At 70.2% G+C, this 55,944-nt stretch carries 53 protein-coding genes and 1 pseudogene (2 of these 54 only partly in view); 19 read left to right on the top strand and 35 right to left on the bottom strand.

Going from position 1 to position 55,944, the window contains the following annotated elements; translation table 11 throughout:
• The 5 genes in view from AB0M63_RS02745 to AB0M63_RS02725 are tightly spaced (at most 32 nt apart) and all read left to right on the top strand, a layout consistent with a single transcriptional unit that may run on beyond the window.
• A protein-coding gene (locus AB0M63_RS02745) for a hypothetical protein (protein WP_366018128.1) crosses the window boundary here: on the top strand, positions 1 to 612 show its 3' portion. 57 nt of this gene lie to the left of the window's left edge; 612 of the gene's 669 nt are visible here — the last part of the coding sequence; its start codon lies off the left edge, out of view; the stop codon is at positions 610 to 612.
• Complete coding sequence (locus tag AB0M63_RS02740) at positions 605 to 1,762, top strand: acyl-CoA dehydrogenase family protein (RefSeq protein WP_366018127.1); 1,158 nt, start codon at positions 605 to 607, stop codon at positions 1,760 to 1,762. Before AB0M63_RS02745 ends, AB0M63_RS02740 begins: the two co-directional genes overlap by 8 nt.
• A 32-nt stretch (positions 1,763 to 1,794) precedes the next feature.
• The gene (locus tag AB0M63_RS02735) at positions 1,795 to 3,243 is read left to right on the top strand and encodes an MATE family efflux transporter (protein ID WP_366018125.1); all 1,449 of its coding nucleotides are present in this window, start codon (positions 1,795 to 1,797) and stop codon (positions 3,241 to 3,243) included.
• Complete coding sequence (locus AB0M63_RS02730) at positions 3,146 to 3,793, top strand: 4'-phosphopantetheinyl transferase superfamily protein (protein WP_366018123.1); 648 nt, start codon at positions 3,146 to 3,148, stop codon at positions 3,791 to 3,793. Before AB0M63_RS02735 ends, AB0M63_RS02730 begins: the two co-directional genes overlap by 98 nt.
• Positions 3,794 to 3,811: 18 nt before the next feature.
• Entirely contained in the window at positions 3,812 to 5,134 is a 1,323-nt protein-coding gene (locus tag AB0M63_RS02725) for a hypothetical protein (RefSeq protein ID WP_366018122.1), read from the top strand.
• A 23-nt stretch (positions 5,135 to 5,157) separates the two neighbouring features.
• On the opposite strand, the gene AB0M63_RS02720 is transcribed toward AB0M63_RS02725, so the two are convergent.
• The 4 genes from AB0M63_RS02720 to AB0M63_RS02705 form a co-directional block, all read right to left on the bottom strand.
• Positions 5,158 to 6,258 (bottom strand): LuxR family transcriptional regulator, encoded by a 1,101-nt coding sequence (locus AB0M63_RS02720; RefSeq protein WP_366018121.1) that lies wholly within the window; start codon positions 6,256 to 6,258, stop codon positions 5,158 to 5,160.
• A gap of 7 nt (positions 6,259 to 6,265) precedes the next feature.
• Positions 6,266 to 6,457 carry a ferredoxin gene (locus AB0M63_RS02715; RefSeq protein WP_355903152.1) on the bottom strand — a complete coding sequence of 64 codons (192 nt, stop codon included), beginning with the start codon at positions 6,455 to 6,457 and terminating at the stop codon, positions 6,266 to 6,268.
• A gap of 13 nt (positions 6,458 to 6,470) precedes the next feature.
• The gene (locus AB0M63_RS02710) at positions 6,471 to 7,655 is read right to left on the bottom strand and encodes a cytochrome P450 (protein ID WP_366018120.1); all 1,185 of its coding nucleotides are present in this window, start codon (positions 7,653 to 7,655) and stop codon (positions 6,471 to 6,473) included.
• 103 nt (positions 7,656 to 7,758) lie between these two features.
• Complete coding sequence (locus AB0M63_RS02705; protein ID WP_366018119.1) at positions 7,759 to 8,712, bottom strand: LysR substrate-binding domain-containing protein; 954 nt, start codon at positions 8,710 to 8,712, stop codon at positions 7,759 to 7,761.
• A 63-nt stretch (positions 8,713 to 8,775) separates the two neighbouring features.
• Here AB0M63_RS02705 and AB0M63_RS02700 point away from each other — a divergent pair, with 63 nt between their 5' ends.
• Complete coding sequence (locus AB0M63_RS02700; RefSeq protein ID WP_355903146.1) at positions 8,776 to 10,062, top strand: MFS transporter; 1,287 nt, start codon at positions 8,776 to 8,778, stop codon at positions 10,060 to 10,062.
• A 126-nt stretch (positions 10,063 to 10,188) separates the two neighbouring features.
• Positions 10,189 to 11,205, top strand: coding sequence for a sigma-70 family RNA polymerase sigma factor (locus tag AB0M63_RS02695; RefSeq protein WP_355903144.1), 1,017 nt, complete (start codon positions 10,189 to 10,191; stop codon positions 11,203 to 11,205).
• Here AB0M63_RS02695 and AB0M63_RS02690 read toward each other — a convergent pair.
• On the bottom strand, positions 11,089 to 11,481 hold the full coding sequence (locus AB0M63_RS02690; protein ID WP_366018118.1) for an STAS domain-containing protein: 393 nt from the start codon (positions 11,479 to 11,481) through the stop codon (positions 11,089 to 11,091). The genes AB0M63_RS02695 and AB0M63_RS02690 overlap by 117 nt on opposite strands.
• Positions 11,482 to 11,578: 97 nt before the next feature.
• Here AB0M63_RS02690 and AB0M63_RS02685 point away from each other — a divergent pair, with 97 nt between their 5' ends.
• The 3 genes from AB0M63_RS02685 to AB0M63_RS02675 all read left to right on the top strand — a co-directional run bounded on the left by AB0M63_RS02685 (position 11,579) and on the right by AB0M63_RS02675 (position 13,973).
• Positions 11,579 to 12,499, top strand: coding sequence for an AEC family transporter (locus tag AB0M63_RS02685; RefSeq protein WP_366018117.1), 921 nt, complete (start codon positions 11,579 to 11,581; stop codon positions 12,497 to 12,499).
• 119 nt (positions 12,500 to 12,618) lie between these two features.
• Complete coding sequence (locus AB0M63_RS02680; protein WP_366018116.1) at positions 12,619 to 13,416, top strand: alpha/beta hydrolase; 798 nt, start codon at positions 12,619 to 12,621, stop codon at positions 13,414 to 13,416.
• The gene (locus AB0M63_RS02675; RefSeq protein ID WP_366018115.1) at positions 13,413 to 13,973 is read left to right on the top strand and encodes a TetR/AcrR family transcriptional regulator; all 561 of its coding nucleotides are present in this window, start codon (positions 13,413 to 13,415) and stop codon (positions 13,971 to 13,973) included. The genes AB0M63_RS02680 and AB0M63_RS02675 overlap by 4 nt, the downstream gene beginning before the upstream one ends.
• A gap of 56 nt (positions 13,974 to 14,029) precedes the next feature.
• Here AB0M63_RS02675 and AB0M63_RS02670 read toward each other — a convergent pair whose 3' ends face one another.
• The 8 genes from AB0M63_RS02670 to AB0M63_RS02635 form a co-directional block, all read right to left on the bottom strand.
• The gene (locus tag AB0M63_RS02670) at positions 14,030 to 15,313 is read right to left on the bottom strand and encodes a thymidine phosphorylase (protein WP_355903669.1); all 1,284 of its coding nucleotides are present in this window, start codon (positions 15,311 to 15,313) and stop codon (positions 14,030 to 14,032) included.
• 93 nt (positions 15,314 to 15,406) lie between these two features.
• The gene (locus AB0M63_RS02665) at positions 15,407 to 15,817 is read right to left on the bottom strand and encodes a cytidine deaminase (protein WP_366018113.1); all 411 of its coding nucleotides are present in this window, start codon (positions 15,815 to 15,817) and stop codon (positions 15,407 to 15,409) included.
• On the bottom strand, positions 15,814 to 17,076 hold the full coding sequence (locus AB0M63_RS02660; protein WP_355903132.1) for an ABC transporter permease: 1,263 nt from the start codon (positions 17,074 to 17,076) through the stop codon (positions 15,814 to 15,816). The genes AB0M63_RS02665 and AB0M63_RS02660 overlap by 4 nt, the downstream gene beginning before the upstream one ends.
• Positions 17,076 to 18,200: an ABC transporter permease gene (locus AB0M63_RS02655; RefSeq protein WP_355903130.1), complete on the bottom strand. Its 1,125-nt coding sequence runs from the start codon at positions 18,198 to 18,200 to the stop codon at positions 17,076 to 17,078. Before AB0M63_RS02655 ends, AB0M63_RS02660 begins: the two co-directional genes overlap by 1 nt.
• Positions 18,197 to 19,879, bottom strand: a complete 1,683-nt coding sequence (locus AB0M63_RS02650) for an ABC transporter ATP-binding protein (protein ID WP_366018519.1) — start codon at positions 19,877 to 19,879, stop codon at positions 18,197 to 18,199. The genes AB0M63_RS02655 and AB0M63_RS02650 overlap by 4 nt, the downstream gene beginning before the upstream one ends.
• Positions 19,880 to 20,125: 246 nt before the next feature.
• Positions 20,126 to 21,184, bottom strand: a complete 1,059-nt coding sequence (locus tag AB0M63_RS02645) for a BMP family ABC transporter substrate-binding protein (protein ID WP_355903128.1) — start codon at positions 21,182 to 21,184, stop codon at positions 20,126 to 20,128.
• Positions 21,185 to 21,578: 394 nt separating this feature from the next.
• Positions 21,579 to 22,619 (bottom strand): BMP family ABC transporter substrate-binding protein, encoded by a 1,041-nt coding sequence (locus AB0M63_RS02640; protein WP_355903126.1) that lies wholly within the window; start codon positions 22,617 to 22,619, stop codon positions 21,579 to 21,581.
• A gap of 279 nt (positions 22,620 to 22,898) precedes the next feature.
• Positions 22,899 to 24,140: a M20 family metallopeptidase gene (locus tag AB0M63_RS02635; protein WP_355903124.1), complete on the bottom strand. Its 1,242-nt coding sequence runs from the start codon at positions 24,138 to 24,140 to the stop codon at positions 22,899 to 22,901.
• A gap of 301 nt (positions 24,141 to 24,441) precedes the next feature.
• On the opposite strand from AB0M63_RS02635, the gene AB0M63_RS02630 reads away from it, so the two are divergent.
• Together AB0M63_RS02630 and AB0M63_RS02625 are read left to right on the top strand one after the other, a co-directional pair.
• Positions 24,442 to 25,116 carry a class I SAM-dependent methyltransferase gene (locus AB0M63_RS02630; protein ID WP_355903122.1) on the top strand — a complete coding sequence of 225 codons (675 nt, stop codon included), beginning with the start codon at positions 24,442 to 24,444 and terminating at the stop codon, positions 25,114 to 25,116.
• 30 nt (positions 25,117 to 25,146) lie between these two features.
• Positions 25,147 to 25,386, top strand: a pseudogene (locus AB0M63_RS02625) (ATP-binding protein); the annotation flags it as partial.
• 873 nt (positions 25,387 to 26,259) lie between these two features.
• Here AB0M63_RS02625 and AB0M63_RS02620 read toward each other — a convergent pair.
• From AB0M63_RS02620 to AB0M63_RS02575, 10 genes are all read right to left on the bottom strand, one after another.
• On the bottom strand, positions 26,260 to 26,943 hold the full coding sequence (locus tag AB0M63_RS02620; RefSeq protein WP_366018112.1) for a contact-dependent growth inhibition system immunity protein: 684 nt from the start codon (positions 26,941 to 26,943) through the stop codon (positions 26,260 to 26,262).
• Between the two features lie 13 nt (positions 26,944 to 26,956).
• Positions 26,957 to 27,265, bottom strand: a complete 309-nt coding sequence (locus tag AB0M63_RS02615; RefSeq protein ID WP_366018111.1) for an RNase A-like domain-containing protein — start codon at positions 27,263 to 27,265, stop codon at positions 26,957 to 26,959.
• Positions 27,262 to 27,876 carry a hypothetical protein gene (locus AB0M63_RS02610; protein WP_355903114.1) on the bottom strand — a complete coding sequence of 205 codons (615 nt, stop codon included), beginning with the start codon at positions 27,874 to 27,876 and terminating at the stop codon, positions 27,262 to 27,264. The genes AB0M63_RS02615 and AB0M63_RS02610 overlap by 4 nt, the downstream gene beginning before the upstream one ends.
• A gap of 53 nt (positions 27,877 to 27,929) precedes the next feature.
• Positions 27,930 to 29,798, bottom strand: coding sequence for an RNase A-like domain-containing protein (locus AB0M63_RS02605; protein WP_366018110.1), 1,869 nt, complete (start codon positions 29,796 to 29,798; stop codon positions 27,930 to 27,932).
• A complete protein-coding gene (locus AB0M63_RS02600; RefSeq protein ID WP_355903110.1) occupies positions 29,798 to 30,112 on the bottom strand; it encodes a WXG100 family type VII secretion target in 315 nt (104 codons plus the stop codon). Before AB0M63_RS02600 ends, AB0M63_RS02605 begins: the two co-directional genes overlap by 1 nt.
• A 31-nt stretch (positions 30,113 to 30,143) precedes the next feature.
• Positions 30,144 to 30,563, bottom strand: coding sequence for a WXG100 family type VII secretion target (locus AB0M63_RS02595; RefSeq protein ID WP_355903108.1), 420 nt, complete (start codon positions 30,561 to 30,563; stop codon positions 30,144 to 30,146).
• Positions 30,564 to 30,690: 127 nt separating this feature from the next.
• Positions 30,691 to 31,791 carry a hypothetical protein gene (locus AB0M63_RS02590; protein ID WP_355903106.1) on the bottom strand — a complete coding sequence of 367 codons (1,101 nt, stop codon included), beginning with the start codon at positions 31,789 to 31,791 and terminating at the stop codon, positions 30,691 to 30,693.
• Between the two features lie 54 nt (positions 31,792 to 31,845).
• Positions 31,846 to 32,784, bottom strand: coding sequence for an N-acetylneuraminate synthase family protein (locus AB0M63_RS02585; protein WP_355903104.1), 939 nt, complete (start codon positions 32,782 to 32,784; stop codon positions 31,846 to 31,848).
• A 14-nt stretch (positions 32,785 to 32,798) separates the two neighbouring features.
• Positions 32,799 to 34,100 (bottom strand): N-acylneuraminate cytidylyltransferase, encoded by a 1,302-nt coding sequence (locus AB0M63_RS02580; protein WP_366018518.1) that lies wholly within the window; start codon positions 34,098 to 34,100, stop codon positions 32,799 to 32,801.
• 47 nt (positions 34,101 to 34,147) lie between these two features.
• Positions 34,148 to 35,458: a DUF6716 putative glycosyltransferase gene (locus tag AB0M63_RS02575; protein ID WP_366018109.1), complete on the bottom strand. Its 1,311-nt coding sequence runs from the start codon at positions 35,456 to 35,458 to the stop codon at positions 34,148 to 34,150.
• A gap of 198 nt (positions 35,459 to 35,656) precedes the next feature.
• Between AB0M63_RS02575 and AB0M63_RS02570 the strand changes: the two genes are divergently transcribed.
• The 3 genes from AB0M63_RS02570 (at position 35,657) to AB0M63_RS02560 (ending at position 39,299) form a co-directional block, all read left to right on the top strand.
• Positions 35,657 to 36,637: a glycosyltransferase family 2 protein gene (locus AB0M63_RS02570; RefSeq protein WP_355903100.1), complete on the top strand. Its 981-nt coding sequence runs from the start codon at positions 35,657 to 35,659 to the stop codon at positions 36,635 to 36,637.
• Complete coding sequence (locus tag AB0M63_RS02565) at positions 36,637 to 37,977, top strand: alpha-2,8-polysialyltransferase family protein (protein WP_366018108.1); 1,341 nt, start codon at positions 36,637 to 36,639, stop codon at positions 37,975 to 37,977. Before AB0M63_RS02570 ends, AB0M63_RS02565 begins: the two co-directional genes overlap by 1 nt.
• Before the next feature lie 143 nt (positions 37,978 to 38,120).
• Positions 38,121 to 39,299, top strand: coding sequence for an acyltransferase (locus AB0M63_RS02560; RefSeq protein ID WP_355903096.1), 1,179 nt, complete (start codon positions 38,121 to 38,123; stop codon positions 39,297 to 39,299).
• 62 nt (positions 39,300 to 39,361) lie between these two features.
• Here AB0M63_RS02560 and AB0M63_RS02555 read toward each other — a convergent pair whose 3' ends face one another.
• The 3 genes from AB0M63_RS02555 to AB0M63_RS02545 form a co-directional block, all read right to left on the bottom strand.
• Positions 39,362 to 40,750: a polysialyltransferase family glycosyltransferase gene (locus tag AB0M63_RS02555; protein ID WP_366018107.1), complete on the bottom strand. Its 1,389-nt coding sequence runs from the start codon at positions 40,748 to 40,750 to the stop codon at positions 39,362 to 39,364.
• Positions 40,747 to 41,733, bottom strand: a complete 987-nt coding sequence (locus tag AB0M63_RS02550) for a glycosyltransferase family 2 protein (protein ID WP_355903092.1) — start codon at positions 41,731 to 41,733, stop codon at positions 40,747 to 40,749. The genes AB0M63_RS02555 and AB0M63_RS02550 overlap by 4 nt, the downstream gene beginning before the upstream one ends.
• Before the next feature lie 122 nt (positions 41,734 to 41,855).
• Positions 41,856 to 42,506 carry a TetR/AcrR family transcriptional regulator C-terminal domain-containing protein gene (locus tag AB0M63_RS02545; protein ID WP_366018106.1) on the bottom strand — a complete coding sequence of 217 codons (651 nt, stop codon included), beginning with the start codon at positions 42,504 to 42,506 and terminating at the stop codon, positions 41,856 to 41,858.
• A gap of 72 nt (positions 42,507 to 42,578) precedes the next feature.
• On the opposite strand from AB0M63_RS02545, the gene AB0M63_RS02540 reads away from it, so the two are divergent.
• On the top strand, positions 42,579 to 43,991 hold the full coding sequence (locus tag AB0M63_RS02540) for an FAD-dependent oxidoreductase (RefSeq protein ID WP_366018105.1): 1,413 nt from the start codon (positions 42,579 to 42,581) through the stop codon (positions 43,989 to 43,991).
• A 151-nt stretch (positions 43,992 to 44,142) separates the two neighbouring features.
• Here AB0M63_RS02540 and leuE read toward each other — a convergent pair whose 3' ends face one another.
• Positions 44,143 to 44,796: a leucine efflux protein LeuE gene (leuE, locus tag AB0M63_RS02535; RefSeq protein ID WP_366018104.1), complete on the bottom strand. Its 654-nt coding sequence runs from the start codon at positions 44,794 to 44,796 to the stop codon at positions 44,143 to 44,145.
• Between the two features lie 30 nt (positions 44,797 to 44,826).
• The gene (locus AB0M63_RS02530) at positions 44,827 to 46,434 is read right to left on the bottom strand and encodes a methylmalonyl-CoA mutase family protein (protein ID WP_366018103.1); all 1,608 of its coding nucleotides are present in this window, start codon (positions 46,432 to 46,434) and stop codon (positions 44,827 to 44,829) included.
• Between the two features lie 97 nt (positions 46,435 to 46,531).
• Between AB0M63_RS02530 and AB0M63_RS02525 the strand changes: the two genes are divergently transcribed.
• Positions 46,532 to 47,353, top strand: a complete 822-nt coding sequence (locus tag AB0M63_RS02525) for a L,D-transpeptidase family protein (RefSeq protein WP_366018102.1) — start codon at positions 46,532 to 46,534, stop codon at positions 47,351 to 47,353.
• 223 nt (positions 47,354 to 47,576) lie between these two features.
• On the opposite strand, the gene AB0M63_RS02520 is transcribed toward AB0M63_RS02525, so the two are convergent.
• Both AB0M63_RS02520 and AB0M63_RS02515 read right to left on the bottom strand, forming a co-directional pair.
• Positions 47,577 to 48,698 (bottom strand): hypothetical protein, encoded by a 1,122-nt coding sequence (locus AB0M63_RS02520; RefSeq protein ID WP_366018101.1) that lies wholly within the window; start codon positions 48,696 to 48,698, stop codon positions 47,577 to 47,579.
• Positions 48,698 to 49,360: an RNA polymerase sigma factor gene (locus AB0M63_RS02515; RefSeq protein ID WP_355903064.1), complete on the bottom strand. Its 663-nt coding sequence runs from the start codon at positions 49,358 to 49,360 to the stop codon at positions 48,698 to 48,700. Before AB0M63_RS02515 ends, AB0M63_RS02520 begins: the two co-directional genes overlap by 1 nt.
• A gap of 368 nt (positions 49,361 to 49,728) precedes the next feature.
• Here AB0M63_RS02515 and AB0M63_RS02510 point away from each other — a divergent pair, with 368 nt between their 5' ends.
• The gene (locus AB0M63_RS02510) at positions 49,729 to 50,712 is read left to right on the top strand and encodes an AraC family transcriptional regulator (protein ID WP_366018100.1); all 984 of its coding nucleotides are present in this window, start codon (positions 49,729 to 49,731) and stop codon (positions 50,710 to 50,712) included.
• Between the two features lie 324 nt (positions 50,713 to 51,036).
• On the opposite strand, the gene AB0M63_RS02505 is transcribed toward AB0M63_RS02510, so the two are convergent.
• The 4 genes from AB0M63_RS02505 to AB0M63_RS02490 form a co-directional block, all read right to left on the bottom strand.
• Positions 51,037 to 51,642 (bottom strand): hypothetical protein, encoded by a 606-nt coding sequence (locus AB0M63_RS02505; protein ID WP_366018099.1) that lies wholly within the window; start codon positions 51,640 to 51,642, stop codon positions 51,037 to 51,039.
• 96 nt (positions 51,643 to 51,738) lie between these two features.
• Positions 51,739 to 52,362 carry a hypothetical protein gene (locus AB0M63_RS02500; RefSeq protein WP_355903059.1) on the bottom strand — a complete coding sequence of 208 codons (624 nt, stop codon included), beginning with the start codon at positions 52,360 to 52,362 and terminating at the stop codon, positions 51,739 to 51,741.
• 432 nt (positions 52,363 to 52,794) lie between these two features.
• Positions 52,795 to 53,043 (bottom strand): hypothetical protein, encoded by a 249-nt coding sequence (locus tag AB0M63_RS02495; RefSeq protein ID WP_366018098.1) that lies wholly within the window; start codon positions 53,041 to 53,043, stop codon positions 52,795 to 52,797.
• Positions 53,036 to 53,695, bottom strand: coding sequence for an RNA polymerase sigma factor (locus tag AB0M63_RS02490; protein WP_366018097.1), 660 nt, complete (start codon positions 53,693 to 53,695; stop codon positions 53,036 to 53,038). The genes AB0M63_RS02495 and AB0M63_RS02490 overlap by 8 nt, the downstream gene beginning before the upstream one ends.
• 213 nt (positions 53,696 to 53,908) lie before the next feature.
• Here AB0M63_RS02490 and AB0M63_RS02485 point away from each other — a divergent pair, with 213 nt between their 5' ends.
• Positions 53,909 to 55,096 carry a Gfo/Idh/MocA family oxidoreductase gene (locus AB0M63_RS02485; protein WP_366018096.1) on the top strand — a complete coding sequence of 396 codons (1,188 nt, stop codon included), beginning with the start codon at positions 53,909 to 53,911 and terminating at the stop codon, positions 55,094 to 55,096.
• A gap of 22 nt (positions 55,097 to 55,118) precedes the next feature.
• On the opposite strand, the gene AB0M63_RS02480 is transcribed toward AB0M63_RS02485, so the two are convergent.
• Positions 55,119 to 55,944 carry the 3' portion of an MFS transporter gene (locus AB0M63_RS02480; protein ID WP_355903051.1) on the bottom strand. 650 nt of this gene lie beyond the right edge of the window, so 826 of the gene's 1,476 nt are visible here — the last part of the coding sequence; its start codon lies beyond the right edge, outside the window; the stop codon is at positions 55,119 to 55,121.

Here is a 55,944-nt window from a genome sequence, read left to right as displayed (position 1 = left end):
GCTCAGGGATTGCCCCGCGCCCTCGACACGCTGGTCGCGAGCCGTGTGGCGGACGACGGGGACATCCCCTGGGGACCGGGCGGGCACGCCGTCGTCCCCGCGTCCGCCCTGACCGACGCGCAGCGCGAGACCTGCCTCCACCTCATTGCCCTGGCGCAACCCCAGGGCGGAGCGTACGAGGTCGCCGTGCTGGGCCGACCGCCCGGTCGGCCGCCCCTGGAACAGCCGGCCTCGTGGTGCACCGCGGTGGTGTGGCTGCGCCTCGGCATCTCCCGCCGGTTCCTCACGCATACCGTGCGGCGGCTCGGGGAGCGTCGCTCGGCCGACCGTGTGCTGCTCACCGAGCAGATGGTGCAGGCTTCCCTGGCGGACGCGCTGGCCGAGCAACTGGAGGCCGAGGCACTGCTGAGCGGCGAGCAGAGTCCACCGGAGTCGCACGTGGCGGCCGAGGCATCACGCCGGATCGCCGCAGCCGACCGGCAACTGCGGCACTTGGCGGGGGCGTACGGCTTCGAGTCCAGCGGTGTCGGCACGGCCTTGTGGGTCTCCGAACTACTGGCCGACGCCTATGTCCCCGATCCGCTGGACGACGGGGGGAACAACCATGCGTGAACTCGACGACCGCCTGTCGCTGCTCCAGGCGCAGATGCGCGAATGGTCCGGCGAACTCCGCGAGCGAGCCCTGGAGTTGGACAGGACCCCCGATGACGTCGGCACCTTGCTCGACGTGCCCGCGCTGCGCTACCTCGCCACGATGCTCATCCCTGCGGACCGGCAGCCGTCACCGCTGACGATCGGCCCGTACCGGTACGACGGCATCAGCTGCGCCGAACGTGTCGTGGCACTGGAGGAGCTGGCGTCGGCGGATGCGGCCGCGGTACTCGCGGCGCCTGGTCCGTCCCTGTCCGGCGTGATCGTGGGCCAGCTCGCCGACGAGGCGCAGAAGGAGTGGTTCTACGAGCGGATGCTCACCGCTCCCCGGTGGACGTTCTTCGCCCTGACAGAACCCGGCCAGGGTTCCAACGCTGGCCGGCTGACGACCCGTCTACGACGCGACGGCGACAGCGGCGACTGGCGGCTGTCCGGGATGAAGCGGTACGTGGGCGGGGCGACGAGGGCCGACGTGGGGGTGGTGGTGGCCCGACGGTCCGACGGGCCCCTGGGGATCACGGCCGTGCTGGTCGACACCTCCCTGCCCGGATTCGCCGCCGCAGCACTGCCCACCGTCGGGCTGCGCGCCGCGGGCCTGTCGGCGATCACCCTGCGGGATGTTCCGGTGAGCGAGGAGAGACTCCTGGGGCGGCACCTGCCGGCCACCCGGCGAGGGATCAACGCGGTCGTCCGTACCTTCCACCAGTTCCGCCCCGGTGTCGCGGGGCTGGCCCTCGGGGTGGCCAGGTCCGCACACGACTACGTCGTCACCCACCGCCGTACGCTCCGGGCGGCCGAGCGGCACCGGCTGGACGAGCTGAAGGACCGCATCCACGCCGTGCGACAACTGGTGCGGCACGCTGCGGCGCGGGTGGACGCAGACCCGTCGGACGGCGCGCTCGGTTCGGTGGCGAAGGTGCGCGCCGTGGAACTCGCGGAACACGCGACCGCGCTGGCGCCCCGGTTCTTCGGTCCGGGCGCCCGTATCGACCATCCCTTGCTGGACAAGCTGGCGCGCGACGCGTGGGGCCTGGAGTTCATGGAAGGCACGTCCCACATGCAGAAGCTCGCCTACGTGAACAGCCACCTCAAGGACCGGTTGACCCGCTGAGGCGAGACCCCCGTCCCCTTCCAGGAGGCCCCATGTCCGGTACGCACACCGCTCCTTCCGGCCCGCCCGCGGTGCCGGGGGCGGCGCTGCGCGGGGAGATACGCCGTCTCGCGGTGCCCCTGTCCGTGGGGGGGCTGGTGAGTGTGCTGGCCCAGACGCTGATTGTGACGGCGCTCGGTCGGGCCGGCGACACGGAGCTCTACCTGCGTTCCCTGTACGTGCCCGTGGCCTTCGGCTTCGCCGCCGTCTGCGAGGGCATCGGTATCGCCACCCAGGTAGCCACCGCCCAGGCCCACGGCCGGGGTGACCGGAGCGAAGTGCGCCGCAACGGAGCCGGGTTCCTGTTGCTCGGTGGCGCCCTGATGGCCCTCGCCGTGCTCGGGTTGACGATGTCCACGCCACTGGTGGCGGACGCCATGCAGGTGACGGCCGGTCAGCGAGGCCGGTTCGAGGAGTTCCTGCGCTGGACCGCGCTGGCCAATCTGGCCCGGGTCCCGCCCGTGGTCGCCACCGCGATGCTGCGTGGCCACGGCCGGGCTGCCGCGGCCACGCTGAGCACCGTGGTCGGCGCGGCCACCGAAGTGGGGGTCGTCTACGGGCTCGGCGATCAGGCCGGACACGGCGTCTTCAGCCTGCCCTGGGCGATCCTCGTGGGGTCCGTGGTGAGTGCGGGCTGCGCTGCCGCATGGGTACGGCGGGGCGGGCTGTCTCCCGTCGGCCCGCGCCCCGCCGTCCGCCGCCCTCTGCGCCTGCTCACCGACGTGGGGCTACCGGTCGCCGCCTCGTACGGGCTGCTGAGCGGGTTCAACCTGGCGGCTCTGTGGGTGCTGGCGCCGCTGGGCAAGTACGCGCAGGCCGGCTACTCCACCGCGTACACGGTGCAGACTCTGGTCATCGTGCCGACGATCGCCCTCGGTTCGGCCACGGCGATCGTGATGAACCGGCGCATCGGACGCGGTGAACACCGGGGGCTGACGCCCGTCTTCGGCGCCGGACTGCGGCTGACCGCTCTGTGGTACACCGTCGTCGCGCTCGCCCTGTGGGCGGGCGCGGGACCACTCGCCCATGGCATCACCGGCTCGCGGACGGTGGCCCCCTGGACGGAGCGCTACCTCGAACTCGTCGGTCCCACCCTGCCGTTGATGTGCCTGGTGCTGGTGGCACTCACCGTCCTGGAGCAACTCCGGCAAGGACTGCTGGCCTTCACCCTCAATGTCGTCTACTTCGCCGGTGTCGTGCTGCTCGGCAACGCTCTGGTTGCTCCCGGCCGTGACCCGGACACGTTCTTCCGGGTGATCGCGGCGGCGAACGTGACAGCCGGCCCCGCGGTGGTCGCCCTCGCGGTATGGCGGATTCGCCGGCTGAGCCGGAAAGGAGGTACGGATGCGGACGCAGGGACCGGTCGGGACGACCGTCCGGTACATCTGTCTGGCGGACGGACAGAACCGACTGGGGGCGCTGCGGGGGCTGTTGAACCGTGACGAGCTGACCCGGATGAACCGGTTGGACACCACGGCTCTCCGCGACGCCTACGCGATCACCCATGGCTCCGTGCGGGTCCTGCTCGCCCAGTACAGCGGAGTGCACCCGCGGGACCTGCGCTTCTCCCGGCGCCCGCAGGGCAAGCCGGAGACGGTGGCACCGGCCCGGGCGGCCGGCGTCCACTGGAACCTCAGCACCTCGGGCGACTGGGCGCTGCTCGGCATCTCGCCGCACCGGCCGGTCGGGGTCGACCTGGAACGGATCCGGGTGCCGGCGGCCGCGGTCCTCGGACTCGCCCGCTACTTCCCCCGCACCGACCGGCAGTTCCTGCGGTCCCTGCCCGAGGCCCGACGCTCCCGTGCGTACCACGGGTTGTGGGTGCGGAAGGAAGCGTGGGCCAAGGCACGGGGACTCGGCGTGGTGCACGCCCTGAGACAGCCCGTGGCCGACGGGTTCGCAGACGACCCAGGCGCGGTCCACGACCTCGCGGCGCCCACCGGTTATGTGGCAGCGGTGTGCCTCGCGGCACCAGAAGCCGATCACCCCTAGTCGACAAGGAGTTACACGGTGCAGGAGACGGCGAAAGACGCGTTGGTCGTCGCCTTCCGGGGCGAGCGGGAAGGGACGGCCCGGCTGACCTTCGGGCAGCAGTACATCGGGAACGCGCTCGCCCGGCTGCGGCCCCATGACCAGCACATGAACCTCGGACTGGTCGCGCCGGTGCCGCAAGGCGCGGGGATGGCGGACGTCACCCGGGCGCTGGGCGCACTCCTGCGGGCGTACGAGTCGCTGCGCACCCGCTACGAGCCAGGCGGCGGGCAGTCACTACGGCAGGTCCTCGTGCGGCGCGGCTCGATCCCGCTGGAGGTGGTCGAGGTCGACGCCTCCGTGCCCGGCGACGGGAGCGATCCCGTCGAGGACGTCGTCGCGCGTCTGCGCCTTGGGGCGTTCGACCCGGCCGCGGACCTGCCGGTGCGGGCGGCCGTGCTGAGCAGCGGTGGCCGACCGTGGTGCCTCGTCCTGGCGCTGAGCAGGATGGCGGCCGACGGCCACTCGGCCCAGCTGGTCAGGCGCTATCTCGAACTGGAGATGGCGGCCCCGGGCCGCGCCGCCGCGACGATGGGCTTCGGGCGCCAGCCGCTGGACCAGACGGCGTACGAGAGTTCGCCGGCCGGGGTCCGGGCCGCCGAGCGGGCGCTTGCACACTGGCGGCGGAAGCTGCCCGCCTTCCCCGACAGCACACCGCTCACCGGTACCCCTGACGGACCGCGGTTCCGGCGGGCCGAACTGGCTTCCCCCGCGCTGGGCGAGGCGGTGGCCGAACTGTCCCGGCGACTCGGTGTGAGCCGGCACTCGGTGGTCCTCACCGCCACCATGCTGGCCATCGGCGTAGATCACGAAGGTCCCCGCGCCATGACCGTCATCAGTGACAACCGGCATGTACGGGAGCTGAGATGGAGCGTGATGAACCTGCCGCAGCGGGTGCCCGTCGTCGTGGACCTCACGGGCGTCTCCTTCGGTGAGGCGGTCGGCCGGATCCATGTGGCGGGTCTCGGTGCCTGCCGCTTCGGCCTGTACTCCCCGGCCGCCCTGCGGGCTCTGCTGACCGAGACGACGGTGAGCCGCGGGGTGAGCCCCGACACCGACCTGACGTTCAACTCCTTCGAGCAGGGCGAGGCACTCTCGCCTCGGCGCTCTTTCACCTGGACGCTGGAGAGCGACAGGGAGCCGGAGGGTTTTCGGTTCTTCGACTTCTTCGGCCCCGACCGCATGCGGCTGTACGCGGACATGCTCCGCCTGTCGCCCGCCCGGGTGGCCGAGACCCTGGACACCGTGGAGAACATCCTGGTCCGCGCCGCCGCTTCCGCGGTGCGGCCGGGACGGGCCTGAACACCTGCCCCGTCAACCGCCCTTCACGCACTGTCGAAGAGGTCCTCCCCCAGGCCCGCGCCCGCGGGCACGGCGTCCTCTCCGTGGTCGGCGACCATCGACAGGGCCAGCCGGTAACCGAGCTGGAAGCGTGTCTGTGCGGCGTGCTCGGCCTTCAGTTTGGCCACATGCGTGGCATAGGCACGCGGACTCAGACCGATCAACTTGGCGATGGCGCTGTCCGACTCGCCCTCGATGAGACTGCGGACGATGGTCTCCCGCAGCCGGTTGCTGACCATCGACGCGGTCCTGGGGTTGTGCACACCGTCGAAGGACACGGCCCGCTGCCAGTTGTGGTCGAAGACATCCACGAGGAACCGGACCAGCGCACGGTTCGTGATCAGCACCGCGGTGTTCCGCTGAGCGTCCGCCGGCAGGAACGCCGTGCTCCGGTCGACCACGATGAGCCGCTCGAAGAAGTGGTCGAGCGTGCGCACCTGGGCACCGAGCCGCACCATGTCCGTGACGTAGGACCGCGTCGCCGAGTCGTGCCGCGCCGTGTGCTGGTAGAGCATGCGCACCTTCACGTTCCGCTCCAGGAGCGCCGTGGTGCGGTTGTGCGCGTTCCGCAGGACCTGAGGGGGGCGGCGACCGCCGGGCTGCGCGGTCAGCAGTTCGTCGCTGCTCTGCTCGACCGCTTCGCGGACGCACGCCTGTATGACGTCCTTGCCCGTCAGCTGGACCAGTCCCGCACCACCGCTGTCATCGACCAGTTCCTGGAACGACTCCTGGAAAGGGGTCAGGAGCAGGGGCAGTTGGGCTGCCTCCTCCAGGAGTCGCGCCGCGGCTGTGCGCCGTTCCGCCCCGATGCGCGCCTCCACGAGCCGTGGATCCACTGGGACGTAGGTGCCGGAGAGGTCATCCTGCTCCTCCAGCAGGCCCAGCCGCCGCAACTGGTCGAGCGCGGTCTTCAGCGCGGCCGGTGAGTACTCGTCGTGGAGTTGAGCTACATCGGTGTCACGCAGGCAGCCGCGCTTCACGGCATGGGTGTATATGTTCCACGCCGTTTCGCCGAGGGTCGGGTGACCGCGTGTCGCGTCCGACGCGTTCACAGGAGAGAGGCGGTCGCCCGGACGATTCGTCATCGGCTGCTCAACGGATCAACTTGATCGCTCCGGACGGGCACAGATCCGCCACGGCCGCCGCGCCGCTTCGACGGTCGGCCGGGACGTCCGACAGCAGCACCCGGACCGTGCCGTCGCCGTCCTGCTCGAACAGCTCCGGCAGGGTGCGCACGCAGTGGCCGCCGCCGACGCACACCTCGGAGTCCACCTCGATCCTCATGATGATCTCTCCCTCACCAGGTGACAGGCATCGTTGACAGCGCGAGGTTGATCCCGTGCCGGACCGGGATCTGCTCGACCGGTACGGCGAGCGACAGTTCCGGGATGCGGCCGTGGAGCGTGCTGAGAGCGGCTTCGAGGACGACGCGCACCAGGTTCTGGCCGATGCACTGGTGGATACCGAACCCGAACGTCAAGTGGTTGTGAACCGTCCGCCGGACGTCCAGCATGTCGGGGTCACTGAACCGGGCCGCGTCGCGGTTGGCCACGGGATGCAGGAAGAGCACCCCGTCTCCGGCCTTGATGAGCTGACCGTCGGGGGCCACGATGTCAGCCGTGGCGACCCGGGGCAGCCCGCCGGTGGTGGGAGTCAGGAAGCGGAGAAGCTCCTCCACCGCGGCCGGCCAGCGGTCCGCGTCCTCACGAAGGACCCGCAGCTGTTCCGGATGCTCGACCAGCGTGAGGACGCTCAGCGCGATCATGTTCACGGTGATGTCCTGACCGGCGATGACAAGAATCAGGGCGAGCCCGGTCACTTCGTCGGGCTCAAGTTCGCCGGCCTGCTCCCGGGCCACGAGATCCTTGAGCACACCGTCCCCCAACTCCGCGTCACGGGCGCGCAGTCCGGACAGGTAGCCGGTGAGGGAGGAGACGGTGTTGAAACTCCGGTACGTCACACGTTCGAACTCGGCCAGGTCCTGCCGAGGCAGGCCCAGCACATGCGAGAGGGCCCGGGCGACCAGCGGTCTGGCCAGGGATCTCAGCAGATCGGCGGGCGCCCCGGCGGCCAGCATGGCATCCGTGAGCTCTACGGCGTCCCGGGTGATCGCGGGCCGCAGAGCCGAGAGCCTGCGCACGGTCAGGCTCGGCAGCAGTGCCCGGCGCTGCCGGGTGTGCAGCGGTGGATCGGTGCCGACGAGCGTGCTCGTCGCGTCACGCCGGGAGCTCTGTACCGCAGCCAGCGACGGCAGCACCCGGGGGAATCCCGCTCGGCCGCGCTCGACCGAAAGACCGGGATCGACGATCAGCGCACGTGTCGCCGCATGACCGGTGACCGCCCACACCACCTGCCCGTCGAACAGGCGCACCCGGGTAATCGGTCCCGCCTCGGCCACCTCTCGAAAGAGCTGCGGCGGCTGATACGGGCACTGACGTTCGAGCGCGAGCATGGAAAGAGTTGACGCCTCGGATGTACTCATCCGCCCCCCAGGTAGACGTTCGATCCGATGAACAGCAGACGGCCCCTAGGAAATGAAACGTTACAATGACCCTCGGGGCCGGTCAATAAGCGTGCAGAGGTCGCTAGTTGGGGAGCAGGTTGCCCCTTCTCGACAGCAGGAACTTCTTGAAGGCCGCCACCGGCGGGGTGTCCGGGTGGCCGTCCAGCCAGGCCACTCCGATCTCGCGCACCGCCCTCGGGGCCGTGACCGTCAGTTCGGCAACTCCCGGGCGAGGTACGGCTGGTGGCGGGAGAAGGGCGACTCCCAGGCCCGCAGCCACCAGGCCCCGTAGGGTCTCCGCCTCCTCGCCCTCGAAGGCCACCCGGGGCTTGAAGCCGGCCTCCTTGCAGACGTCATCGGTGATGCGGCGGAGACCGTAACCGGGTTCCAGGGTCACAAAGGTCTCGTCGGCCGCCTCGGCGAGGCGGACCCTCCTGCGGGTCGCGAGGCGGTGGTCGGCGGGGACGACCAGGCGGAGCTTCTGTTCGTCGAGGCGGCGGGCGACCAGGTCCGGCGCGTCGGGGACCGGCGAGGTCAGGCACAGGTCCAGCTCCCCCGCGCGCAGCCGCTCCAGCATGGCCTCGCCGTAGTTCTGCACGAGGCTGAAGCGGACGCGGGGGTGGTCGGCGCGGAAGGCACGGATGAGGCCGGGGACGGTCTCCGAGCCGAGGGTGTGCAGGAAACCGAAGGCGACCTTGCCGGTGGCGGGGTCGGCGTCGGCGCGGACCTCGTCGGCGGCCTTCTCGATCTCGGCGAGGGCGCGTTCGACGGAGGTGAGGAAGGTACGGCCGGCCGGGGTCAGGGAGACGGTCCGGCCTCTGCGGGCGAACAGGTCGACGCCTAGGTCCTGTTCGAGCCTGACCATGGCCCGGGACAGGGTGGACTGCGGGACCTGCATCTCCTGCGCGGCCCGGGTGACGTGTTCGGTGCGGGCGACGCCGGCGAAGTACGCGAGGCGTGGCGCGAGCAGCGCGACGATGTCTTCTGTGTCACCGGACGGTGACAGGTGGGCCTGTGACCTCTGCTGATGCGCCATGGGAACGATTATGACGTTTCCGTGCATTGGACGGATGAACGACGGTGTACGTAGCTTCGAAGCATGTCTCCCGCCGATACCGGGGCGTCCACGATCGTGGCCGCCTCCACCTCCGTCCGCACCCCTGTCCCCGTCTCCGACTCGCGGCTGACGCCGGGTGGTCCCGGCTACCGCCGGATGAGTTTCGCGCTGTTCCTCGCGGGTGTCGCGACCTTCGCGCTGCTCTACTCCACGCAGGCGCTGCTGCCGCTGATCTCGTCCGGTTTCGGTGTGAGCGCGAGCGCGGCGAGCTGGACGGTGGCGGCGGCTACCGGCGGACTCGCGCTGTTCGTCCTGCCGATGAGCGCGCTGTCGGAGCGTTTCGGACGTCGTACGGTCATGACCGCCTCGCTGGTGGTCGCGGTGAGCCTGGGTGTCCTGGTCCCGTTCGCGCCCTCGCTGGGCGCGCTGGTGGCGCTGCGCTTCCTCCAGGGTGCCGCGCTCGCCGGGCTGCCCGCGTCGGCGACGGCGTATCTGGCGGAGGAGGTCCGGCCGAAGGCGCTGGTCACCGCCATCGGCCTGTTCGTGGCGGGCAACAGCGTCGGCGGGATGAGCGGCCGGATCATCACCGGCTGGGTCGCGCAGGAGTGGGGCTGGCGGATCGCCGTGGCGGTGATCGGCGTGCTCGCGGTCGGCTGCGCGGTGGCCTTCCGCCTCCTGCTCCCGGCCCCCCAGCACTTCACGCCGGGTTCGCTGCGCCCCCGCGTCCTGGCCCGCACGGTCCGCGACCACCTCGCGAACCCGCTGCTGTGCCGGCTGTACGCGATCGGTGCCCTGTTCATGACGGTGTTCGGCGGCGTCTACACGGTGATCGGCTACCGCCTGACCGAGGCCCCCTTCTCCCTCCCCCAGGGCATCATCGGCTCGATCTTCCTGGTGTACCTGGTCGGCACGGTGTCGGCGTCCACCGCGGGCCGCCTGGTCGGCCGCCTGGGCCGCCGGGGCGCCCTGTACCTGGCGGGCGGCACCACGGCCGCGGGCCTGCTGGTGTCGCTGGCCGACTCGCTCCCCCTGGTCCTGCTCGGCCTGGTCCTGATCACCGCCGGCTTCTTCGCCGGCCACGCGGTCGCGTCCTCGGCGGTCAGCAAGACGGCCACCACCGGCCGCGCCCAGGCCTCCGCCCTCTACCAGTCCGCCTACTACATCGGCTCCAGCACCGGCAGCACGGTCGGCGCGATGGCGTTCCACGCGGGTGGCTGGGCGGGGACGGTCGGGGTGGGTGTACTGGCGGTGCTGGGTGTCGTGACGATCACTGTGTTCGGGTCGCGGGCGGCGCGGGTGGAGCGGCGGGGGTTGGTGGCGGCGGCCTGATCTGCCCAATCCTCCAGAGGAACCACTCTGACCTGCACGTTCATCCACTCCGGGCGCCATTGTCAGTGGGCTGCGCTACGTTTCGGGGTAACGGAAGAACGGCCACAGGGGTGGGTGGGCGAGACCATGAGTGACGCTACGGCGACGACGACAGACCTCGACATCAGGCTGGAGAAACACCGCGTCGAGCTGACCGGTTACTGCTACCGGATGCTCGGCTCCTCCTTCGAGGCCGAGGACGCGGTGCAGGACACGATGGTCCGCGCGTGGCGGAGCTACGAGAAGTTCGAGGGCCGGTCCAGCCTCCGCTCGTGGCTGTACCGGATCGCGACGAACGTCTGCCTGGACATGCTGTCCGCGGGCAACAAGCGGGCGCGGCCCGTCGATCTCAGCGACTCCACCCCGCTGGCGCAGGCCGCGCTGTCGCCCCGCCCGGACAACACCTGGCTGGAGCCGATGCCGGACGCGCGCGTGCTGCCGACGGTCGCCGACCCGGCGGAGGCGGCGGTCGCCAAGGAGTCGGTGCGGCTCGCGTTCATGGCCGCCCTGCAGCAACTGCCGCCCAAGCAGCGGGCGGTGCTGATCCTGCGCGAGGTGCTGGCCTGGCGGGCCAATGAGGTCGCGGAGCTGCTCGGCACCTCGGTGGCGTCCGTCAACAGCGCTCTGCAGCGGGCCCGCGCGACCCTCGCCGAGCGGGACGAGAAGGCGGCCGACGCGGCCGTCTCCGACCCGCTCGACGAGGAGCAGCAGAAGCTTCTGGAGCGGTATGTCGCGGCCTTCGAGGGCTACGACATGGCCGCGCTGACGGCGCTGCTGCACGAGGACGCCATCATGACGATGCCGCCGTTCGACCTGTGGCTGACCGGCCACGACGACATCACGGGCTTCATGACGACGCTCGGCGCCGCCTGCGAGGGCTCCCGTCTGATCCCGGTGCAGGTGAACGGCCTGCCGGGCTTCGCCCAGTACAAGCCGGACCCGGAGGCGGGCGGCTTCAGCCCCTGGTCGGTGCAGGTCCTGGAGATCTCAGACGGCAGGCTCACCGGGTTCCACTTCTTCCTGGACACCAAGCGCTGGTTCCCGCTGTTCGACCTGCCCCTCCACCTCGAAGCGGAGCCCGACCAGGTCGAGGAGGGCGCGTAGTCCGGGGCTGGGCCCGCGCAGTCTGATCCGGCCACCGGCCCGCCGCGCGGTCAGTTCGAGGCGGGCCAGGAGATCGACGGTTCCGAGCCCCGGCGGCCCGGGCCCCACGGTCTCGACCCCGACGAGCACCACCCCGGCACCGGTCGTCTCCAGCAGCCTCCGTACTTCGTCGCAGAGCCGCGCCACCTCGTCACGGGTGACGGGGCGGTTCGGCACGAGTACAGCGGGTGTCATGGCGTCCACGATCGGTAGACCGGGTGGGTGGTCATAACTCATCGGGAGCCACCGCCTAGGTTTGCTGTATGCCCCACGGATCAGCCCCGCCCTGGATACCCGACGCCCTCCCGCGCGCCGAAACCGCCGAGGAGACGCCGTGCAGGGGGTGTTGACCGGGTTCGCGGTCATCGGCGCCGTCATCGCCGTCGGCTATCTGCTCGGCCTGCGCGGCTCCCTCGGCGAGAACGGCCGTGACGTACTGACCAGGCTGGCCTTCAACGTGGCGTCCCCGGCCCTGCTGTTCACCACCCTCGCGCGGGCCGACCTCTCGGTGGTCTTCTCCAGCTGGCTGCTCGTGACGGTGCTGAGCACGGCGGCGGTGGCGGGCGTGTTCGTGGCGGTGGGGGTGGCCCGCGGCTGGGGTGTGGGCCGTACGACGATCGGCGCGCTCTGTTCCAGCTACGTCAACTCCGGAAACCTCGGCATCCCGATCTCGGTGTACGTCCTGGGCAACGCCTCGCTGGTGGCCCCGGTGATGCTGTTCCAGCTCGTCGTGGTCAGCCCCCTCGCGCTCACGATCCTCGACCTGTCGGGCCGGGGCGAGCAGGACCCCCGGTGGGTACGGCTGCTCACGCCCGTCCGCAACCCGATCGCGGTCGGCTCCCTCGCCGGGGTCGCGGTGGCGGCGGCCGGAGTGCGCCTTCCGGGCCCGGTGATGGACCCGCTCACCCTGATCGGCAACATGGCGGTGCCGGCCGTACTGCTCGGCTTCGGCATCTCGCTGCGCGGAAGTGCGGTGCCGGCACGCGGTGTCGAGCGGTGGCCGGTGCTGCTGTCGGTCGCCCTGAAGTCCGTGGGGCAGCCGGCGATAGCCTGGGCGTCGGCGGTGGGCGTGTTCGGTCTGCACGGGGCGGCGCTGCTCGACGTGGTGGTGACATCGGCGCTGCCCGGTGCGCAGAACCTGTACACCTACGCGAGCCGCTACCGCGTGGGCGAGGCACTGGCCCGGGACTCGATCCTGCTGTCGACGATTCTGTCGGTGCCGGTGCTGGTGGTGATCGCGGCGCTGCTCGGGTGAACGGGCTGATCATCAACGACATGGGTGCCCCGACGGCGGGTGTTGTCCTCGCCTGGGCAGGGAGTTAGCCTGACCTCTCGTTGACCGACTGGTCGGTCAACGAGAGGGAGGGGTCCGCGATGCCTTACGCACAGACCAGAGCGGGGCAGGTGTTCTACGACGAGCAGGGCAGCGGCCCGCCCGTCGTGCTGCTGCACGCCACCCTGCACGACCACACCGACTACGACGCCGTGGCCGGACCGCTGGCCGCCGCCGGGCACCGCGTGCTGGCCGTCGACTGGCCGAGCCACGGCCGGTCCGGAACGCCGGGCGAACCACTGACCGCATCACTGCTGGCCGACGTCCTCACCGATTTCGTCACCGAACTCGATCTGGAACCAGCCGTGTTCATCGGCAACTCGGTCGGCGGGTACGCCGCCGCCCGGATCGCGCTGGACCATCCGGAGCGGGTCGCCGGGCTCGTCCTGGTCAACGCCGGCGGGTTCCTCAAGGTCCCCTTCGCGGCCCGCCTCCTGGGCATCCCGGCCGTCAGCCGGGCCGTGTTCCCCCGGCTCGTCCCCCGGTACATGAAACCGGACAGCGACCACCTGCACGCCCTCACCCGCCGGGTCCAGGACCGGGCGCGCAGCAGGACGGGCGCCGCGGTCTCGGCCGCGCTGTGGCAGAGCTTCACCGATCCGTCCTACGACCTGCGGGCCGACGGGCCCCGGCTCGGCGTGCCTGTGCTGCTGGCCTGGGGGGCGCGGGACATCGTCCTCCCGCTGTCCACCGCGCGCCGGACGCAGGCGGCGATACCCGGCTCGGAGCTACGGCTGCTGCAGACCGGACATGTGGCCTTCGCCTCCGATCCGGAGGGTTTCCTGGGCCTGGTCCTGCCCTTCCTCGAATCGGTGAGGACCGCCGGGAGCACATCATGAGCACCGGCGTACGGCAGCAGCGCGCGGCGGCCACCCGCAGGCAGCTGATCGCCACGGGCCTGGCCCTGGCGGAACGGACGGGTCTGGCCGACATGAGCGTCAACCTCGTCGTCGCCGAGGCGGGCGTGGCCAAGGGCACTTTCTTCCACCACTTCGGCGACCGCTCGGAATTCCTGCTGGCGCTGCACACCGAGTTCCACGACCGGGTGTTCGCGGAGATCGAGCGGACCATCGCGGGGATGGCGCCGGGCCGGGACAGACTGCTCGCCGTCGCACACGCCTACCTCGACGAGTGCCTGCGCCATCGCGGTGTACGGGCCCTGCTGCTGGAGGCCCGGGTCGACCCCGCGATCATCGGGGCGATCGCGGCCCGGAACAAGCTGGTCGTCCAGCGCAGCAGCCCCGACTTCGCCGCCATGGGCTGGGCCCACGTGGAACCCAGCGCGGCCATGTGGAACAGCGCCGTCGTGGAGGCCGCCATCCTTGAACTGGACGGCGGCGGCCACCGGCCGGAAGTCCGGGCGGCGCTGGAACAGTTCCTCCAGGGTCCCAAGTAGGCGGAAGGGGCCGGAACTTGAAAGCCCGGCGCCTCCTCCGCTCCTCGTCCCCCCGATCAGGCGATGCGCTCCAGCACCACCGGCGAAGCCGTGAACGAAGTTCCCTCGGCGCCGATGTCGTAGGAACCCTCGACCGCCTCCAGGGCATAGTCGAAGCGCTCCGGCGTATCCGTGTGCAGCGTCAGCAGGGGCTGGCCGGCCGTGACCACGTCGCCCGGCTTGGCGTGCATCTCCACGCCCGCGCCCGCCTGGACCGGGTCCTCCTTGCGCGCACGGCCCGCGCCGAGGCGCCAGGCCGCGATGCCGATGTCGTAGGCGTCGAGGCGGGTCAGGACGCCGGAGGTCGGCGCCTTCACCACGTGCTGTTCCTTCGCCACCGGGAGGGCAGCGTCCGGGTCGCCGCCCTGGGCCGCGATCATGCGGCGCCAGACGTCCATCGCCGAACCGTCGGCCAGGGCCTTCGCCGGGTCGGCGTCCTTCACGCCCGCCGCGTCGAGCATCTCGCGGGCCAGGGCGATGGTCAGCTCGACCACGTCCGAGGGGCCGCCGCCCGCCAACACCTCGACGGATTCCCGTACTTCGAGCGCGTTGCCGGCCGTAAGACCGAGCGGGGTCGACATGTCCGTCAGGAGCGCGACCGTCTTCACGCCGTGGTCGGTGCCCAGGCCCACCATCGTGGACGCCAACTCCCGCGCGTCCTCGATCGTCTTCATGAACGCGCCCGTGCCGACCTTCACGTCCAGGACCAGCGAGCCCGTGCCCTCGGCGATCTTCTTCGACATGATGGACGAGGCGATCAGGGGGATCGCCTCCACCGTTCCCGTGACGTCCCGCAGCGCGTACAGCTTCTTGTCCGCCGGGGCCAGGCCGTCGCCCGCCGCGCAGATCACCGCGCCGGTGCCGTCAAGGACGGACAGCATCTCCTCGTTGGAGAGCAGTGCGCGCCAGCCGGGGATCGACTCCAGCTTGTCGAGGGTGCCGCCGGTGTGGCCGAGGCCGCGGCCGGAGAGCTGGGGGACGGCCGCGCCGCAGGCGGCGACGAGGGGCGCCAGCGGGAGCGTGATCTTGTCGCCGACACCGCCCGTGGAGTGCTTGTCGGCGGTCGGGCGGGAGAGGGACGAGAAGTCCATCCGCTCGCCGGAGGCGATCATCGCGGCGGTCCAGGTGGCGATCTCCCGGCGGTTCATGCCGTTGAGGAGGATCGCCATGTTGAGGGCGGCCATCTGGTAGTCGGCCACCTCTCCGCGGGTGTACGCGTCGATGACCCAGTCGATCTGGTCGTCGCTCAGTTCACCGCGGTCGCGCTTGGTGCGGATGACGGAGATGGCATCCATTGACAACTGTGCCATGGCTTGGCTTTCCTTCCGGGCGTTCGGAAAATGCGCGGCCCCTCCGAGCGAGACGGTGGTCAACTCAGAGGGGCCGTACGGGAGTTACTTGGTGAGATGGTCCGGCCCGAAAGCCTGCGGGAGCATCTCCGAGAGCGGCAGGACGCCCGCCGGTGTCTCCACCAGCAGACCGGGGCCGCCGAACTCGTACAGCAGCTGGCGGCAGCGGCCGCACGGGACGAGGATGTCGCCCTTGCCGTCGACGCACGTGAAGTGGGTCAGCCGGCCGCCGCCGGTGCGCTGGAGGTCGGACACCAGCCCGCACTCTGCGCACAGGCCGAGGCCGTAGGACGCGTTCTCGACATTGCAGCCGGAGACCGTGCGCCCGTCGTCGACCCGGGCGGCGACCCCCACGGGGTAGCCCGAGTACGGCGCGTAGGCGTGGGACATCGCCTCCCGCGCCTCGGCGCGCAGTTCGTCCCAGTCGACGGCCGGATCGGCGGCGGGCGTGGTCACTTGCCCTGTCCCTTCCGGTACGGCAGGCCGTCCGCCTTCGGCATCCGCAGGTGCTGCGCGGACAGCGAGAGCACCAGCAGGGTGACGATGTACGGGCTGGCGCCGACCAGTTGGGTCGGGACCTGGTCGGTGGTGGCGTACCAGACGAACATCAGGGCCGCGACGACGGCGGTGATGCCGGCCGGGACGTACCGCTTCTTCCAGACCAGGAAGGCGACGTAGGCGACCAGCAGGAAGCCGAGCAGCAGGATCAGCGCGTGGACGTTGGTGGCGCCACCGCGCAGGTTGAGGCTGTCGGTGTAGCCGAACAGGCCCGCACCGAGGGCGAGTCCACCCGGCATCCAGTTGCCGAAGATCATCGACGCGAGGCCGATGTAGCCGCGACCGCCGGTCTGGCCGTCGAGGTAGACGTTGGACGCGACGATCGACAGGAAGGCGCCGCCGAGACCGGCGAAGCCGCCGGAGATGATCACGGCGATGTACTTGTACTTGTAGACGTTGACGCCGAGGGACTCGGCGGCCACCGGGTTCTCGCCGCAGGAGCGGAGGCGGAGACCGAAGGCCGTGCGCCACAGCACCCACCAGGTGACCGGTACGAGGGCCACCGCGATGACGGTGAGCGGCGAGAGGTCGGTGATCAGACCGCCGATCAGGCCGGCGATGTCCGAGATCAGGAACCAGTGCTTCTCGTTGAGCGTGTTCAGCCAGCTCGACAGACCGGGGATGTCGAAGGTGCCCAGGGAGTCGATCGGCGGGGACTGCTTGGCGGAGCCCTGCTCGGTGTTGGCGAAGGTGAACTTCGACAGATAGCGGGTGGTGCCGAGCGCCAGGATGTTGATGGCGACACCGGAGACGATGTGGTTGACGTTGAACGTCACCGTGGCGATGGCGTGCAGCAGCGCGCCGAGGCAGCCGCCGATGATGCCGAAGACGACACCGGTCCAGGGGCCCCACTGGTAGCCGGCCCAGGCGCCGAACCAGGTGCCGAGGATCATCATGCCTTCGAGGCCGATGTTGACGACGCCCGCGCGCTCGGCCCACAGACCGCCGAGACCGGCGAGCCCGATCGGCACGGCGGCCCTGAGGGCAGTGGACATCTGACCGGTCGACGTGATGCCGTCGGCGCCCGTGATGAGTCGGACGATCGACGTCAGGATCAGCGCGCCCGCGATGATCAGCAGGAGCACGGGGAGCGAGAAACGGCGGCCGCCCTTGCCGGGCTGCTGCGCCTTGGGCTTGGCGATGGTCGCGGTGGACATCAGGCCGCCACCTCCTTCTTCTCGGAGTTGTCGTTCGCGGCGGCGGCGAGTTCCTCACCGACGCGCTTCTGCTGGCGGCGCAGACCCCAGGTGCGGACGACCTCGTAGGAGATGACGACCGCGAAGACGATCAGGCCCTGCATGATCGTGGCGATCTCCTTCTGGTACGCGACCGGGGTCGCGTAGTCCAGGGCGGGCGACGCCTTGTCGAGGAAGGCCCACAGGAGGGCGGCGAGCGCGATGCCGCCGGGGTTGTTGCGGCCGAGGAGGGCGATGCCGATCGCGGTGAAGCCGAGGCCCTCGGGGAAGGTGAGGCTGTAGGTGTGGCTGTCGCCGAGCAGCAGCGGCAGACCGGCGAGGCCGGCGACACCGCCGGAGATCAGCATCGCCGTGAGCGTCATGCGCTTGGCGTCGACGCCGGAGGCCGCGGCGGCGGACTCGGACTCGCCGGTGGCGCGCAGGTCGAAGCCGAAGCGGGTGCGGTTGAGGACCAGCCAGTACAGGACGCCCATGATCACGGCGAGGAAGACCAGGCCGTAGATCTCGCCGACGTCCGAGCCCAGGTCGATGCCCGGGATCCAGCCGGACTTCTTCATGATGCCGGTCGTCATGTTGTTGCCGACCTGCACGCCCCAGGTGTTGGTCTGGGTGAGGTAGAGGATCAGGCTGGTGGCGATCGCGTTCAGCATGATCGTGGCGACGACCTCGCTGACCCCCCGGGTGACCTTGAGGACGCCCGCGATACCGGCCCAGAAGGCGCCGGTGAGGATCGCGACGAGCAGCAGCAGCGGCACCTGGAGGACGGCCGGCAGGCCGACGTGCGCGCCGACCACGGCGGTCATCACGGCGCCGAGGCGGTACTGGCCGTCGACGCCGATGTTGAACAGGTTCATCCGGAAGCCGAGGGCGACCGCCAGAGCGGCGATGTAGTACATCGACGCCTGGTTGATGATCAGCACCTGGACGTCGGAGTACGTCGCCTGCTGGAGCATCAGGTGGTACGGCTCGATCGGGTTCTTGCCCGAGGCGAGCAGCACGACCGAGGTCAGCAGGATCGCCGCGACAAGCGCCATGACCGGTCCGGCCACGGCGAGGAGCACCCGCTCCTTGTCGAACTTCTTCATCGGGCCTCGTCCTCCGGGGCGGTGTCGTCGGCGCCGTCTTCTGCGGACTCTTCGACGTGTTCGAGGTGACCGGACGCGGCGCCGGTCATGGCCGAGCCGAGCTCCTCCGGGGTGACGGTGGCCGGGTCGGCGTCGGCGACCAGCCTGCCGTCGTAGATCACGCGCAGGGTGTCCGACAGGCCGATCAGCTCGTCCAGGTCGGCGGAGATCAGCAGCACGGCCAGGCCCTCGCGGCGGGCGGCGCGGATCTGGTCCCAGATCGCGGCCTGCGCGCCGACGTCCACACCGCGGGTGGGGTGGGCGGCGATCAGGAACTTCGGCTTGTGGCTCATCTCGCGGCCGACGATCAGCTTCTGCTGGTTGCCGCCGGAGAGGGAGGCGGCGGTGACGTCGATGCCGGGGGTGCGGACGTCGTACTCCTCGACGATCCGACGGGTGTCGTCCTGGGCGCCCTTGATGTCGAGCCAGATGCCCTTGGCATTCGGCTTCTCCGTCACATGGCCGAGGATGCGGTTCTCCCACAGCGGGGCTTCCAGGAGGAGGCCGTGGCGGTGGCGGTCCTCGGGGATGTAGCCGATGCCGTGTTCGCGGCGGCTGCGGGTGGCCCACGGGGTGATGTCCTCGCCGAGGAAGCCGATGGTGCCGGAGTCGGCGTTCTTCAGGCCGATCAGCGCGTCGATCAGCTCGGTCTGGCCGTTGCCCTCGACGCCGGCGATGCCCATGACCTCACCGGCGTGGATGGTGAAGGTGACGTCGTCGAGGACGCGCTTGGCGGCGCCGGTCTCCCCCACGGCCGTGTCGCCGAGCAGTCCGCCGGCCGTGGGCTCGGCCGCGACGCCGAGGGAGGCGCCGCCGCTCGCGTACACGGTGAGGTTCTTGACCTCGATGACGGGCTGGTCGGTGACCGTGGACTCGGCGGTCTCCGGGGTGGGCAGTTCGCTGCCGACCATCATCTCGGCGAGCTGGCGCGGGGTGGTCTCGGAGGGGACCGCGGTCCCGACCGTCGTACCGCGCCGGATGACGGTGATCTCGTCGGCGACCGACAGGACCTCGCCCAGCTTGTGCGAGATGAAGATGACGGCGAGGCCCTCGGACTTCAGCTCGCGCAGGTTGCTGAAGAGGGCGTCGACCTCCTGCGGGACCAGGACTGCGGTGGGCTCGTCCAGGATCAGGGTGCGGGCGCCGCGGTAGAGGACCTTGAGGATCTCCACCCGCTGGCGCTCGGCGACCCCGAGGCTCTCGACGAGAAGGTCCGGGCGGACGTTCAGGCCGTAGCGGTCGGAGATCTCCTTGATCTTCCTGCGGGCGCCGCCGCCGATGCCGTGCAGCTTCTCGCTGCCCAGGACGACGTTCTCCAGGACGGTGAGGTTGTCGGCGAGCATGAAGTGCTGGTGGACCATGCCGATGCCGCGGGCGATGGCGTCGGCCGGGGAGGAGAAGGTGACGTGCTCGCCGTCGACGGCGATGGTGCCCTCGTCCGGCTTCTGCATGCCGTAGAGGATCTTCATCAGGGTCGACTTGCCGGCGCCGTTCTCGCCGACGAGGGCGTGCACGGTGCCTTTTCGGACACTGAGGTGGATGTCGTGGTTGGCCACGACACCGGGGAAGCGCTTGGTGATCCCGGCCAGCTCGACCGCGGTCGACTGTGCGGTGAGCGGAGGGCTGCTGGACGCGTCGATGGCGAACTCTCCTCGTGGAAAGGGGCCTCTCTACGCGCGTAGCGCCCCTGCTTTAAATAGTGCCCGGACCTGATCGGCTCTGTTCGGCTGACATCGCCGTCCGATCCGTTCCGAGCATTCTGCCGCGAGAACGGGGCGCGAGGAGACATCCTCCCCGCACCCCGTTCCGTGGCCGTAACGCTGTCATTACAGCGCTCTTTTGGCCATGGTCCGTACGGCCCTACGACCGCCGGTTTTCCCCTTCGATCAAGAAGTCTTGACCGTGATCGAACCGTCCTTGATGCCCGCCTCGGCCTTCTTGAGGGCGGCCTGGAGGGTGGCGTTGTTCTTGAAGGTCGGGTTGGAGTCGGCCAGGCCGACACCGCCGTTGCTCAGCGAGCCGCGGATCTCGCCGTTGAGCGGCTTCTTGTCCTTGATGACGGACTTGGAGAGGTCGTACACCGCGCCCGAGACGTTCTTGAGGGCGGAGGTGAGGATGTAGTTCTTGTACTTCGCCAGCGCGGCCTGCTTGTACTGGTCGGAGTCCACGCCGATCGCCCACACCTTGTGCGCGGCGGCCGACTTGATGACGCCCTGGCCGGAGAGGCCCGCGGCCGCGTACACCACGTCGGCGCCGGCCTCGATCTGACCGTCGGCGGCGGCCTCGCCCTTGTCGGGGCTGGAGAAGCCACCCTGTGCGGCGGTCTGGGTCAGGTACTGCGCCTTGACCGTGACGCCCTTCTTGGTGTCCTTGACGCCCTGCTCGAAGCCCGCCTCGAACTTGTGGATCAGCGGGACGTCCACGCCACCGATGAAGCCGACGGTGTTCGACTTCGTGGTCAGCGCGGCGGTGACGCCGGCCAGGTAGGAGGACTGCTCCTCGTGGAAGACCATGTCGGCGACGTTGTCGGCCGTGATGGTGTTGTCGTCGATGATGCCGAAGGTGATCTTCGGGAACTTCGCGGCGGCTTCCTTGACGGCGGGGGCGTAGGCGAAGCCGACACCGATCACCGGGTTGTAACCGGCGCGGGCGAGGGTCTCCAGGCGCTGCACCTTGTCGGCGTCGGACTCGTTGTCCTGCGGCTCGACGTCACGACCGCTGACGCCGAAGTCCTTCTCGGCCTTCTGGAGACCGGCGTAGGCCGCGTCGTTGAAGGACTGGTCGCCCTTGCCACCGACGTCGTAGGCCAGACCAATACCCTTGGACGTGCCGGAACTGCTGCTGCTGGAGCTGGACTCGCTGGACGAGCTGCCGCAGGCGGAGACGGTTACTGCAAGAGCTGCGGTTGCAACGCCTGCAACCGCGATTCGGGACACCCGGCGCATGGAACGAGACTCCTTCGTGCAAGCGCCCAAACCAGGCGCTGGTTCCGCCGCAGCGTAACGCGCGTAGACCAGACGGAAAACCCCATCTGTCCGGTCCGTTATAGAGCTGTGGCCACAGATGGTGGCCAGCGTACGGACAGCAGGACGCCCCTTGCGGGAGGCAAGGCCCGGGGCGTCGAACTCCCGTCGTCCGCCCGAAGGGCGGGCCGCGCGGCGTCTGGTGCGTGCGATCGCAAGGCGCCGGGGCGCCCTCGTGGCGGAGCCACGTGGGCGGTCCGGCAACGCGGCGAGCGTGCGTGCCAGACGCCGCGCGGCAGGCGGGAGTTCGACGCCCCGGGCCTGGGGGCGCCTGGCTGCAACGATGCCCGTAGGGGCTAGTCCGCGACGGGGCGGACTACTTGGTGTTGACGGTGATCTTGCCGCTGACGATGTCCTGCTTGGCCTTGTCCACGGCCGCCACGGCGGCGGTCATGGCCTTGTACTTCGGGTTGGTGTCGGAGAAGCCGACACCGTCGTTGTCGAGGCCGTAGCGGACCACGCCGGTCTTGGGCGTGCCCTCGTAGACCGATTTCACCAGGTCGTAGACGGCGCCGCCGACGTTCTTGAGGGCCGAGCCGAGGATGGCGTCCTTGTACTTGGCCAGCGCCTTCTGCTCGTACTGGTCGGAGTCCACACCGATGGCCCACACCTTCTTGGCGGAGGCCTCGGAGATGACGCCCTGGCCGGAGAGGCCTGCGGCGGCGTAGATGACGTCCGCGCCCGCGTCGATCTGACCGCTCGCCGCGTCCTTGCCCTTGTCGGGGCTGGAGAAGCCGCCCTGCGCGGCGGTCTGCGTCAGGTACTGCGACTCGATCTTGATGCTGGGGTTGACGGACTTGGCGCCCTGGTCGAAGCCGGCCTCGAACTTGTGGATCAGCGGGACGTCGACGCCGCCGATGAAGCCGATGTGGTTCTTCTTGGTGGCCTTGGCCGCGGCGACGCCGGCGAGGTAGGAGGACTGCTCCTCGTGGAAGACGAGGTCGGCCACGTTGGCGGCCTTGATCGTCTCGTCGTCGATGATGCCGAAGGTGATGTTCGGGAACTTGGCGGCGGCTTCCTTGACGGCGGGGGCGTAGGCGAAGCCGACACCGATGACCGGGTTGTAGCCGGCCTGGGCCAGGCTCTCCAGGCGCTGCACCTTGTCGGCGTCGGACTCGTTGTCCTGCGGCTCGATGTCGCGGCCGGAGAGCTTGAACTCCTTCTCGGCCTTCTGGAGACCGGCGTAGGCGGCGTCGTTGAAGGACTGGTCGCCCTTGCCGCCGACGTCGTAGGCGAGGCCGATGCCCTTGCCGGTGTACTTGCCGGACGAGGACGAGGAACTGTCACTGGCCTTGTCGGCATCCTTGCTGGAGCTACCGCAGGCGGTGGCCGCGAGGGCGATGACAGTGACGGTCACCGCAGCTTGGGAGAACTTCGTCCTCCGAGAAATCTGACGCACAGCAAGCACTCCTTCGTCCCCACGGCACCGTCACCGGACCGCTTCCCCAACGCGCCGCCTCTGGTGGCGATTTCCGCGCACAGTAACGCGCGTAGACGAGGAGGGGAACGGGGTTTCTCCTTGCCGTTACCGGATCGTGCCGCCGCCGCGTTACGTTCGCGCGCCGGTGGTTACACCCGGGTGACACAGGGGGACGTAGGGGTACCGAACGGGCACCCCTACGCCCCCGTCGCGCGGTCAGAGCGCGGCGTCGATGAGCGCGGCCGCGGTGAACAGCTCCACGCCGACCGTGATCGCGGTCTCGTCGGCGTCGAAGTCGCCCTGGTGGAGGTCCCGCACGGTCCGCTCCCCCGGGGTCCGCACACCCAGCCGGGCCATGGCGCCGGGCACCTGCTCCAGATACCAGGAGAAGTCCTCGCCGCCGAGGCTCTGCTCGGTGTCCTCGACCGAGAGGGGCCCGCGCCGGGCGATCATCGCGTCCCGCAGCAGCTCGGTGACGAGCACGTCGTTGACGACGGGCGGCACCCCGCGCACGTACTCGATCACGGACTTGGCCCGGTACAGCCCGGCGATCTCGTCGATCGCCGCGTGCACGACGTCGGGCGCCTGCCGCCAGGCGTCGAGATCGAGACACCGTACGGTGCCCGACAGCTCGGCGTGCTGCGGGATGACGTTGGGCGCGTGCCCGGACTCGATGCGCCCCCAGGTCACGGAGACCCCGCTCCGCGCGTCCATCCGCCGCGCGACGAGCGCGGGCACGTCGGTGGCGACCCGGGCGGCGGCGGTGACCAGGTCGGTGGTGAGATGCGGCCGGGCCGTATGCCCGCCCGGCCCGTCCAGCGCGACCTCCAGCCGGTCGCAGGCGGAAGTGATCGGCCCGACCCGCAGCCCGATCCGCCCGCTGTCCACCTTGGGATCGCAGTGCACGGCGATGATCCGCCCCACCCCGTCCAGCACCCCGCAGCCGATGGCATCGGCGGCCCCGCCCGGCAGAACCTCCTCCGCGGGCTGGAAGAGCAGCCGCACGGGCCGGGGCAGCAGCCCCTGCTCATGCAGCGCGGCGAGCACGAGCCCGGCCCCCAGCACCACGGTGGTGTGCACGTCGTGACCGCAGGCGTGGGCACGGTCGGGCACGGTCGACCGGTACGCGCAGTCACTCTTCGTGTCCGGGATGGGCAGGGCGTCGATGTCGGCGCGCAGCGCGAGCATGGGGACGCCGGTGTCGCGGGGCCCGATGTCACAGACGAGCCCGGTCCCGATGCCGAGGACACGCGGTTCGAGACCGGCCTGCTCCAGCCGGGCCTTGATCGCGGCGGTGGTCCGGAACTCCTGGTTGCCCAGCTCGGGGTGCATGTGCAAGTCGCGGCGGAACGCGACGAGTTCGGCACGCAGGGCTTCGGGCAGGGTGCCCGGAAGCACACTCCCGACGGACGCGCCCTCGGACTCCGCCTCGGATCCTGCCTCGGACTCTGGTGACATCAATTGCTTCACCCTCTGAAGGGTAAGGCGCCCGGGTGGTCAACTGACCCTCGATCAACAAAAGTTCAACCCGTTAGTCGAAGAAAATCTGACCACCGACCGCATAGCTGCTCGCCGGGATGGGTAAACTCCCCGCTCCTTCTGGGATACCACGCCTCCCCACAGCCCGGCCCGCACCGTCCGCATCGCGGAATCGACACCGCTGTGGGGTGCTACGACTACACAGCGTGGCCAGCGCCGAATGTGGAAGATGGCGGGAAGCAACCCCGCGAGCCACCCGCCCTTGCTAGCGTCCGCCGACGTGACCGACCCGAACACATCTCCCGCCGCGGACTTCATGGAGTCCACCCGTTCCTCCTACGACGCGATCGCCCCCGCGTACAGCGCGGAGCACCCCGACGGCCTGGGCGACGGCCCCCTCGAACAGGCCCTGCTCACCGCCTTCGCCGAGCGCGTCCGTACGGCGGGAGGCGGCGAGGCGCAGGTGGCCGACGTGGGCAGCGGCCCCGGATACGTGACGGCACGCCTGAACGCCCTCGGCCTCTCCGCCTTCGGGATCGACATCTCCCCCCACATGGTGGCCCTGGCGACCGAGGCACACCCTCAACTCACCTTCCGCGTGGGCTCGATGACGTCCCTGGACGTGCGGGACGAGTCTCTGGGCGGCCTCATCGCCCTCTACTCCACGATCCACATCCCCGACGCCCATCTGCCCACCGTCTTCGCGGAGTTCCACCGGGTCCTACGGCCGGGTGGTCAAGTCCTGCTCGCGTTCCAGGCCTCGGAGGGCGAGCACATCCACATGGCGGAGCGGTACGGCCAGGACATCTCGCTCGACTACTACTTCCGCACGCCGGCCGAGGTCACCAGGTTCCTGACGGAGGCGGGCTTGAGCTTGTACGCACGGGCTCGCGTGGAGCGGCAGGGGGAGCAGAAGTGGGGGCGGGACTTTTTGCTGGCGCACAAGGCGGGGTAGGGGTCAGGTGCGGGGCGCGGGCGAGTAGACACGAAGGGTTCCGCCGCGCTCCGGGTCCGCTGGTCCGCCGGCGTGCTGCGCATCGGAGCCTGGGACGCGGACCCCCGTCCGCCCGAGCCTCCGCGTTCACTCGATCTGCCTCTCGACCTGGAGGAGGGACGAGGACTGGCCCTCGTCAAGGCATGCGCCGACGAATGGGGGTGGCGGCCGCTGTCGAGGAACGGCGATCGGGGCAAGTACGTCTGGTTCGAGCTGACTTCGGCGGCGTGAACGTTTCCGTGCCGTACTGGAGGTCCCGTTATCCGCCAAGGCGACCGTGGACGCCGTCACCACGGACGTGACGGAGACCCGGCCGCTGGAACGGCGCGTGGACACGGTCCTGCGCATCGGCCAGTCCGACGGTGAGGACTTCCTGCTCGCCATCGAGGCGCAGTCGGACAAGAAGGAGGCGAAAGCGGCGAGTTGGGCGTACTACGTCGCCTACCTCCAGGCCAAGTACCGCCTGCCCGTGCTGCTTCTCGTGGTCTGCCAGGACCGGGCCACGGCCAAGTGGGCGATCGGTCCCTTCGATTGCGGCACCCGTGAATGGACGGCCCTACGGACGTATCCGCTGGTCGCCGGTCCGGACAACCTGCCGGTGATCACCGACGCCAGGACCGTGGCGAACAAGCTCGCGCTGGCCGTGCTGTCCGCCATGGCCCACGCCCGCAACCCCGAGTGCGGCGCCATACGGGAGGCGATCGGCAGCGCCCTCCAAATACTCCAGGAAACGGACCCCGAGACGGTCGGGTACTTCGCCGAGTTCCTGGAAATCAACCTGGATGACACCCCAGCCCAAAAGAAGTGGAAGGAAATCATGTCGTTCGTCATCTACTTCCCCGGTCGAGGGACTGTCCGTGAGACGGCTTACCTGGAAGGCAAGGCTGAAGGCGAGGCCGCGGGCAGGGCCGAAGTGGAGGCCTCGCTGACCCTGCGCGTCCTGGAGAAGCACGACATCCCCGTCCCCGACGAAACCCGCGAGCGCATCACCTCGTGCACCGACCTCGACACCCTCGCCCGCTGGTTCGATCGCTCCCTGACCGCTACGACGGCCGAGGACCTCTTCGCCGAAGACCCGGAGACTCCAGGAACCGGGCCCGAGGCTCAGCCGGACGACCGCCCGTACTCCGCCCGCGGTCCACTGAGCCGCTCAGCGACGAGAGCGAGCCAGCCGCTGGGTGCGTACGGCATCGGTGGGTCGACCTCCATCCCCAACTCGGCGACGGCCAGGGCGTAGTCGGACTCGTCCAGGTCGAGGGCCAGCAGCTCGTGCAACTCCCCCACCAGGCGGGCCACGAGTTGCGGGTCGGTGGAGGCCCGGTAGTCGTCTACGGCTGTGTCGTGGTCGTCGAACTCGTCCGGCATGTCCTGGGAGAACCAGCCGCCCAGGAACTGGGCCAGTTCTGGGAAGCGGGCATGCCATTCCCAGTGGGTGGCGGGGGTGGCCGGCGGCGGTACCTCGCCCTCCTCGACGCTGTGTTTGAGGTGATCGGCCAGGCAGTGCAGCCACTGCTGGACCTCACCCTCGGGGAGCCCGACATCCGGGATCGCGTAGAACTCGCCGAGGCGCAGGCGAAGCCGGCCCGGCGGATGCTCGGCGTACTCCCGCAATTGGCGTTCCGCGACGGCCAGCGCCCAGGGGCGGGTGTGCCAGGTGTGACGAAGGTAGGCGGTCAGGGCCTGGCTGGGCTTGTCCGGGGTGTCGTCGGCGGGCTGGCCGGCGTAGGCGCGGATCACCTGGTCCAACTCGCCGTAGCGGCGGTCGTGTTCGAGGGGGGTCAGGGGCACGGTGGCAGGCCTTCTACAGGTAGATCGGGAAGGTGGCGTGGACGGCGAACCCGTGCGGCCGGGACGCGTCCCTCTTCAGGATCACCCGGGCCGCGCGCGCATCCACCGGCTCCCGTCCGGCCAGCATCATCGCCTGGAGCAGCACCCGCCCGACCGGCTCCTCCCGGGACGGCCATGACGCCTCGATGGTCAGCCGGGGGCGCGTCGACTGGGCCAACCAGCGGTGGATGACCTGCTCGTTGGCGGTGACGACCTGCTGGGTGGCCCACTGGGCGGTCTCGTGGTCGGGGTAGGTGGCGGAACGGGCTGGATACGGGGTCATGAGTGCTCTCGTTGCATGTGCTCGTTGATGGTGTCGATGACTTCCTGCAGACGGCTGCGGGTGGCCCAGGACAGTCGCGCGCTCAGAGCATCCGGACCTGGAAACAGGGCGAGGGCGCGCTGCGCCTCCGTGGTGTACGAAGCGGCACGTTCATGGCAGTAGGGGTGTTCGTCTGCCACCAGGGAACCCACGACATCCGAGAATTTTCGATCCGCCTCATCGATGAGGATCGCATCGAGGCCAAACAGGTAAGGAAACGACTGCAAGAATTCCCAGCCCCCCATGGGGAGTTCCCAGTATTCCGGCACCCCCTGCCGGTCGAGCGTTCGAACAATTTCGGCAAGCATACGCAAATATTCCGCCGGCTCCACATCACCGCTGGCCCGCTTGATCTTCTCCAGAAAATTCGACGGAAGCGATTCCAGGCCCGCGTTGATCTCAACATGGTCGGCGACAACATCTAGGACGCCGGTGGCCACGTACACGGAACAGCTCCAGCGTGCGGTCCAATCTCCGCCGACGACTCGGATGTACCGTCGGATTTCATCGTCCAGCGACAGCTTTCCCTGGGATTCCTGGGCTGTTATCGCGATGTCGAGGAGCCGGATCACTGGGCCGTCCGAGAGAAGCGAAGGCGGGAGTGAGTACACGCTGATCACCTGTCTTATGGCGCCTTGTGAGGCATGGCTGTGAGAACGATGAAGGGTGGCTCCAGGCCCACCTTGTAGATCAGGCGGACCTGTACCCAGTCCATGTCCGTAGCCGTGGCCTGCATGCCGTCGTTATCATAGTCGTCGCGTGAGACGCTTCGGCCGACGGACTGACCAGGAAATTCTTTGTACAGCGGAGGTTGAAGTTCCGATTTGTTCGGATCATAGTTCGGATTATTCTTGATCTTCTTCCTGACACTTTCGATCCACTTGTCAACCCGGTCCGCGTTGTCAATGTCCTCAATTGTGGCGGTGGTAAATCTCTGGGCGGAATTGATATCCTGAAACGCGGATGCGGCCGGAGCATTGCTCTGGTCTCGCAATCTCATTCTCAGCTGGTCGTCGGTGAGGCCGACGTGTTTATCGATGACATGGCTGCCGTACAAGCCCTCCTGATTCGCCAAGTCCAGTGGAAAGTACATATTTTCTGGATCCTGCCCGGGAACCGTGAAGCGCTGCTCTTCTCTGAACTCGTTCAGCGATCGCGCACCGAATGCCTCCGCCCGTGCCTCTTCCGCAGCGTATGTCGGCACGCTGCGTATGGCCTCCTCCAAAGCAGGCTTGAGCTTCGTCAAGTCCGCGGCGTAGTCGTGTATCTGCCGGTTGTAGGAGTCCACCGCGTGGTTGAGGCGGCCGGTGTCGATGTTGGAGATGAACTCCGCTGCCAGTTCGGGGAGTTCGCTGAGTTTCTCCAGGGCATCCAGGACGCCCTTTACTGCGAAGGTCTTCGCCGCGGCGTCCTTGTAGACGTCCGTGATGGTGGACCTGATCTTCGTGACTTCCACGCTGACGCTGTCACTCGCTGCCGCGATACCGCTCGCGGTGTCCTGGAGGACGTCCAGCGCGGGCTGTTGGCCGTCGCTGTGGGCCCACTTGTAGCCCTGGTGTTCCTTGCCCCAGGCCGTCGTCCCCCAGATCGCCGAGCAGAACTGTTTCATCGCGCTCTGCCACTCGTCGTTCCCCGACGCGGGGTTGGTGATGTACGCGATCGCGTCGTCGAAGGTGCCGGCTGATTTCTTGGCGTCCTTGGCCGCCGCGCGCCAGGCCTGGGCGATCTTCGGGAGGTCGACGTCGTCGCCGCCGGGGGTGATGTCGGCGACCTTTCCGTGCTGCAACGCGTGCTTGAGGACAGGACGCAGGATGTGGTCGCCGACCCAGCTCAGCGCGCCGGAGACCTCGTCGATGATCGCGTTGCCCCAGCCGTCGTCGACTGCGCCGCCACCCCAGCCGAGTTCGGCGACGGGCCCGCCTGCCCCGGCCCTCTTCAGGACGGCCGGTGGGCTCTTCCTCACCACCGCCGGGGTGAGGACGTTGGTGGCGTGCTCGGCCTCCGCGTAGTTGTTCGCCGTCACCGTGAGGCCGACGGCCGCACCGCCGACACCCTGTGTCGCCGCGTCCCACACGTCGAGGAACAGGGCGGCGACTTCGGCGTACGCGCTCGCGAAGGCCGCCGGGCCGGTGCCGCAGCCCACCGCGTGTCCGTATCCGTCGAGCGTGTCGACGAGGCTCTTGGCCTGGTCCGCGAAGTCGTACTGAGCGTTCCGCAGCATGAAGGACGCGTAGTACACGTGCGGCGGCTGGACGTCGAACCCGGTGACCACGCTGCTGCCCGGCGCGGCGGGTTTCATCGCGGCCAGTTCATCGGAGCGTTGCTGCCGGGCCGAGACCGTGTCCTGCTGCGAGATGTCCTTGCCCTGCGGGTCCTGGAGGGTGCCGGGAGAAGGGGCAGGCGTGGGGCCCGAGCCGGACGACGGGGCGGGCAGGGAGCCGCCGCCCGTGCCGGCCGGGGGTGTTGTCGAGGGTGACGGGGCAGGCGTCGTCATCAAGCCGCCCCCCAACCCCGCAGCACCGCCCGATGCGCCGCCGCATAATTCGCATGCCCCGTGGTGACATACGCGTGCAGCCACTTCTGTGCTGCCTGGAGGTCCTGGGCCGAGCGGTCCCACTCGTCGAGTTTCTCGACGAAGACCTCGCGGGCCTCGCCCTTCCAGGACAGGACGACCGGTTCGGCGCGGTCGTAGAGGTCGTCGAGTTTTCCGTTGAGCTGCTTGAGGATGTCCTCCAGCTCGGCGGCGAGGTCGTGGAGGGTGGAGAAGGAGACGGCTATGTGGTCGTCGGCGGAAGCCCCGGTCGACATGATCCCCCTGGATGTCGGCAAGTACGGCTGATCAGAAGGAGTCGAGGCTGCTGCGCGGCGGCGTCGGCGGCACCTCGGCGGCCGAACTCACGTCGGGCGTCGACAACTTGTCGACCTCGCTGCCCACGTCCACCTGAATGCGCCGCATCCGCTCCAGCACCTCGATGTCGTGCTCGGAGAAGCCGTCCCGGCTCATCCGGACGGCCTGCTCCAGCAGCTTCATGACTTCGCGGATGCGTACGGCGTCCTCGGTCGCCGCGCGGTGGAACTCGCGGTACGCCGTCGCCGCCGGGCCGCGCCAGCCGGCCTCGATCCGGTCGACCACCGCGTCCATACGTCTGACCTGCCGGTCCAGGTGGTCCCGCATGTCGTCCAGGTCACCGGCCAGCTTGGTCAGGTCGCCCGACGACACCCGCAGGTCCGGGCCGCCACTTGATCCGGGTACTGCCACGCCGTATCCCCGCCCCCGTCGCATCGGCAACGTAAGTCCCGTGTACACCAGGATCTTACGAGACATGACAAGGGGCGGAGGAATCCGGCGGGGATTCCGGCACGGTCGCGGTACCGGAGGAGTCCCCCTACGCCACCGTCGTCACAGCCGACAACCGATGCACATCCCGAGCCGTCCCCGTAACCCCCGACAAGAACCCCTGCGCCCGAGGCGAGGCGTTCTCCGTCAGCCACCCGGGGTCGATGTCGCACACCGCGACCCGCACCTCCGTACCCACCAGGGCAAGTGGCAGTGTGTGGACGACAGTTGACGGGAAGCTCAGGATCGTACGGCCGATCGGGCCCCGCCGAGCAATCAGCTCCAGGGGGAGATCGGGCCGGACGATCTCCAGGCCCGTCTCCACCGCCAACCGGTGGAGTTTCTCCGTGCTTTCGCGGCGGTGGGCGAAGTAGCGGGTCGCGCCGTGGGTCTTGGCCAGGGACGCCACCGCCTCCAGGTAGCGGTCGGCGTCCACAACTCCCGTCTCCACCAAGGACGTTCCGACCATGTCGGCGCCCTTCGTGATGCGGGGCGGGCCGAAGCGGGCGCGGGTCCAGGCGAACTCGTTCGCCGTGATCGTGACGCCCTCGGGGGACGAATCGATCGGCATGGAGGAGAAGATCTCCACCTGCCTACGCGTGCTCGGGGTCAGTCGGCGGCGGGCCGCCGACGACACCGGGGCGAAGATCAGGTCTCGGGGGCCCTGCCGGCCGCCCTTGCGGTGCCAGCGCACCAGGCGTTCGCCGCTGGCCAGTTGGGCGACGAACTCCATCGTCGCCGTGCCGTCGTCGACCACCACCAGGTCGCGTGCCCTGGTGATCGTCAGGAGCAACTGCACATACCTGGAAAACGGGTCGCCCATCACGATGCGGTCCGCCCGGCGCAGCAGGCGCGTCAGGCCGCCGATCGTCTGGAAGGGGGCCGCGGGGCCGCCCCGCGCCTCCTCCCAGCGCACGGTGTGGCCCTCGTCGCGGGCGAGGTCGGCCATGCGGCGCAGTTGGCCACGGGTCATCGGGTCGGTCGGTGACAGGACCACGAGGGTGAGCCCCCCGCCGGGCACGCCGGGTGCCTCCTCCGCTCGGGGCGCACGGGTGTGCGCCCACTCCAGCACGTTCAGCAGCTGTACCGGACTCTCCACGAACGCGAGAGTGTGGGGGGTGTTGCCGGCGGTGCCGGCGTGGGGGCTCATTGTCGTACGACCGTCCCGTGACCGTAAGTGACGCTGGCGCTTGATGGCTCAGACTCAGACCGAGACCGGCTCGCCCGCGGCCGCGGCGATCTCGGCCTCGGCGACCACGCCGGTGACGCGGCGCAGCTTCTTCATCGGGCCGAGCTCCGACTCGTAGACCTTCTTGACGCCGTCGCCGAGGGAGGCCTCGATGGTGCGGATGTCGCGGACGAGGCGGGTCAGGCCCTGCGGCTCGACGGAGGCGGCCTGGTCCGAGCCCCACATGGCGCGGTCGAGGGTGATGTGACGCTCGACGAAGGTGGCGCCGAGGGCGACCGCGGCGAGGGTGGTCTGCAGGCCCGTCTCGTGGCCGGAGTAGCCGATCGGGACGTTGGGGTACTCGGCCTGGAGGGTGTTGATGACGCGGAGGTTGAGCTCCTCCGCCTGCGCCGGGTAGGTCGACGTGGCGTGGCACATCAGGATGTTGTCCGAGCCGAGGACCTCGACCGCGTGGCGGATCTGCTTCGGGGTGGACATGCCGGTGGAGAGGATCACCGTGCGGCCCGTGGCGCGGAGCGAGCGGAGCAGCTCGTCGTCCGTGAGGGAGGCCGAGGCGACCTTGTGGGCCGGGACGTCGAACTTCTCCAGGAACGCGACGGCCTCGGTGTCCCACGGGGAGGCGAACCAGTCGATGTTCTTGCTCTTGGCGTACTCGTCGATCTGGCGGTACTCGTCCTCACCGAACTCCACACGGTGGCGGTAGTCGATGTAGGTCATGCGGCCCCAGGGGGTGTCGCGCTCGATGTCCCACTGGTCGCGCGGGGTGCAGATCTCCGGGGTGCGCTTCTGGAACTTGACGGCGTCGCAGCCGGCTTCGGCGGCGGCGTCGATCAGCTTGAAGGCGTTCTCCAGCTCACCGTTGTGGTTGATGCCGATCTCGCCGACGACGTAGACGGGGTGGCCGGGTCCTGCGGTCTTCGAACCGAACTGGCGCAGACGGGAGTTGATGCTCATGACAGCGGGTTTCCTTACTTGGTGAGGGAATCGAGAGAGGGGCCGAGGATCCAGCTGGCGATCTCTCGGACAGCGCCGTCGCCACCAGCCACGGTGGTGACCGCGCGTGCGGCGCCGCGTACGACGTCGTGGGCGCTCGCGACCGCCACGGGCCAGCCCACGAGGGCGAAGCACGGGAGGTCGTTGACGTCGTTGCCGACGTAGAGCACGCGCTCCGGCGCGATGCCCTGCTCCTCGCACCACTGCTTGAGTGCGAGGTCCTTCCGGTCGATGCCGTGCAGGACCGGGAGTTGGAGCTTCCGGGCCCTGGCGGCCACGACCGGGTTCTGCTCCGAGGACAGGATGAGCATCTTCAGGCCGCTCTTGCGCAGCGCCGCGATGCCGAGGCCGTCTCCGCGGTGCACGGAGACGAACTCCCGTCCGTCGGAATCGATCAGCACCCTGTCGTCGGTCTGGGTGCCGTCGAAGTCGAGTACGACCGCGTCGATGTCGTCGGCGGTCGGGAGCGAACCGGGGCGGTCCGCGTCGAAGAGGGGGGCCAACGCCCTTGCCCGCGCGAGCTCGTGGGGGTCGTCGATCTCCAACACCCGGGCGGGGTCGGTGCGGACGAGTTCCGTGCGGCCGAAGAAGCGGTGGCCCACCTTGCGGAAGCCGGCCGCGTCCATGCCGTAGACGGCGCCGGTCTCCAGGAAGTCCTGGGGGCGGTCCTGGCGGCGGGGGCGGAAGGACTTGTCGTGGTTGACTCCGTAACCGCCGCTGGTCGTCGTGGAGTTGGCGACCTTCGTGGCCCCGCCGACCTCGTCCGTACGAGCCTGCTCGACGACCGGGGTCGCCTCGTCGTCGGCGTCGCGCCACACGAAGCCGTGGAAGGGGGCCACGGTGTGGGCGGTGTCGGCGCCGTTCGCGACGATCGCGTTGACGATGCCGTCGACGTCCTCGCGGACGATGAACGGGCTGGTGCACTGGACGAGCAGGACCACGTCGACCGCCGCGCCGTGCAGCGCCTCGTGGGCGTCCATGGCGTGCAGGACGGCGGCCTCGGAGGTCGCGGTGTCGCCGGCGATGGCGGCGGGACGCAGCACGACCTCGGCGCCGGCCTGGCGGGCGGCGGCGGCGATGGCCTGGTCGTCGGTGGAGACGACCACGTCGGTCACCAGCCGCGACGCGCGGCACTCACGGACGGCGCGGGCCACCAGCGGGACGCCGCCGACGGGGGCGAGGTTCTTGGCGGGGACACCCTTGGAGCCGCCGCGCGCGGGGATCACCGCGAGCACCCGGCGCATTGAAGCGCCGTGGCCCGCCTGCGAGTTGGACAGGGGCTCTACTCCCATGGGATGTGCTCCTTGAGCGGGAATCTTGGCGTTCACAGCTCCCCCATCCGGCGGATGACGGGCGCCACGCGCTGCACGCCGTGGCGGTAGGCGCCGCGCGCGGCCCGGCGGACGATCTGCCGGACGGGGCCGGGCGCCTTGTCCGCGGCCGGGGCGCCCGGCAGCGGGGTGCCGTCGGGGCCGAGGTGGTGGCGGGCGAGGATGCCGGGCAGATAGCCGGGGGCGGTGTCGGGCGTGTAGTACGGGTTCAGGGCGGGCATCTCGGGGCCGGCCAGCAGTTTGGCGATCCGCTCCCGGGCCACGTCGAAGGCCGTCTCGTACGACCCGTCGGCGGCGACGCCCTGCCGGGCCACCCAGTCCGCGTCCGGCACCGGCTTGTACCCGGCGTCCAGTTGCTCCCAGGAGGCGAGGCACCCGGAGCCCACGAAGTGGTGGTTGCCGAGGCCCTCGCGGATGCCCAGGTCGGTCAGCACGACGGTGGGGATACGGCGGTGCAGGGACTCCAGCGCGGCCGTCGAGCTGATGGTCACCAGCAGGTCGGTGCGGTCGAGCACCTCGCCCATGTGCCCGTACACCAGGCTGAAGTTGGCGGGGAGGTCCTTGCCCTGGACCAGCTTCTGGTAGGGCAACTCCTCGATGTGCGTGGTGTGTTCGCCGGGCTTGGAGCGCAGCTTGAGGAGGACCTCGCGGTTCGGGTGGAAACGGGCGTGCTGGATCGCCCGGTTGAGCAGGTAGTTGCGGTCCCTGCGGTTGTCGGGCACCGAGGGCTGCACCGCGAACACGACGGTGTACGGGTCGTGTTCGCCGGTGTAGGTGTCCCCGCCGAGGAACGGCAGGGCGACCTCGGTGACCGCCGAGGAGTCGGCGCCGACCCCGTCGTAGACCTCGCGGAAACGGTCCGCGTCCTGGCGGGAGTTGGCGAGGACGAGGTCCGCGCCGTGGCGCAGCAGCAGGCCGTCGGCGAGCTTCTCGTAGACGACACCGACATAGCCGGTGACGACGACGGGCCGCTTGGCGCGCCCGTCCCAGGCCCGTGCCAGACCGTGCAGCATCGCCTGGACCCCGCCGCCGACCAGGGAGAGGACGAGGAGGTCGTACGACTCGGTCTCCATGGCGCGCAGGAACTCGACGGCGGTCACCTCGCGGAGGGAGTCCGCGGTGACGCCGACTTCCGTCAACTGACGGGCTGTGGGGGTGGCACGACCCCGCAGGAGGTACCCGTCCAAAGAGATGTCCGAATTCGCCGGAGCGATACGGTTCGCGGTGAGCGAACCCCATTTCCACCGGGTGTCGGAATCCGCGAGGACGGCGACTCGCAGGGTCTGCGTTGCACTTACTGGCACACCGAAGACGCTAGGAAGCGATTGGGTTGAACGGCCGAACCCGAACACAACAAACGGTTAACAGCACACCGCCGAACGGCGAATCAGGGCGTCGGCAGGCCGTAAGAATTCCCGGTTCACAGGTTCGCCACGTGGCGTTCACCCGACATCAAACCAACGGTAAAGACCGATGCCGGAGCGCCCTCTAACGTCATGCGGGTGGTCAAGCTCTCCGTCATCGTGCCGTTCTACAACGTGCAGCAATACGCGCCCGACACCCTGAAGAGCCTGCGTGCGAACACACGGGAGGACTTCGAATTCATCTTCGTCGACGACTGTTCGACCGACGAGACACCGGACATTCTCGCGCGCGCGGAGCGGGAACTGCCAGGAGTCGTGCATGTCAGACACAAGAAGAACGGAGGGCTGGCGACCGCCCGCAACACCGGCATCGACAAGGCGCGTGGCGAGTATCTGACGTTTCTGGACGGCGACGACTGGCTCGCCCCGGACTACTTCCCCCGGCTGCTGGCCGCCATCGAGCAGCTCGGCTGCGACTTCGTGCGCACCGACCATGTGGTGTGCACCGCCAAGGCCCGCTCGATCGCCCGGGTTCCGCAGGGCCGGCGCGGTGTCGTGATGAACCCGCGGGACGCGATCCTGCCCGCAGACCGCTCCACCTCCGTCGACTACGCCTACGCCTGGGCGGGCATCTACCACCGCAGACTCGTCGACCGGGGCCTCCTGCACTTCACCGACGGGCTGCGTACGGCAGAGGACCGGCCGTGGATCTGGAAGCTGCACCGGGAGGCGGAGTCCTTCGCCACGGTGGGGCTGCTCGGGGTGTTCTACCGGCGCGGGGTCGCTTCCTCGCTCACCCAGATCGGGGATGTCCGGCAACTCGATTTCATTCGTGCGTTCGACCAGGTAATCGAGGAAACCGCGGGTGACCGGGACGCCGATAAACTGCTCCCCAAAGCGGTCCGCACCTATTGCGCGATCATGGCTCATCATCTCGGATCGATCGAGAGGTTCGAACCCGCCGTGGCTCGAAAACTGCGTTCACTGAGTTCCGCCGCGCTGAAGCGCATGCCGCAGGACGTACTCGCGGAGGTCATGGACTCGATGGACCCCCAGCGGGCGAGCCGGCTGCGGCGCCTGCGCCGCCGTCCCACCTCGGCGCGGACGGTGGCCGCCTGATGCCTCGCACCACCCAGATCCTGTGCGCGTCGACCCTGTACGGCGCCGCGACCCTGGCCGCCGCGCTGGACGCCGGGCTCCTCGGCGAGGCCGACCGCCGGCTGCTGCTGATCACCAACAACGCGGTGAACCCGGAGACCACCCCGTCGGTGGACTCGATGCCGGGCTTCGACCGACTGCGTGCGCGCTTCGACGACGTGCTGTCGTGGAACGAGACCATCTCCCCCTTCCACCCGAGCGGTTGGAGCCCGCGGGGCGACGACGTCCCGATGTGGGAGCGGTACATCCGGCTGCTGTGGCGGCTCGGCGACGACGAGATCCGGCTCGCCGTGGAGTCCGTCCAGGTCAACCCGTCGCTCGCGCTGTGCCAGTTGTTCACCGGCGCCCCGGTCGATGTCTACGCGGACGGCCTCATAAGTTACGGCCCCACGCGCGACAAGATCGACCCGTTGGTCGGCACCCGCATCGAGCGGCTGCTGCACCTCGATCTCGTCCCGGGCCTCACCCCGCTGCTGCTCACCGAGTTCGGCGTCCCGCCGGAGCTGGTGCCCACCGAGGCCTTCCTCAAGGTGCTCGGTGAACTCGCCGAGTCCGAGGACGAGTTGCCGGCCGTGGAGGGTCAACCGGCCCTGCTGCTCGGCCAGTACCTCGCCGCGCTCGGCATCCTCACCGACCAGCAGGAGGAGGAGCTGCATCTGCGCATGGTGCGCGGCGCCGTGGCGCTCGGCCACCGCACGCTGGTGTTCAAGCCGCACCCGGTGGCGCCGTCGCGCTGGTCGCGGCTCCTGGAGGACGAGGCGAAGAAGCTCGGCGCCGAACTCACCCTGCTCGACCGGCCGGTGCTCGCCGAGGTCGCCTTCCAGCGGATGCGACCCGCCCTGGTCGTCGGCTGCTTCTCCACCGCGCTGTTCACCGCCGCCGGCCTGTACGGCATCCCGGTGGCGCGGGTCGGCACGGACACCGTGCTGGCCCGGCTCGCGCCCTACCAGAACAGCAACCGGGTGCCGCTGACCATCGTGGACGCCGTACTGCCGGACCTCGGCGACAAGGCGGCGGTGGCCGACTGGCGGATGCCGGCGACCGAGGAAGTGGACGAACTGGCAGGGCTGCTCACGGCAGTCGGCTTCGCGATGCAGCCCAAGATCTACCCGCGGCTGCGCGAGGACGCCGAGCGCTATCTCTCCACCCGGCTCAATCCGCACACCTGGCGCTACTTCAAACGCCGCCGCCTGACCTCGCTGGCGCTGCCCGGCGCCGTACCGGCGCAGCTCTCTTTCATCCCGCGCAACCAGACGGTTCGACGGATCGCGCGCCGCGCCCGGGCGTTGTCCGGGCGTTAGCGCGCATTCAAATTGTTCATCCGGGCGACATGTGGGAGACCCCTGTGTGTCGCCGGTGAATTGCCTCTCATCCGTCGAACGTTCGTAGCGTCACAACGTTCCGCCACGGAACATCCCTTCGACGTCGGCGAGAAAGGCCCAGGATGAACGCGGTTGACCAGGCCCTGGTACCCACCCTGCGGGGCCAGGACCCTGGGCAGGACCCGGAGCAGCCACCCGTGGCCCCGTCGCCCCGCCCGCCCCGGGAGAACCGGCTGCGTGCCCTGGACGGGCTGCGGCTGCTGGCCGCGCTGATGGTGTGTCTGTACCACTTCACCGGCAAGAACGGCGAGGTCGCGTCCTCCTGGCACCAGTCCCCCGGGCAGATGTTCCCGACCCTGTCCCAGGCGGGGACGTACGGCTCGCTCGGTGTGCAGTTCTTCTTCCTCATCAGCGGCTTCGTGATCTGCATGAGCAGTTGGGGCAAGACCGTGGGGGAGTTCTTCCGCTCCCGCATCGCCCGGCTCTACCCGGCGTACTGGGTGGCCATCCTGCTGGTGGGCGCCGCGTCGGTGCTGATGCCGGTGGTCGTCAAGCCGCTGCGCTCGGACGAGTTCCTGGTCAACTTCACCATGCTCCAGCAGCCGATGGGCGTGCCCCGCGTCATCGGAGTGGACTGGACGCTCTGGGTGGAGATGCGGTTCTACCTGTTCTTCGCGCTGTTCGTGATCTGGAAGGGCGTCACCTACCGCCGTGTGGTGACCTTCTGCATCCTGTGGACGATGGCCGGCTGCTTCGCCCGGGTCGCCGACAACCCGCTGACGACCGAGCTGGTGATGCGCGACCACGCGCCGTACTTCATCGGCGGCCTGGCGTTCTACCTGATCTACCGCTACGGCAGCGACCTGTTGCTGTGGGGCATCGTGGGGATGTCCTTCCTGCTGGGCCAGCGCTACTCGGTGACGGCCCTGTGGCACCCCGGCATGACCGGTGACTTCGACCGCAACCCGCATGTCATCCAGGCGATCGTCTTCGTCGCCTTCGCCGCCGTCGCGGCGGTGGCGCTGGGCTGGACGAGCTGGGCGAACTGGAGCTGGCTCACCCTGGCGGGCGCGCTGACGTACCCGTTCTATCTGATCCACGAGCACCTGGGCTGGTTCGCGATCCGCATCCTGCACCGGGGCTTCGGGCTCGGCCCGTACGAGACGCTCGCGCTGACCGTGCCGGGGCTGTTGTGCCTGGCGTATCTGATGCACCGCTTCGTCGAGAAACCGTTCGGGCCCAAGCTGAAGCGCACGATGTCGCTCCAGTCGAAGCAGTTGGCGGCGAAGCTCGGGAAGTAGCCCCCGGGAACGCCGAAGGGGCCCCTCGACCGAATGCCGGTCGAGGGGCCCCTTCGCGCGTCTCAGGCCTGCGCGGCCCGGATACGGCGCACCACGCGCCGTACGGTCGGGTTGCGGCGCAGGGACTCCGCGCGCACCGCGCTGCCGCCGGGCAGCCGCAGGCTGGTCAGGCGGCGCTTCTTGAAGTACCGCTGGTACTCGTCCAGATGGACGGCGAGCCAAGCGATGACCTCCTCGCGCATCGCATGGTGCTTGAGGGCCTGCATGCAGTAGCCGACGGCCCGCACCAGCGGCGCCAACTCCGCTGCCAGCCGCCCCAGTTCGAGCGGCTCACCGACCTTGTCCTGCTCCGCGTCCGGCAGGATCGCGTCGATCACGGTGAGCGGGATGCGGTTGCTGTTCTCGTACGGCGTGATGCGTTCGAGGAGCAGTCCGGTGCCGACCCGGGCGACGGGGATGTCGTAGAAGGCGGCGGCCGTCATCAGCGCCGTGGAGAAGCAGCCGATGACCAACTGCGGGCGGAGATGGGCGAAGACGGTCTCGGCGAGGACCGGCTCGCGCAACACCGTGAGGCGGACGCCGAGTTGGGCGGCCGCTTCCTCAAGTGACTTGCTGTAGACGGCCGGTGCGCTGGGGTGGGGCTTGAACAGGATGTCCTGGTGGCCCGCCTTCGCCGCCGCGCGCAGCATCCGGACGTGGAGCTGCTCCTCCTCGTCCTGGGTGATCAGGTCGATGGCGGAGAGGTACTGACCGAGCATCACGGCCGTCGGCCGGTGCTCGCTCGGCAGCTTGTCGGCGAGGATCGAGGCGCCCTCCTCGCCGATCTGGGCGAGGACGTCGACGATCGCCTCGTTCGGGATCGGCTGCGGCTCGACCCCGTACTCGGACAGCAGCATCGGCCGCAGTCCGGGTATCAGGTCGAGGTGCAGCACGCGGGCGATGCGGCTGTTGAGGTTGTGCGGGATGCGGTTGCGGGTGGGGCCGTAGCTCATCAGGCCGTCCGCGTACACGTGCACCGGGCTGTCGGCGAAGATGTCGGCGACCGCGCGGGAGGGGTTGGCCTGGATGGACTCGCAGGCGATCTCGACGTCCTCGTCACCTAGGTTCCAGGCCAGGCGTACGGCCTTCTCCCACAGGGAGGCGTCCTGGGCGCGCGGGGACCAACCGGCCGGGTGGAACGGGGTGATGAACTCGTTCCACGAGCGCACCTCGTCGAACTCGGGGCGCAGCTTCTCGAAGCCGGGCATCCGGTCCAGCGGGGTGCCGACCTCGGGCACGGCGGCGGTGTTGCTGACCACGAGGATGCGGCGGTGGGCCGTACGGGGGCCGAAGAAACCGGCGCGGATCGCGGCAGTGACGGTCGCGGCGGCGTACTGCGTGGCCGAGAAGAAGATCTGCGTCGTGCCGCTCGCGCCACTCGTGCCGCCGCTCGTACCGTTCGTGCCGCTCATGCCGCGACTCCCTTCATGCCACCGCGGATGCGCCGCAGCGTGTGCACGCGTTCCTCGCCCATGCCGACGAGCGCTTCGTTGAGTTCGGTCTCCGTCATCCGGCCGAGCGCCTCGGCCGCCATCTGCCGCAGCTTGGCGTGCACGCTGCGCTCGAACCGGCCCCGGTCCAGGAGCTGGTGGGCGATGACGACGCAGTAGTTGCGCAGCGCCTTCTTGCGCAGCTTCGCGGCCTCGGGGTCGTCGGCGAGTTCGGCGAGGACCAGGTCGAAGGAGCGGAAGAAGTCGAGCTGGCGGACATCGCCGATCTGGGTCAGCGAACCGGCCAGGCCCCGGCGGTAGAACACCCCGCGCAGGCTGGCGGCGACATAGGACTCCGCCTTGCGGTGCAGCTCCCAGATCCAGGGGCGGTCCTCGGCGGTGCGCAGTCCGTCGTGGAAGCGCAGCAGGCCCCGGTCCAGGAGGCGGCGGTGGTAGATGCCGGCCCAGGCGTACGGGTAGTCGACCATGGTGGTGTCGTCGACCGGCAGGATCGAGCTGCGCGGGTCGAGCGGGGTGTGGCGGCGGCCCTCGGGAGAGCGCTGGATGCCTCGCTCCACACCGGTGACGGTGACGTGGTCGGTGCGGACGAAGTCGACGTCGAAGCGCTCGATGACGTCCACCAGGTCGGCCAGATAGCCCGGCGCGAGCCAGTCGTCGCCGTCGAGGAACGTGAGGTAGCGGCCTTCCGACGCGTCGATCCCGGTGTTGCGGGCGGTGGCCAGGCCGCCGTTCTTCTCGTGCCGGATGACCCTGCTGTTCGGCAGCCGCTTGGTCAGCTCCAGGAGAGCCTCATAGGTCTTGTCCTTGGTCGAGCGGTCCTCGACGAACAGGAACTCGAACTCGTCCCGCGCGTTGTTGACGAGGCTCGTCACCGTTTCCGGGACATATGCCTCGATGTTGTAGCAAGGGACGATCACGGACAGTGTTGGGGGGCGGTTGGTCACGCGTACACCTGGGCTCTCTCCGGGGCGGATTCTTGTGACCGTAGGAGATGTTCCACGCCGGATATCAACCCTGCCGGGGCCAACAGGTGAACGCACGGTAACGGCCCGGCCTCTTCGGGCGTTCAGCTGATGCCGAAACGGACCTCGACACCCGCGACGAGCAGGTCGAGCCCCTCCTCGAAGTGCTTTTCGTAGTCCTCGAAGATCTCGGCGCCCGCAGCCGCCGAAAGGGGGAAGTCGGCCAGCATGCGGGCCCGTTCGTCCACGTCGTACCCCTCGCGGCGCTCGTCCGGCAGGAGTTGCACACCTTGCTCCTCACTCACGAACCCGATCGTGTAGAGGTACGACGTCGAGGTCGCGCGGACCGCCTGGGCGAGGGTGAAGCCGGCCTCGGTGAACAGGCGCAGGGTGCGCTCCATCTCCACGGCGTGCAGGGTGCCGGTGAAGCGTGAACCGCTGAAGACCTTGGCGCCGTCGCGGTAGCCGAGCAGCGCGGCACGCAGGGCGCGGTTGGACTTCAGCAGGTGCTCCTGCCAGGTGCCGGCGGGGTCGGTCGCGGAGCCGGCGACCATCCGGCGGTACATCTCCGTGGCCATCTCGTCGAGCAGCGCCTGCTTGTCCTTGAAGTGCCAGTACAACGCGGGCGCCTTGACGTCCAGTTCCTTGGCGATGGCACGCAGCGAGAGCCCGTCGAGGCCGACCTCGTTCAGCAGCCTCAGGGCGGTGTCCGCGACGCGCTTGCGGTCCAGGGGGATGCGGCGTTCCGTACTCACGCTTGACAGCTTAACAGCGTTAAGGGCACTCTGGCGGACGTCGGAACTTAACAGCGTTAAGGAGATTGGATCATGGCAGAGCAGACGGACGTACTGATCGTCGGCGCGGGCCCGACCGGCCTCGCCCTCGGGATCGACCTGGCCCGGCGCGGGGTGGAGGCGCTGGTCGTGGAGAAGGCGGAGGCGCTCTTCCCCGGCTCGCGCGGCAAGGGCATCCAGCCGCGCACGATGGAGGTCTTCGACGACCTCGGCGTGATCGACGCGATCCTCGCGAAGGGCGGCCGCTATCCGGTCGGCGCGGTCTGGCAGGACGGCCGGAAGGTCGGCGAACACCAGATGTTCGAGCCGTCCGAGAAGGAGCCCGACACGCCCTACGGCGAACCGTGGATGGTGCCGCAGTGGCGCACCCAGGAGATCCTCTTCGCCCGGCTGACGGAGCTGGGCGGAAAGGTGGCCTTCGGGCGGGAGGTCACCGGCTTCAGCCAGGACGCGGACGGTGTGACGGTCGGCTTCGCCTCCGGCGCTCCGGTCCGCGCGCGGTACGCCGTAGCCGCCGACGGCGGTCGCTCGGTGGTCCGCCGGACGCTGGGGATCGCCATGACGGGCGAGACAGTCGACCCGAGCCCGATGCTGGTCGCGGACGTCCGGATCGCCGGCCTCGACCGCGACAACGTGCAGGTCTTCCCGCCGCGCGGGGACGAGGGCTTCCTCGCGATCTTCCCGCTGGCCGGCACCGAGGACTTCCAGATCTCGGCGCAGTTCCCGGAGGGCACGGACATCGACCTCTCCCTCGACGGCGTCCGCGAGACCGTGGCCCGGCGCACCCACCTCGCCGCCGAGAATGTGACCGAACTGCGCTGGGCGTCCAACTTCCAGCCGCGTGCCGCCCTCGCGGACCGCTTCCGCACCGGGCGAGTCTTCCTCGCCGGGGACGCGGCGCACGTCCACTCGCCGGCCGGCGGACAGGGCCTCAACACCAGCGTGCAGGACGCCTACAACCTCGGCTGGAAACTCGGCGCGGTGCTGCGCGACGGCGCCCCCGAGTCCCTCCTCGACACCTACGAGGAGGAGCGGCTGCCCAACGCCGCCGACATGCTCGGCCTGTCCACCGGCGTCCACCGCGGCGAGATCCGGCGCGGCAGGGCCACCCAGCAACTCGGCCTCGGCTACCGCGCCCGCTCCCTCTCGGTGGAGACCCGCACGGCCCTGCCCGAGGACGCCCTACAGGCCGGCGACCGCGCCCCCGACCGCACAGTCAACGGCGTCCACCTCTTCGACGCCTTCCGCGGCCCGCACTGGACCTTGCTGTCCCTGGACGCCGAAGCACCGGCGCACGTCGGCGAACGCGTGCACGTCGTGGCGGGCCCCGCCGTCGAGACGTACGGCACGGGTCTGTTTCTGGTCCGCCCGGACGGTTACATCGGCTGGGCGGGCGAGAGCGCTGACGGCTTGGCGGAGTACATGAACCGACTCGGCCTGGTCTAGGGCCTGCTCAGTGGATCAAGCCGCAGACGCGGGGCCTGGCACGCGCTCCCGCGCCGCCCTGCAGGGGTGGGGCCCCAGCCGCGCCGTTGTCCGGCGGCCGATCCGTGTCACCCGCGGCGGCGAGCAGACCCCGCCGATCCGCCGGACAGGCCTACGCGCTGGCCAGCGTCAGCTTGACCGCGAAGCCCAGGAACAGGGCGCCCGCCGCCGAGGTCGCCGCTGCCGCGAGGCGCCTGCGGCGGCGGAAGGCCGAGGCCAGTTTGGTGCCGCCGAAGATCAGGGCGGTGAGGTAGAGGAAGCTCGCCAGTTGGGCGAAGGCGCCGAGGACGACGAAGGAGATGGCGGGGTAGGCGTACCCCGGGTCGACGAACTGCACGAAGAAGGCGACGAAGAACAGGATCGCCTTCGGGTTGAAGAGGCTCACCACGAAGGCACGCCGGTACGGTCGTTCATCGGCGCTCTCGGCGACGGCCCCCGCCGCGACCGCCGCCCGCTCCTTGCGGTTCCGCCACATCGTCCGGGCGGCCCGCAGCATCCCCACGGCCAGCCAGGTCAGATAGCCGGCGCCCGCGTACTTCACGATCCCGAACAGCAGGGCGTTGGCCTGCAGCAGCGAGGCGACCCCGGCGGCGGAGAGCGTCATCAGGACGGTGTCGCCGCACCACACACCCGCGGCGGCGGTGTACCCGGCCCGGATCCCGCGCCGGGCGGCGACCGAGAGGACGTACAGGGAGTTGGGACCGGGCAGCAGGACGATCAGGACCAGGCCGGCCAGGTAGGTGGGGAGGTCTATGACACCGAACATGAGCACGAGTGTCGCACGGGATCCGGCGGCTCAGAAGGTGTCGTTCGGGACGTACGTCCCCCACACCTCCCGCAGCGCGCCGCACACCTCGCCCACCGTCGCCCGCGCCCGCAGCGCGTCCTTCATCGGGTACAGCACGTTGTCTGAACCCTCCGCACCCTCCGCCGCCTTCCGCAGCGCGCCCAGCGCCGAGTCCACCGCCCTCGCGTCCCGTTCGGCGCGCAACCGCGCCAGCCGGGCGGCCTGCCGGGCCTCGATCTCCGGGTCGACGCGGAGCGGCTCGTACGGTTCCTCCGCGTCCAGCCGGAAGCGGTTCACACCGACGACCACCCGCTCGCCCGCGTCCGTCTCCTGGGCGATCCGGTACGCGCTGCGCTCGATCTCGCCCTTCTGGAAGCCGTGTTCGATGGCGCCGACCGCGCCGCCCAGGTCCTCGACCCGCCGCATCAGGTCGAGGGCGGCCGCCTCGACGTCGTCGGTCAGCGTCTCGACGACGTACGAGCCCGCGAAGGGGTCCACGGTGGCGGTGACGTCCGTCTCGTAGGCCAGTACCTGCTGGGTACGCAGCGCGAGGCGGGCGCTCTTGTCCGTCGGGAGCGCGATCGCCTCGTCGAAGGAGTTGGTGTGCAGGGACTGGGTGCCGCCGAGCACCGCGGCCAGGCCCTGGACCGCGACCCGGACGAGGTTCACCTCCGGCTGCTGGGCGGTGAGTTGGACGCCCGCGGTCTGGGTGTGGAAGCGCAGCATGAGCGACTTGGGGTTCTTCGCGCCGAACTCCTCCCGCATCACCCGGGCCCAAATGCGCCTGGCCGCACGGAACTTGGCGACCTCTTCGAGGATCGTCGTACGCGCCACGAAGAAGAAGGACAGCCGGGGTGCGAAGGAGTCGACGTCCAGGCCGGCCGCGACCGCCGTACGGACGTACTCGATGCCGTCGGCGAGGGTGAAGGCGATCTCCTGCGCGGGCGAGGCGCCGGCCTCCGCCATGTGGTAGCCGGAGATCGAGATCGTGTTCCACTTCGGGATCTCGGCCCCGCAGTACCGGAAGATGTCCGCGGTCAGCCGCAGCGACGGCTTCGGCGGGAAGATGTACGTCCCGCGCGCGATGTACTCCTTCAGCACGTCGTTCTGGATCGTGCCGGTCAACTGCCCTGCCGCCACGCCCTGTTCCTCGCCGACGAGCTGGTACATCAGCAGGAGGAGGGCGGCCGGGGCGTTGATCGTCATCGAGGTGGAGACCCGGTCCAGCGGGATGCCGTCGAACAGCACCCGCATGTCGTCCACCGAGTCGATCGCGACGCCGACCTTGCCGACCTCGCCGTGCGCGAGGGGCGCGTCGGAGTCGTGGCCCATCTGGGTGGGCAGGTCGAAGGCGACGGACAGGCCCGTCGTGCCGTGGTCGATCAACTGCCGGTAGCGGGCGTTGGACTCCGCCGCCGTACCGAAGCCGGCGTACTGGCGCATCGTCCAGGGCCGTCCCGTGTACATCGACGGATACACGCCCCGCGTGAAGGGATACTCCCCCGGCGCGCCCAGCCGCTCGGCCGGATCCCAGCCGGCCAGCGCCTCGGGACCGTAGACGGGTTCGATCGGTGTTCCGCTCTCGGTGGATCTGGCACTGCCCGATTCGCGCACCATGGTGTGCACCTCCGGTCACCACCATGCCGCGCCGTTCGCGGCCCGTCATCCGGGGGTACGTGTCCGGGTGACACCGGTGAGACGGCGGGGGTCCGGGATGCGTATTACGGGCATGGGGAGAGCGATCGCCGCCTCGGCGGCCCTGTCGGCCCTGCTGGCGGTGTGCGACTGCACGGCGCAGGGCACGGACGCGGACGGCGGGCACCATCTGCCGGTGCACATCGAGCTGCCGGGCGGCGACGCCAAGCCCTCGGCCACCGCGAGCACCCCGAGCGCCGCGCCCGCCGGAGGCGTCCTGTGGTCGCGCGGCGACAGCGGCCCGGACGTACGCGAGTTGCAGGCGCGGCTACGGCAGGTCGACTGGCTCTTCGACGGGCCGACCGGCACCTACGACGACCTCACCGAGCAGGCCGTCGCGGGTTTCCAGGGCAAGCGCGGGCTGCCGAAGACCGGCGCGACCGACAGGGCCACCTGGCAGCGGCTGCTGAAGATGACGCACGAGCCGGGCAAGTGGGAGCTGTATCTGATGGGCGGCCAGCCGGCCGGGGCGCCCGACCCGCGCTGTCTGACCGGGCGGGTGCTGTGCATCGACAAGACGACCCGCACCCTGCGCTGGATGATCGACGGCCGGACGGTGTCGACGATGTCGGTACGGTTCGGCGCGCAGTACACCCCGACCCGCGACGGTGTGTTCCACGTCTACTGGAAGGCGCGGAACTGGGTGTCCACGCTCTACAACTCCCCCATGCCGTACGCGATGTTCTTCAGCGGCGGCCAGGCGGTGCACTTCTCGTACGACTTCTCGGCCCGGGGTTACGCGGGCGGTTCGCACGGCTGCGTCAACGTACGGGACGAGGCGGCGATCGCGAGTCTCTTCGCTCAGGTGCGGACCGGCGACAAGGTCGTCGTCTACTGGTGACCGCCCTGAGGCGGTGAGGTGTGGGGCGCGGGCGGGACCGGGGGAACGTGTCCCGCCCGCGCCGAGTGCACGAGCCGTAGGTACGGGGGGAACCCCCGGCTCTGTGCGATGGCCGATGACCAGTCGGCTCACTCAGTACTGCGCCACGGCGGCCGAAAACGTCACACCCCGCGTGAAAAAAATTCCACGGCTCACGAAAGTGCAGGTCAGACGGGCTTCGGGTTCAGAGCGCGCTGTACGTCGGACTGGGGTCCGGTGTCCGGTGGGTCGTGGTGGCGGCGGCGCCGTTGTCCTGGTGCCCGCCGTTCCCGCCGGCGTTGCCACCACTGTCATTGCCGTCGTTGCCGTCATTGCCGCCCGGGGCGATCGGGCTCAGGTGACTGTCGTCGACGCCTTGGTCGCCGCCCTGAGCGCCACCGTTCGTGACACTGCCGCCGCCACCGTCGCTGCCGCTGTCACCGTTGCTGCCGCTTGCGCCCTTGTCGCCTTTGCCGCCCTTGTCGTCCGTGCCGGAGCCACCGCTCTTGAGGAGGCCCTTGCAGTACGTCCACACATGGGACGTACCGCCCGCCGCGCCCTCCAGGGTGCGCTTGCGGCCGGCGTCCAGGGACTCGCCGTCACGGAGGGCACGGCAGGACGAGGTGAGACCGCTCCGCCCGTTGCCGGCCCCGGCGGACTTGTCGTCTCCGGCCCCGGCGGAGGGCGTGGGGTTGGTGCCGCGGCCGGCGGCCTCGCCGGAGGAGTCGTCGGAGCCGCCGCTCGTCGTGGGCGTGTCCGAGCCGCCGGTGCCGTTCGGCGAGGGCGAGAGGAAGGGATGGTCGGGGGTCGCCGCCGCGGAGATCGAGGCGGCGGGCGCCGGGTGGTCGTCGAACGGTGTCGGCAGGACGCCGGTACCGGCCGCGACCGCGACCCCGCCGAGCATCCCGACGGCGACCGCGGCGGTCAGCCCGAACCGCGCGGGTCTGCCCCAGCGAGAGCCCGGGGCGGCCGGGGCAGGGCGCCCGAGCCGGACCAGCCCGGCGTCGGAGGAGTGGGTGCGGCCGGGCCGGCCGAGGGCGGACCGCTCGACATCGTTGCCGGTGCGCGTCGCCCGGAAGGCGGCCAACGCGGCTTCCTCGCCCGGGAGTTCGACCTTGGCGGGCGAGGGGTCCACGGACAGCGCGCCGAGGGCCTTGGCGAGCCGCTCGGCCTGCGCGCGGTCGGCCGGGTCGACGGCTTCGAGGGACTCGCCGCGCAGCAGCAGCTCGGCGGTCCCGCGGTCCAGCCATCGGCCGGGGGTCCGGCCCGCGGCGGAGCCGCCGGCGGATTCGGTGTCCCCCGGAAAAGCAGAGCGCTCGTCGGCCATCACATGTCCTTCTGCGTCCGCGCGCGCGTATGCGTCACAGTGGCGGACGTCACCGCGCGGTCGCGCGGGTCTCGCTGGGGCGGCAGGGCGTCGAGGGCGGCGGCAGATTCCGGGTCGCCGCCGAGCAGTTCCGCGAGCCGCTTCAGGCCGCGGTGCGCGGCCGTACGGACGGCGCCGGGTCGCTTGCCGAGGGTCTCCGCGGCGGTCTTGGCGTCGAGGCCCATGACCACCCGCAGGACGACGGCCTCCGCCTGGTCCTGCGGGAGCTGGGCGATGAGGGAGAGGGTGCTGCCGGTGGCCAGCGCCTCGATGGCCTCGCCGGCGGTGTCGGACTCGGCGGCGCGGCCGGTCAGTTCGGTCTCGTCGCCGCCTATCGCGGGGCGGCGGCCGCGCATCCGTATGTGGTCCAGGGCGCGGTTGCGGGCGATCCGGGCGGCCCATCCCCTGAACCGGTCCGCGTCCCCGTCGAACCGGTCCAGATCACGGGCGATCTGCAGCCAGGCCTCGGACGCGACGTCCTCGGCGTCCGGATCGCCGACCAGCGTCCGTACGTATCCGAGCAGCCGCGGGTGCACCGCGCGGTACACAGTCCGGAAAGCGCTCTCGTCCCCGTCCTGTGCCGCAAGCACCGCGGCGGTCAGCTCCGCGTCGTCCCCCAGCACGTGGTCCCTCGAATTTGATGGTCGCGGCCGCACTCCGGCGCGAAAGGCACGTTACGACCTGAAACTGCTCCTCGTCCATGTCCGTACAAGCTGCAACTACTTGGTTCACGGGTGCGGTGTGACAGAAAACGCAGTCATGGCGCTGTAGAAGGTACGGGCCGCCGCGCGGCCCGTACCGCGCGACGGCCGGGGCCTCTCCTGTGGGGGGTGGCGGCTCCGGCCGTCTCCGCGATCCACGGCGTCCTGGACCGGTGACGTCCCGTTCCGGCCAATCCGCCGGGAGGGGACAAGATCGGCCACGGTGACAGGCAGTGGTTGACCATAATCTGCACCGTCCCTCACACGGCCCAGGTGCAGGAGGTTGCGGTATGCGGCAGTCGCCCCGCCAGGGCCAGGATCTGCTGAGGTTCCGGACGACGGATGTCGACGAGGCCCGGCACGTCATCGGAGAACGCTTCTACGCCAACTTCATCGACGTGCGCGACGGCGGCGCCGAGTTCATGGCCCGGTACGACATCGCCACGCTCGGTCCGCTCACACTCGGACGTCTCGCTTTCGGCGCGGAGGTGCGCATACGGTTCGGGGAACTCGGCTCGTACCACGTGGACATTCCCCTGGCCGGCCGCCTGGCCTGGCGCCAGGGGACGCACACCAAGGCGGTGGCGACCACCGCGAACGCGGCCGTCTTCCAGCCGTACGGCGACACGACCCTGGACCTGGTGAGCACCGACTGCTCCATGCTGGCCGTGAAGATCGACTCCGAGGCCCTCAACGCTCAGCTCGAACGCCTTCTCGGCCGGCCACTGCGCGCCCCCGTCGTCCTCACGCCGGAACTCGACGTCACGCAGGGCGCGGGCCTGAGCTGGGTACGGATGATCCGCGCGGTGTTCGACGAGGTGCGGGCCGGCGGGCTGCCCACCCGGCCGATGGTCGCCCGCCCGCTCCAGGAAGCCCTGCTGACCGGGCTCCTCCTCGCCACCGGCCACCGCTACCGCGACGAACTCGACCGGCCCGGCCCCGCCCTGCGCCCGGGCCCCGTCAAGCGCGCGGTCGAGGCCATCCACAGCATGCCGCAACACCCGTTCACGGTAAGCGAGTTGGCCGTTCTCGCCGGGGTGAGCGTGCGGCGGCTCCAAGAAGCCTTCCAGGAGTACGTCGGCATGACCCCGCTGGCGTACCTCACCGACGTCCGCCTCACCCGCGCGCACGACGAGCTGCGCCGCGGCACACCGGGCGAGGTGAACGTGAGCGAGGTCGCCCACCGTTGGAGCTTCGGCCACCTGGGCCGCTTCGCATCCCGCTACCGGGCCCGCTACGGCGAGTTGCCCTCGCAGACCCTGCGTTCCGGCTGACCACGGCCCGCCCCATCGCCCCGCGCTGCGCGGACAACGGCCGCGCTCGGCGGATCGTGCGCGGAGGCCACCGCGCCCTAGGGTTTCCGGTGTTCGCGCGTCCGCCTCTTCGGTCCGACGCGCGGACACCGGCCGATCCGCGTCCATCCCCTCGGCCGGTCCCAGCCCGTCGGCTTCCCCCCCAACAGCCGCGGGCGGTCGGCAGCGCACACGCGGCCCTGAACGCGCCGCGGTGCACTGCCCGACACCGGAGGAGGTCCGGGCCGGGGTCGGCGCCGGCCCGGACCTTGGCCGCGGCACAGGAGCGCGGCGTGGGGACCCCGGTCAGCGAGCGGTGCGGCCGGTCGGCAGTTTCGCCGTGATGGAACGGGCCACCTGGGCCACCTCGTCGTGCGGCTCGGTGCTCGCCGCCGTTCCGAGGGTCAGCACCCAGGTCCGGGCTCCCGTGGTCCACACGACGAAGGTGAGGTGCTGCCGCGCCTGGATCTGGTAGGCGGTCTCCCGGAAGGCGTGCCGGCCGAGGTCGCCGACCGGGTCGACGCGGACCTCGCGCATCCCGGCCGAGGACGGATGGGCGCGCAGGTCGTGGGCGGCGGACAGCTCGGTGTCGTAGGCGCGGGAGGCCGGGGTGAGGGAGAGCGTCGCGGTTCCGTCGGCGGCGGCGTAACCGCAGACGTCCGGGGCCCGGCCCTTGTCGGGGGCGGCCTGGATCGTGGGCCGGGCGTCGGTGATGAGCCGCTCGGCGGCGGCCGGGGTCAGGGCGGTGCACAGGTGGGACGGCGGCGCGGTCCGCACCGCACCGGCGACGGGAGCGGCCGAGGGTGTGGAGTGGTGGGTTGTGGAGCCGCAGGCGGTCAGCAGACCGAGGGCGGCGATCACCGTGATCGAACCGGCGACGGCGGCACGGAGGGGACGACGACGCACCAACATGGGATCAGGTCCTGGGGGTCGGGTGGATGCGGGAGGGGGTGCGCCGGTGTGGCACCCCGCCTCGGTCGGCGGGGCGCCACACCGGACCGGTGGTCCCTACCAGACGTGGTACGTCCCGTAGTCACTGACCTTCAGGTTGGTCGTCCAACTGCCCCAGCGCTCGTTCGGGGACCAGGTGTACTTCCACGCGGCGGTGTTCGGGCTGGACGGGCTCGACGCGCACCGCTTCCCGGTGGAGTGGTAGATGCCCTGGTAGTTGCCCTTCGTCCAGCGGCGCTCCACGACCTGGATGGGCTGGGCGAACTGGCCCGGCTTCAGGTTGGTCGTGAAGGTGTACGAGGTGGTGGTGGAGCCGTTGCGCTCGTACGAGGGGGTGAGCGCGGCGAGTTCGCTCACGACCTTGCTGAGGGCGCCGGGGACCTTGACGCTGAGGCCGGCCGACCACTTCCAGCCCGTGGTCTTGGACTGCTGCCAGGCGTAGGAGCAGCTGGGGACGTTCCAGGGGCACTGGAACGTCGGGCCCCGCCAGGTCCAGTCCTGCCAGGTGTTGTTCGCCTGCTGTGTGGTCAGCGACCTGGTCTTGTCGGGGGTGTACCGGTTGCCGGCGATGTCGGCCTGTGAGCCGTCCGAGTTCCCCAGGCACTGCCAACTGGCCGCCGAGGCGGAGCCGGGCGCCGCGAGCAGCACCAGCGGGGCCAGTGCCAGCGTCAGCAGCCCCACCCATCTGCTCCGCGCGGGACGCTTCCTGCGTGTCGCCGGGGAATCCCCGCCACGGCGCACGCCGCCGTTGATCTTCACCGTCGTGTCTCCTCTGCGATGTCGGCGCCGTCGCATCAACCGTGCGACCCGCGTCTGACACCGAGATTCACCACCGGAGGGTTGATCAGCCACCCGTCCCCGGAGCCGATCAATTCCCGGCCCCGCATCCGCACGATCGTTCAGCCGCGGGCCACTTCGTGGACATGCGGCCGGGGTGGGGCTGGGGCTGGTGTGCTCTCCGGCGGCTCAGGCCACGAAAGCGACGCAGGCCTCCAACGGCGTTGTCGTCACTCGCCGAGTCGCCCATCGCCTCGCCCGCTGCGGCAGCCGCCGATACCGACGTCTCCTCCGCCGTGCGGGCCGCACGCACCACACCCCGCTCACCGGTGCCGCTCAGGCGCCGTCGCCCGGCCCGCTGCCTGATCCGCCGGGCCGGCTCCAGCGGCGCGGCTCCCCGTCCTCCCCGCGGGCCCCCGGGCTCCAGTCGTCCTGTTGCCGGGTGTGGGGGCACAGGCTCCCGGAGTCGCGGGCCGCGCGGAACGCGGCCACCGCTCGGCCCTGCGCCTCGTCGTCCAGGGCGGACCCGCGCAGGGCGGCGCCGAGCAGGGCCGGGAGTCCGGCGTCGTGCTGCAGCTCACTCATGTCCGTGTCCACCCTTCGGCGCCTTCGGCGAACCGTCGTCCGACTCCCCCAGCGTCCGGGGCCCGGCATCCGTCACACCGTCCCCGGCGAGTTCGCGGGCCAGCCGCTTCAGCCCCCGGTAGGCCGCCGTACGGACCGCGCCGGGGCGTTTGCCCAGGACGCGGGCGGCGGCGGGGCCGTCGAGGCCGACGACCACGCGGAGCAGGACGGCCTCGGCCTGGTCGCGGGGCAGCCCCCGGACCAGACCGAGGGCGTACTCGGTGGAGAGGGACTCCAGGGCCTGGTCGTGGGTGCTGTGCGGTCCGGGGAGTTCGAGTACGTCCTGTTCGAGCGTCGAGGACCGCGGCCGCACCCGCTGTCTGCGCAGATGGTCGAGCGCGCGGTGCCGGGCGATGGTCGCCGTCCAACCGCGGAAGCCCGCCCCGTCGCCCCGGAAGCGGCCCAGGTCGCGGGCGATCTCCAGCCAGGCGTCGGACGCCACGTCCTCGGCCTCGTCGCCGACCAGCCCGCGCAGATATCCGAGCAGGCCGGGCTGCACGATCCGGTACGCGACCGTGAAAGCGCCGTCGTCGCCCTGCTGGGCCCGCGCCACGGCCGCGCCCAGCTCCCCGTCGTGCGCGTGCCCGCGCCGGGGCTCGCCTGTCTGGCCCAAGGACTGTCCTCGTCCGTACCGAATGCGCGAAGGATGCGTGATCCGTACCGGGCGCGGCGGTCCCCCGCACCCCCCATGGCCATCAGCGCCGGGTCGCACAGAAATGTCACAGCCCGTCAGCCGTCGCACACATTTCGGGCCCTACGACGGGGCACGGTCCCTCTGGCCCAGGTGAACGTCCGCCCGTGGCGTCCCCTCGAACGAAGGAGACCCATGTCCGACCTCCGTATCGGCGTCCTCGGCTACGGCCTGCGCGGCAGCCTCGCCCGCGTCGCCCACCGCCCCGGCGCGGGCTCCCGCGTCATCGCCCTGGCGGACCCCGACCCGGCGGCCCGCGCGAAGGCCACCGGAGACTTCCCAGGGGCAACCACAACTGCCGTGCACCGCAAGGTCATCGAGTCCCCCGACATCGACGCGGTTCTCGTCCTCACCCCGGACCACACCCATGCCGACCTCGCCTGCGAGGCCCTGCGCGCCGGCCGGCCCGTCCTCGTCGAGAAGCCCCTCGCCATCACCGTCGAGCAATGCGACCGCGTCCTGCGCACCGCCCAGGAGACCGGCACCCGCCTCTACGTCGGCCACAACATGCGCCACATGCCGGTGATCCGCCTGCTGCGCGACCTCGTCGAGGGCGGAGCGATCGGCACCGTCAAGACGGTGTGGGTACGGCACTTCGTCGGCTACGGCGGCGACTGGTACTTCAAGGACTGGCACGCCGAACGCCGTTACAGCACCGGCCTGTTGCTCCAGAAGGCCGCCCACGACCTGGACGTGGTGCACTGGCTGGCCGGCGGATACACCCGCCGGGTGCAGGCGTTCGGCGACCTCATGGTCTACGGCGGCAGTCCGCACCGGCGGGCACCCGGCGAGCCGAAGACCGCCGACTGGTACACCGAGGACGGCCACTGGCCGCCGCACACCCAGCGGGCGCTGAACCCGGTCATCGACGTCGAGGACGTGTCGCTGGTCAACCTGCGCCTGGACAACGGGGTGTTGGCCGCCTACCAGCAGTGCCATTTCACCCCCGACTACTGGCGCAACTACACCGTCATCGGCGACGCGGGCCGGCTGGAGAACTTCGGCGACGGGCCGGGCGCGGTGGCGAGGGTCTGGAACAGCCGCCGTTCGGGCTACCGGCAGCGGCCCGACGCGGAGTACGCGGTGCCGGACATCGTGGAGCGGGACGGCGAACACGGCGGCGCCGACCCGCTGTTGATCGACGAGTTCCTGCGGTTCGTACGGCACGGCGGCCGCACGGACACCTCGCCGGTCGCCGCGCGGATGGCGGTGGCGGCCGGGTCGGGAGCCACCGAGTCGCTCCGGGACGGCGGCACCCCGCGCGAGGTACCGCCCCTCGACCCGGAGCTGATCGCCTACTTCGAGCGGGGACAACAGCCTTGAAGGGCAGTTTTAGAGGGCGGCCCTAAATGGTCGTGTCCACCGGCTGTTGGGGCGTCTCCGTCGGGGCGGCGGCCGGTGTGGGCACCCGGTCCGTGTTCACCAGGACGCCCGCGATGAGCGCGGCCAGCAGGATCGAGGCCATCGCCCACCAGGTGGCGACGTTGAACCCGTGCACCGCGGCCTTGGCCTCCAGCAGTTGCCTGTTCGCGCCGGGGCCCGCGTGGGCGGTGGCGTAGCGCGCGGTGACCGTGGCGGCGATCGTGTTGAGCAGGGCCGTACCGATCGAACCGCCCACCTGCTGGGCGGTGTTGAAGGTGGCGGAGGCCGCGCCGGAGTCGCGGGGTGCGACGCTCCCGGTGGCGAGGGACACCGAGGTCATCATCGCCGTACCCATGCCGAGGCCGAGCATCAGCATGCCGGGCAGGATGTACGTGGCGTACGCGGGTTCCACCCCGACCTGGGCGATCAGCGCGAGCGCGCCCGCCGCGACCAGCAGGCCCGGGACCATCAGGGTGCGCGGCGGCACCCGGTGCAGCAGCCGGGCCGCGACCTGGGTCGAGCCGGTGATCATGCCGACGGTGATGGGGAGATAGGCGACGCCCGTCTTGACCGGCGAATAACCGAGGACGCGCTGCATGTAGTAGGTGAGGAAGAGGAACACACCGAACATGCCGATGGTGACGAACAGGATGGTGAGGAACGCCCCGACCCGCTGGCGGTCCTTCACCACCGTCATCGGCAGCAGCGGGACCCGGGCCCGGGTCTGCCAGAACCCGAAGGCGGCGAGCAGGACGACCCCGGCGGCGAGCAGCGTCAGCACCAGGCCGTCGCCCCAACTCCGGGACTCC

The organism is Streptomyces sp. NPDC051576, from assembly GCF_040681835.1.
Taxonomy (GTDB): Bacteria; Actinomycetota; Actinomycetes; order Streptomycetales; family Streptomycetaceae; genus Streptomyces.
Note: the sequence above shows the minus strand (reverse complement) of the source record. Positions and strands in the feature narration are given on the sequence as shown.

Coding starts and splice junctions, on each gene's coding strand:
- AB0M63_RS02690 (WP_366018118.1), bottom strand. CDS start 11,481: ATGAGTTATGACCACCCACCCGGTCTACCGATCGTGGACGCCATGACA.
- AB0M63_RS02680 (WP_366018116.1), top strand. CDS start 12,619: ATGCCTTACGCACAGACCAGAGCGGGGCAGGTGTTCTACGACGAGCAG.
- AB0M63_RS02730 (WP_366018123.1), top strand. CDS start 3,146: ATGCGGACGCAGGGACCGGTCGGGACGACCGTCCGGTACATCTGTCTG.
- AB0M63_RS02715 (WP_355903152.1), bottom strand. CDS start 6,457: ATGAGGATCGAGGTGGACTCCGAGGTGTGCGTCGGCGGCGGCCACTGC.
- AB0M63_RS02540 (WP_366018105.1), top strand. CDS start 42,579: ATGGCAGAGCAGACGGACGTACTGATCGTCGGCGCGGGCCCGACCGGC.
- AB0M63_RS02565 (WP_366018108.1), top strand. CDS start 36,637: ATGCCTCGCACCACCCAGATCCTGTGCGCGTCGACCCTGTACGGCGCC.
- AB0M63_RS02560 (WP_355903096.1), top strand. CDS start 38,121: ATGAACGCGGTTGACCAGGCCCTGGTACCCACCCTGCGGGGCCAGGAC.
- AB0M63_RS02510 (WP_366018100.1), top strand. CDS start 49,729: ATGCGGCAGTCGCCCCGCCAGGGCCAGGATCTGCTGAGGTTCCGGACG.
- AB0M63_RS02600 (WP_355903110.1), bottom strand. CDS start 30,112: ATGTCGACCGGGGCTTCCGCCGACGACCACATAGCCGTCTCCTTCTCC.
- AB0M63_RS02645 (WP_355903128.1), bottom strand. CDS start 21,184: ATGCGCCGGGTGTCCCGAATCGCGGTTGCAGGCGTTGCAACCGCAGCT.
- AB0M63_RS02555 (WP_366018107.1), bottom strand. CDS start 40,750: ATGAGCGGCACGAACGGTACGAGCGGCGGCACGAGTGGCGCGAGCGGC.
- AB0M63_RS02655 (WP_355903130.1), bottom strand. CDS start 18,200: ATGAAGAAGTTCGACAAGGAGCGGGTGCTCCTCGCCGTGGCCGGACCG.
- AB0M63_RS02520 (WP_366018101.1), bottom strand. CDS start 48,698: ATGGCCGACGAGCGCTCTGCTTTTCCGGGGGACACCGAATCCGCCGGC.
- AB0M63_RS02590 (WP_355903106.1), bottom strand. CDS start 31,791: ATGAGCCCCCACGCCGGCACCGCCGGCAACACCCCCCACACTCTCGCG.
- AB0M63_RS02735 (WP_366018125.1), top strand. CDS start 1,795: ATGTCCGGTACGCACACCGCTCCTTCCGGCCCGCCCGCGGTGCCGGGG.
- AB0M63_RS02505 (WP_366018099.1), bottom strand. CDS start 51,642: ATGTTGGTGCGTCGTCGTCCCCTCCGTGCCGCCGTCGCCGGTTCGATC.
- AB0M63_RS02710 (WP_366018120.1), bottom strand. CDS start 7,655: ATGAGTACATCCGAGGCGTCAACTCTTTCCATGCTCGCGCTCGAACGT.
- AB0M63_RS02605 (WP_366018110.1), bottom strand. CDS start 29,798: ATGACGACGCCTGCCCCGTCACCCTCGACAACACCCCCGGCCGGCACG.
- AB0M63_RS02615 (WP_366018111.1), bottom strand. CDS start 27,265: ATGACCCCGTATCCAGCCCGTTCCGCCACCTACCCCGACCACGAGACC.
- AB0M63_RS02530 (WP_366018103.1), bottom strand. CDS start 46,434: ATGGTGCGCGAATCGGGCAGTGCCAGATCCACCGAGAGCGGAACACCG.
- AB0M63_RS02635 (WP_355903124.1), bottom strand. CDS start 24,140: ATGTCACCAGAGTCCGAGGCAGGATCCGAGGCGGAGTCCGAGGGCGCG.
- AB0M63_RS02585 (WP_355903104.1), bottom strand. CDS start 32,784: ATGAGCATCAACTCCCGTCTGCGCCAGTTCGGTTCGAAGACCGCAGGA.
- AB0M63_RS02660 (WP_355903132.1), bottom strand. CDS start 17,076: ATGTCCACCGCGACCATCGCCAAGCCCAAGGCGCAGCAGCCCGGCAAG.
- AB0M63_RS02695 (WP_355903144.1), top strand. CDS start 10,189: ATGAGTGACGCTACGGCGACGACGACAGACCTCGACATCAGGCTGGAG.
- AB0M63_RS02700 (WP_355903146.1), top strand. CDS start 8,776: ATGTCTCCCGCCGATACCGGGGCGTCCACGATCGTGGCCGCCTCCACC.
- AB0M63_RS02675 (WP_366018115.1), top strand. CDS start 13,413: ATGAGCACCGGCGTACGGCAGCAGCGCGCGGCGGCCACCCGCAGGCAG.
- leuE (WP_366018104.1), bottom strand. CDS start 44,796: ATGTTCGGTGTCATAGACCTCCCCACCTACCTGGCCGGCCTGGTCCTG.
- AB0M63_RS02495 (WP_366018098.1), bottom strand. CDS start 53,043: ATGAGTGAGCTGCAGCACGACGCCGGACTCCCGGCCCTGCTCGGCGCC.
- AB0M63_RS02525 (WP_366018102.1), top strand. CDS start 46,532: ATGCGTATTACGGGCATGGGGAGAGCGATCGCCGCCTCGGCGGCCCTG.
- AB0M63_RS02485 (WP_366018096.1), top strand. CDS start 53,909: ATGTCCGACCTCCGTATCGGCGTCCTCGGCTACGGCCTGCGCGGCAGC.
- AB0M63_RS02740 (WP_366018127.1), top strand. CDS start 605: ATGCGTGAACTCGACGACCGCCTGTCGCTGCTCCAGGCGCAGATGCGC.
- AB0M63_RS02705 (WP_366018119.1), bottom strand. CDS start 8,712: ATGGCGCATCAGCAGAGGTCACAGGCCCACCTGTCACCGTCCGGTGAC.
- AB0M63_RS02720 (WP_366018121.1), bottom strand. CDS start 6,258: ATGACGAATCGTCCGGGCGACCGCCTCTCTCCTGTGAACGCGTCGGAC.